58 protein-coding genes and 1 tRNA gene (1 of these 59 running past the window's edge) are annotated in these 55,588 nt (G+C 69.2%); 25 read left to right on the top strand and 34 right to left on the bottom strand.

The features are described 5' to 3' along the window. The 6 genes from ITJ50_RS02545 to ITJ50_RS02525 form a co-directional block, all read left to right on the top strand. Positions 1-272 carry the 3' portion of a Rossmann-like and DUF2520 domain-containing protein gene (locus ITJ50_RS02545; RefSeq protein WP_194589855.1) on the top strand. Its footprint begins 421 nt before the window's first position, so only the last 272 of its 693 coding nucleotides appear in the window; its start codon lies off the left edge, out of view; it ends in the stop codon at positions 270-272. Between the two features lie 253 nt (positions 273-525). Next, positions 526-2,052, top strand: coding sequence for a lysine--tRNA ligase (gene lysS / locus ITJ50_RS02540; protein ID WP_071249845.1), 1,527 nt, complete (start codon positions 526-528; stop codon positions 2,050-2,052). A 29-nt stretch (positions 2,053-2,081) separates the two neighbouring features. After that, positions 2,082-2,285, top strand: a complete 204-nt coding sequence (locus ITJ50_RS02535; protein WP_017887676.1) for a hypothetical protein — start codon at positions 2,082-2,084, stop codon at positions 2,283-2,285. A 58-nt stretch (positions 2,286-2,343) separates the two neighbouring features. After that, a complete protein-coding gene (locus ITJ50_RS02530) occupies positions 2,344-2,526 on the top strand; it encodes a hypothetical protein (protein ID WP_139179570.1) in 183 nt (60 codons plus the stop codon). Between the two features lie 63 nt (positions 2,527-2,589). Next, positions 2,590-2,724, top strand: a complete 135-nt coding sequence (locus ITJ50_RS17600; RefSeq protein ID WP_258320880.1) for a hypothetical protein — start codon at positions 2,590-2,592, stop codon at positions 2,722-2,724. Positions 2,725-3,077: 353 nt separating this feature from the next. Further along, positions 3,078-4,136, top strand: coding sequence for a sigma-70 family RNA polymerase sigma factor (locus ITJ50_RS02525; RefSeq protein ID WP_017887673.1), 1,059 nt, complete (start codon positions 3,078-3,080; stop codon positions 4,134-4,136). Positions 4,137-4,286: 150 nt separating this feature from the next. Here the strand turns inward: ITJ50_RS02525 and ITJ50_RS02520 are convergent, their stop codons facing one another. Next, positions 4,287-5,219, bottom strand: coding sequence for an NAD(+)/NADH kinase (locus tag ITJ50_RS02520; RefSeq protein WP_194589854.1), 933 nt, complete (start codon positions 5,217-5,219; stop codon positions 4,287-4,289). A gap of 70 nt (positions 5,220-5,289) precedes the next feature. Between ITJ50_RS02520 and ITJ50_RS02515 the strand changes: the two genes are divergently transcribed. Further along, positions 5,290-5,766, top strand: a complete 477-nt coding sequence (locus ITJ50_RS02515; protein WP_194589853.1) for a Clp protease N-terminal domain-containing protein — start codon at positions 5,290-5,292, stop codon at positions 5,764-5,766. 280 nt (positions 5,767-6,046) lie between these two features. Next, positions 6,047-8,566: an ATP-dependent Clp protease ATP-binding subunit gene (locus tag ITJ50_RS02510; protein ID WP_027467068.1), complete on the top strand. Its 2,520-nt coding sequence runs from the start codon at positions 6,047-6,049 to the stop codon at positions 8,564-8,566. A 305-nt stretch (positions 8,567-8,871) separates the two neighbouring features. On the opposite strand, the gene ITJ50_RS02505 is transcribed toward ITJ50_RS02510, so the two are convergent. From ITJ50_RS02505 to ITJ50_RS02485, 5 genes are all read right to left on the bottom strand, one after another. Then, on the bottom strand, positions 8,872-9,894 hold the full coding sequence (locus ITJ50_RS02505; RefSeq protein WP_194589852.1) for a hypothetical protein: 1,023 nt from the start codon (positions 9,892-9,894) through the stop codon (positions 8,872-8,874). Next, entirely contained in the window at positions 9,891-10,841 is a 951-nt protein-coding gene (locus tag ITJ50_RS02500) for a hypothetical protein (RefSeq protein WP_056072419.1), read from the bottom strand. Before ITJ50_RS02500 ends, ITJ50_RS02505 begins: the two co-directional genes overlap by 4 nt. Positions 10,842-10,845: 4 nt before the next feature. Beyond that, positions 10,846-11,301: a hypothetical protein gene (locus tag ITJ50_RS02495; protein ID WP_017887667.1), complete on the bottom strand. Its 456-nt coding sequence runs from the start codon at positions 11,299-11,301 to the stop codon at positions 10,846-10,848. Continuing rightward, positions 11,298-11,741: a hypothetical protein gene (locus ITJ50_RS02490; RefSeq protein ID WP_017887666.1), complete on the bottom strand. Its 444-nt coding sequence runs from the start codon at positions 11,739-11,741 to the stop codon at positions 11,298-11,300. The genes ITJ50_RS02495 and ITJ50_RS02490 overlap by 4 nt, the downstream gene beginning before the upstream one ends. Positions 11,742-11,932: 191 nt before the next feature. Continuing rightward, complete coding sequence (locus ITJ50_RS02485) at positions 11,933-12,385, bottom strand: SRPBCC family protein (protein WP_042536936.1); 453 nt, start codon at positions 12,383-12,385, stop codon at positions 11,933-11,935. A 77-nt stretch (positions 12,386-12,462) separates the two neighbouring features. On the opposite strand from ITJ50_RS02485, the gene ITJ50_RS02480 reads away from it, so the two are divergent. After that, complete coding sequence (locus tag ITJ50_RS02480) at positions 12,463-13,005, top strand: amino-acid N-acetyltransferase (protein WP_042536938.1); 543 nt, start codon at positions 12,463-12,465, stop codon at positions 13,003-13,005. A 64-nt stretch (positions 13,006-13,069) separates the two neighbouring features. Further along, the gene (locus tag ITJ50_RS02475; RefSeq protein ID WP_194589851.1) at positions 13,070-13,771 is read left to right on the top strand and encodes a hypothetical protein; all 702 of its coding nucleotides are present in this window, start codon (positions 13,070-13,072) and stop codon (positions 13,769-13,771) included. A gap of 163 nt (positions 13,772-13,934) precedes the next feature. Here ITJ50_RS02475 and ITJ50_RS02470 read toward each other — a convergent pair whose 3' ends face one another. Beyond that, entirely contained in the window at positions 13,935-14,144 is a 210-nt protein-coding gene (locus ITJ50_RS02470; RefSeq protein ID WP_017887662.1) for a cold-shock protein, read from the bottom strand. A 280-nt stretch (positions 14,145-14,424) separates the two neighbouring features. On the opposite strand from ITJ50_RS02470, the gene ITJ50_RS02465 reads away from it, so the two are divergent. Further along, complete coding sequence (locus tag ITJ50_RS02465; RefSeq protein ID WP_017887661.1) at positions 14,425-14,808, top strand: SseB family protein; 384 nt, start codon at positions 14,425-14,427, stop codon at positions 14,806-14,808. Positions 14,809-14,812: 4 nt separating this feature from the next. On the opposite strand, the gene radA is transcribed toward ITJ50_RS02465, so the two are convergent. Both radA and ITJ50_RS02455 read right to left on the bottom strand, forming a co-directional pair. Beyond that, positions 14,813-16,174, bottom strand: a complete 1,362-nt coding sequence (gene radA / locus ITJ50_RS02460; protein ID WP_017887660.1) for a DNA repair protein RadA — start codon at positions 16,172-16,174, stop codon at positions 14,813-14,815. A gap of 10 nt (positions 16,175-16,184) precedes the next feature. Further along, complete coding sequence (locus ITJ50_RS02455; protein ID WP_194589850.1) at positions 16,185-17,192, bottom strand: SGNH/GDSL hydrolase family protein; 1,008 nt, start codon at positions 17,190-17,192, stop codon at positions 16,185-16,187. Between the two features lie 143 nt (positions 17,193-17,335). Between ITJ50_RS02455 and ITJ50_RS02450 the strand changes: the two genes are divergently transcribed. Both ITJ50_RS02450 and ITJ50_RS02445 read left to right on the top strand, forming a co-directional pair. Next, positions 17,336-17,425: transfer RNA gene (locus ITJ50_RS02450), tRNA-Ser, on the top strand. A 359-nt stretch (positions 17,426-17,784) separates the two neighbouring features. Next, positions 17,785-19,482 (top strand): acid phosphatase, encoded by a 1,698-nt coding sequence (locus tag ITJ50_RS02445; RefSeq protein WP_194589849.1) that lies wholly within the window; start codon positions 17,785-17,787, stop codon positions 19,480-19,482. A 52-nt stretch (positions 19,483-19,534) separates the two neighbouring features. Here ITJ50_RS02445 and ITJ50_RS02440 read toward each other — a convergent pair whose 3' ends face one another. Next, the gene (locus ITJ50_RS02440; protein ID WP_159557115.1) at positions 19,535-20,032 is read right to left on the bottom strand and encodes a MarR family winged helix-turn-helix transcriptional regulator; all 498 of its coding nucleotides are present in this window, start codon (positions 20,030-20,032) and stop codon (positions 19,535-19,537) included. A 98-nt stretch (positions 20,033-20,130) separates the two neighbouring features. On the opposite strand from ITJ50_RS02440, the gene ITJ50_RS02435 reads away from it, so the two are divergent. After that, entirely contained in the window at positions 20,131-21,072 is a 942-nt protein-coding gene (locus ITJ50_RS02435) for an EamA family transporter (RefSeq protein ID WP_228500594.1), read from the top strand. Here the strand turns inward: ITJ50_RS02435 and ITJ50_RS02430 are convergent. After that, on the bottom strand, positions 21,032-21,403 hold the full coding sequence (locus ITJ50_RS02430; protein WP_159557119.1) for a hypothetical protein: 372 nt from the start codon (positions 21,401-21,403) through the stop codon (positions 21,032-21,034). The two genes, ITJ50_RS02435 and ITJ50_RS02430, sit on opposite strands and share 41 nt — an antisense overlap. Before the next feature lie 668 nt (positions 21,404-22,071). Between ITJ50_RS02430 and ITJ50_RS02425 the strand changes: the two genes are divergently transcribed. The 6 genes from ITJ50_RS02425 (at position 22,072) to ITJ50_RS02400 (ending at position 29,410) form a co-directional block, all read left to right on the top strand. Continuing rightward, positions 22,072-22,755: a hypothetical protein gene (locus tag ITJ50_RS02425; protein WP_017887644.1), complete on the top strand. Its 684-nt coding sequence runs from the start codon at positions 22,072-22,074 to the stop codon at positions 22,753-22,755. An 83-nt stretch (positions 22,756-22,838) separates the two neighbouring features. Next, the gene (gene wecB, locus ITJ50_RS02420) at positions 22,839-24,005 is read left to right on the top strand and encodes a non-hydrolyzing UDP-N-acetylglucosamine 2-epimerase (RefSeq protein WP_017887643.1); all 1,167 of its coding nucleotides are present in this window, start codon (positions 22,839-22,841) and stop codon (positions 24,003-24,005) included. Between the two features lie 20 nt (positions 24,006-24,025). Beyond that, complete coding sequence (locus ITJ50_RS02415) at positions 24,026-25,225, top strand: MFS transporter (protein WP_017887642.1); 1,200 nt, start codon at positions 24,026-24,028, stop codon at positions 25,223-25,225. A 16-nt stretch (positions 25,226-25,241) separates the two neighbouring features. After that, positions 25,242-26,504 (top strand): FG-GAP repeat domain-containing protein, encoded by a 1,263-nt coding sequence (locus tag ITJ50_RS02410; RefSeq protein ID WP_017887641.1) that lies wholly within the window; start codon positions 25,242-25,244, stop codon positions 26,502-26,504. A 3-nt stretch (positions 26,505-26,507) separates the two neighbouring features. Further along, positions 26,508-28,238, top strand: a complete 1,731-nt coding sequence (locus ITJ50_RS02405; protein WP_017887640.1) for an FAD-dependent oxidoreductase — start codon at positions 26,508-26,510, stop codon at positions 28,236-28,238. Beyond that, entirely contained in the window at positions 28,235-29,410 is a 1,176-nt protein-coding gene (locus ITJ50_RS02400) for an acyltransferase family protein (protein ID WP_017887639.1), read from the top strand. Before ITJ50_RS02405 ends, ITJ50_RS02400 begins: the two co-directional genes overlap by 4 nt. Before the next feature lie 49 nt (positions 29,411-29,459). On the opposite strand, the gene ITJ50_RS02395 is transcribed toward ITJ50_RS02400, so the two are convergent. Then, positions 29,460-30,344 (bottom strand): helix-turn-helix transcriptional regulator, encoded by an 885-nt coding sequence (locus tag ITJ50_RS02395; RefSeq protein WP_017887638.1) that lies wholly within the window; start codon positions 30,342-30,344, stop codon positions 29,460-29,462. A 214-nt stretch (positions 30,345-30,558) separates the two neighbouring features. Here ITJ50_RS02395 and ITJ50_RS02390 point away from each other — a divergent pair, with 214 nt between their 5' ends. Then, complete coding sequence (locus ITJ50_RS02390) at positions 30,559-31,944, top strand: MFS transporter (RefSeq protein ID WP_194590089.1); 1,386 nt, start codon at positions 30,559-30,561, stop codon at positions 31,942-31,944. 81 nt (positions 31,945-32,025) lie between these two features. On the opposite strand, the gene ITJ50_RS02385 is transcribed toward ITJ50_RS02390, so the two are convergent. The 14 genes from ITJ50_RS02385 to msrA form a co-directional block, all read right to left on the bottom strand. Beyond that, the gene (locus ITJ50_RS02385; protein ID WP_194589847.1) at positions 32,026-32,739 is read right to left on the bottom strand and encodes an NADPH-dependent F420 reductase; all 714 of its coding nucleotides are present in this window, start codon (positions 32,737-32,739) and stop codon (positions 32,026-32,028) included. A 26-nt stretch (positions 32,740-32,765) separates the two neighbouring features. Continuing rightward, on the bottom strand, positions 32,766-33,386 hold the full coding sequence (locus ITJ50_RS02380; protein ID WP_194589846.1) for a TetR/AcrR family transcriptional regulator: 621 nt from the start codon (positions 33,384-33,386) through the stop codon (positions 32,766-32,768). Positions 33,387-33,490: 104 nt separating this feature from the next. Continuing rightward, positions 33,491-33,832, bottom strand: a complete 342-nt coding sequence (locus ITJ50_RS02375; protein ID WP_017887634.1) for a hypothetical protein — start codon at positions 33,830-33,832, stop codon at positions 33,491-33,493. Between the two features lie 49 nt (positions 33,833-33,881). Further along, positions 33,882-34,412, bottom strand: coding sequence for a DUF6611 family protein (locus ITJ50_RS02370; RefSeq protein ID WP_071249819.1), 531 nt, complete (start codon positions 34,410-34,412; stop codon positions 33,882-33,884). Further along, positions 34,409-34,990, bottom strand: coding sequence for a hypothetical protein (locus ITJ50_RS02365; protein WP_194589845.1), 582 nt, complete (start codon positions 34,988-34,990; stop codon positions 34,409-34,411). The genes ITJ50_RS02370 and ITJ50_RS02365 overlap by 4 nt, the downstream gene beginning before the upstream one ends. A gap of 85 nt (positions 34,991-35,075) precedes the next feature. Continuing rightward, the gene (locus tag ITJ50_RS02360) at positions 35,076-35,669 is read right to left on the bottom strand and encodes a biotin transporter BioY (RefSeq protein ID WP_194589844.1); all 594 of its coding nucleotides are present in this window, start codon (positions 35,667-35,669) and stop codon (positions 35,076-35,078) included. A 57-nt stretch (positions 35,670-35,726) separates the two neighbouring features. Next, the gene (locus ITJ50_RS02355) at positions 35,727-36,419 is read right to left on the bottom strand and encodes a TetR/AcrR family transcriptional regulator (RefSeq protein ID WP_194589843.1); all 693 of its coding nucleotides are present in this window, start codon (positions 36,417-36,419) and stop codon (positions 35,727-35,729) included. Positions 36,420-36,445: 26 nt separating this feature from the next. Then, positions 36,446-38,146 (bottom strand): allophanate hydrolase, encoded by a 1,701-nt coding sequence (gene atzF, locus ITJ50_RS02350; protein WP_194589842.1) that lies wholly within the window; start codon positions 38,144-38,146, stop codon positions 36,446-36,448. After that, entirely contained in the window at positions 38,143-41,862 is a 3,720-nt protein-coding gene (gene uca, locus ITJ50_RS02345; RefSeq protein ID WP_371830326.1) for an urea carboxylase, read from the bottom strand. Before uca ends, atzF begins: the two co-directional genes overlap by 4 nt. Beyond that, positions 41,859-42,569, bottom strand: a complete 711-nt coding sequence (locus ITJ50_RS02340; protein WP_071249811.1) for an urea amidolyase associated protein UAAP2 — start codon at positions 42,567-42,569, stop codon at positions 41,859-41,861. The genes uca and ITJ50_RS02340 overlap by 4 nt, the downstream gene beginning before the upstream one ends. Continuing rightward, entirely contained in the window at positions 42,569-43,408 is an 840-nt protein-coding gene (locus ITJ50_RS02335) for an urea amidolyase associated protein UAAP1 (RefSeq protein ID WP_140449149.1), read from the bottom strand. Before ITJ50_RS02335 ends, ITJ50_RS02340 begins: the two co-directional genes overlap by 1 nt. 15 nt (positions 43,409-43,423) lie before the next feature. Continuing rightward, entirely contained in the window at positions 43,424-45,067 is a 1,644-nt protein-coding gene (locus ITJ50_RS02330; protein ID WP_140449150.1) for an APC family permease, read from the bottom strand. Positions 45,068-45,228: 161 nt separating this feature from the next. Beyond that, entirely contained in the window at positions 45,229-46,137 is a 909-nt protein-coding gene (gene ppk2, locus ITJ50_RS02325; protein ID WP_017887624.1) for a polyphosphate kinase 2, read from the bottom strand. A gap of 289 nt (positions 46,138-46,426) precedes the next feature. Beyond that, on the bottom strand, positions 46,427-46,948 hold the full coding sequence (msrA, locus tag ITJ50_RS02320; RefSeq protein ID WP_017887623.1) for a peptide-methionine (S)-S-oxide reductase MsrA: 522 nt from the start codon (positions 46,946-46,948) through the stop codon (positions 46,427-46,429). Positions 46,949-47,129: 181 nt separating this feature from the next. Here msrA and ITJ50_RS02315 point away from each other — a divergent pair, with 181 nt between their 5' ends. Both ITJ50_RS02315 and ITJ50_RS02310 read left to right on the top strand, forming a co-directional pair. Beyond that, positions 47,130-47,507, top strand: coding sequence for a hypothetical protein (locus tag ITJ50_RS02315; RefSeq protein WP_042536973.1), 378 nt, complete (start codon positions 47,130-47,132; stop codon positions 47,505-47,507). Between the two features lie 426 nt (positions 47,508-47,933). Beyond that, on the top strand, positions 47,934-48,137 hold the full coding sequence (locus ITJ50_RS02310; protein WP_194589841.1) for a hypothetical protein: 204 nt from the start codon (positions 47,934-47,936) through the stop codon (positions 48,135-48,137). 181 nt (positions 48,138-48,318) lie between these two features. Here the strand turns inward: ITJ50_RS02310 and ITJ50_RS02305 are convergent, their stop codons facing one another. The 5 genes from ITJ50_RS02305 to ITJ50_RS02285 all read right to left on the bottom strand — a co-directional run bounded on the left by ITJ50_RS02305 (position 48,319) and on the right by ITJ50_RS02285 (position 52,475). Next, entirely contained in the window at positions 48,319-48,615 is a 297-nt protein-coding gene (locus tag ITJ50_RS02305) for a histone-like nucleoid-structuring protein Lsr2 (protein ID WP_017887621.1), read from the bottom strand. 59 nt (positions 48,616-48,674) lie between these two features. Continuing rightward, entirely contained in the window at positions 48,675-50,177 is a 1,503-nt protein-coding gene (locus ITJ50_RS02300; RefSeq protein ID WP_017887620.1) for a sensor histidine kinase, read from the bottom strand. A gap of 120 nt (positions 50,178-50,297) precedes the next feature. Beyond that, positions 50,298-50,843 (bottom strand): hypothetical protein, encoded by a 546-nt coding sequence (locus ITJ50_RS02295; protein ID WP_140449153.1) that lies wholly within the window; start codon positions 50,841-50,843, stop codon positions 50,298-50,300. A 372-nt stretch (positions 50,844-51,215) separates the two neighbouring features. Beyond that, a complete protein-coding gene (locus ITJ50_RS02290) occupies positions 51,216-51,560 on the bottom strand; it encodes a histone-like nucleoid-structuring protein Lsr2 (RefSeq protein ID WP_017887618.1) in 345 nt (114 codons plus the stop codon). A 129-nt stretch (positions 51,561-51,689) separates the two neighbouring features. Beyond that, on the bottom strand, positions 51,690-52,475 hold the full coding sequence (locus ITJ50_RS02285) for a class I SAM-dependent methyltransferase (RefSeq protein ID WP_194589840.1): 786 nt from the start codon (positions 52,473-52,475) through the stop codon (positions 51,690-51,692). A 98-nt stretch (positions 52,476-52,573) separates the two neighbouring features. Between ITJ50_RS02285 and ITJ50_RS02280 the strand changes: the two genes are divergently transcribed. Then, entirely contained in the window at positions 52,574-53,215 is a 642-nt protein-coding gene (locus ITJ50_RS02280) for a GNAT family N-acetyltransferase (RefSeq protein WP_194589839.1), read from the top strand. Positions 53,216-53,254: 39 nt separating this feature from the next. Here the strand turns inward: ITJ50_RS02280 and ITJ50_RS02275 are convergent, their stop codons facing one another. Then, positions 53,255-53,911 carry a hypothetical protein gene (locus ITJ50_RS02275; RefSeq protein ID WP_194589838.1) on the bottom strand — a complete coding sequence of 219 codons (657 nt, stop codon included), beginning with the start codon at positions 53,909-53,911 and terminating at the stop codon, positions 53,255-53,257. A 161-nt stretch (positions 53,912-54,072) separates the two neighbouring features. On the opposite strand from ITJ50_RS02275, the gene ITJ50_RS02270 reads away from it, so the two are divergent. Next, positions 54,073-54,249: a hypothetical protein gene (locus tag ITJ50_RS02270; protein WP_194589837.1), complete on the top strand. Its 177-nt coding sequence runs from the start codon at positions 54,073-54,075 to the stop codon at positions 54,247-54,249. A gap of 82 nt (positions 54,250-54,331) precedes the next feature. Here ITJ50_RS02270 and ITJ50_RS02265 read toward each other — a convergent pair whose 3' ends face one another. Then, positions 54,332-55,153 (bottom strand): aldo/keto reductase, encoded by an 822-nt coding sequence (locus ITJ50_RS02265; protein ID WP_194589836.1) that lies wholly within the window; start codon positions 55,151-55,153, stop codon positions 54,332-54,334. A 35-nt stretch (positions 55,154-55,188) separates the two neighbouring features. Further along, complete coding sequence (locus ITJ50_RS02260; RefSeq protein ID WP_194589835.1) at positions 55,189-55,587, bottom strand: hypothetical protein; 399 nt, start codon at positions 55,585-55,587, stop codon at positions 55,189-55,191. Position 55,588: the final 1 nt, after the last annotated feature.

Genomic DNA, 55,588 nt, shown 5'->3' with positions numbered 1-55,588 from the left:
GCGCGGTGACCGCTCCGGCACCCGTGCTGCCGATCGCGCAGGCCCTGGTGGTCGAGATGGGCGCCGAGCCGTTCGTCGTGGCGGAGGGCGACCGGGCCGCGTACGCCGATGCGGTGCGGGCGGCCGTGAGCTTCTCGACGGCGATCGTCGACCAGTCCGCAGGCACCCTGTCCGGCATCGGTGTCGAACACCCGGGTCGCGTCCTCGGGGCGCTCGTCCGCTCCGCCGTCGACAACGCGCTGACCGCGGCCGACGGGCAGTCGAAGCTGTAGGTCGGGGTCGGGGTCGGGGTCGGGGTCGCGGTCGGTCGGCGGTCGGTCATGACTCCCCGCTCAGTTCCCCCGAGTGGTCACGACCTGTCGGTTGCGAGCGCTCCGGCCGACAGATCGTGACCGGCGGGCGTGACGCGTGCGGGGTGTTGTGACCGCGGCCTCGGCTCCTGGTCCGGCGGGCACGGTTCCGGGGCGGGAGCGTGGCGCGGGTAGCATTTCCCCCGACCCCCACGACCATCGGAGCCGCACCCGCATGACCGACGAGACCGTCACCCCCGACACCGCGATCACCGACGCCGCCGCACTGGCCGAGCAGGAGACCAGCGAGCAGCGACAGGTCCGGCTCGACAAGCGGGCGAAGCTGCTGGAGTCGGGTATCGAGGCGTACCCCGCCGAGCTCCCCCTCACCACGACGATCCCGGCCGTGCGCGAGCAGTACGCGCACCTGGAGACCGGCGAGGAGACCCAGGACGTCGTCGGCATCGCCGGCCGTGTCGTGTTCTCGCGCAACACCGGCAAGCTCTGCTTCGCGTCGCTGCAGTCCGGCGACGGCGCACGCATCCAGGCGATGGTCTCCCTGGCCGAGGTGGGGGACGACTCCCTCGCCCGCTGGAAGGAGTTCGTCGACCTCGGTGACCACGTGTTCGTGCACGGCCGCGTGATCTCCTCGCGCCGCGGCGAGCTGTCGATCATGGTCGACGACTGGGCGATCGCGGCGAAGGCGATCCTGCCGCTGCCGAACCTGCACAACGAGCTCAACGAGGAGACGCGGGTCCGCCAGCGCTACCTCGACCTCATCGTCCGCGACGAAGCCCGCGCCACCGTGCGTGCCCGAGCTGCCGTGATGGCGTCGCTCCGCCAGACCTTCACCGCCCACGAGTACCTCGAGGTCGAGACCCCGATGCTGCAGACCCAGCACGGCGGCGCCTCGGCCCGACCGTTCGTGACGCACTCGAACGCCTTCGACACCGAGCTGTTCCTGCGCATCGCCCCCGAGCTGTTCCTGAAGCGGGCCGTCGTCGGTGGCATCGACCGGGTGTTCGAGATCAACCGCAACTTCCGGAACGAGGGTGCCGACTCGTCGCACTCGCCCGAGTTCGCGATGGTCGAGGCGTACCAGGCGTACGGCAACTACGAGCAGATGGCCGACCTGACCCAGGAGCTCGTGCAGAACGCGACCCGCGCCGTCACCGGTGGTGCGCTCGAGGTCACCCTGCCCGACGGCAGCACCTACGACCTGGGTGGCGAGTGGCCCCGCATCGACATGTACGGCTCGCTGTCCGAGGCCGCCGGGCGCGAGATCAGCCCGGAGACCCCGCTGTCCGAGCTGCAGGCGCTCGCCGAGGCCGAGGGCGTCGAGGTCGCCCACGCCACGCACGGCAAGTACGTCGAGGAGCTCTGGGAGCACTTCGTCATCGACTCGCTCGACCGTCCGACCTTCGTGATGAACTTCCCGGTCGACACCTCGCCGCTCACCCGGCAGCACCGCACCCGTCCGGGCGTCGTCGAGAAGTGGGACCTGTACGTCCGTGGCTTCGAGCTCGGCACGGCGTACTCCGAGCTCGTCGACCCGGTCGTGCAGCGGGAGCGCTTCGTCGAGCAGGCGAAGCTCGCGGCCGGCGGCGACCTCGAGGCGATGCGTGTGGACGAGGACTTCCTGCGGGCGCTCGAGCACGCGATGCCCCCGTCGGGCGGCATGGGCATGGGGATCGACCGCCTGCTGATGGCCATCACGGGTCTCGGCATCCGCGAGACGATCCTGTTCCCGCTGGTCAAATAACTCCGAGTCCACCGGGGTACGATGCTCGGGTGCCTGATGGAGTCGTAAGCGGGATCGTCTTCGCCCTGACGCCGACCATCGTCGTCGGCCTGATCTTCTGGTTCGTGATGCGCGCGATCATGCGTGCCGACCGGACCGAGCGTGCCGCGTACGCCAAGGTCGAGGCCGAAGAGCGCGCCCGCTTCGAGCGCGAGCACGGTCGTCCCGCGCCGGCTCCGACGCCCGGCGAGTAGCCGCCCGCGCACGATCCACTTCACCCCGTGTTCACCGCGCGGTGTGATCCTGTCGCGCATGCCGACCTCCCCCGATCCCGTCGACGACCTCGACGACCTCGACGTGGAGGACGCCTTCGGCCACCGGGTGTCGGGCACGTCCGGCGCGCCGAACGGCACGGACGGACCCGGCGGAGCCACCGGCGTCGCCGACGGTGGAGCCCTCGACGACGAGGGCGACGTCGACGACCTCGACGTCTGAGCGCCGACCGACCGTCACACACCGTTCACCTCGCCGACGCGTGCCGGGGTGAGCATCGTCCGCATGGCAACCACCGCACATCCCTTCACGGGCCGCAGCCTCGTCGGGGACATCGAGAGCGAGTACGACGAGTTCGACCGAGACGCCGACCTCGAGGTGTCCAAGCGCCGGGACGGGTGGCTCGAACCCTCCTGGTGACCCCCACCCATCCCTTGTTCGGGGTACGACGACCAGATCACACTGATCGGGTCGCACGTACCCCTTTTGCATGTCCGGAGTACGCAGTCCCTCGGGGTACACGGTTGGAAACGCTGGTGAAACACGTCTGCAACGCCGGAAACACGGCAGTTCCGGCTTGATCCGGGGCCTGATGGGGGACCAGACTGGCGGTGTGCTGTACCCCGCTGGGGATGCTGCCGAGGGTGAAGCACGGAGATCCCTGAGAATCGCTCCGAACGATTTGTGGGGTACACCTCCGGGCCGCTTTACTCATCAGCACCCCCCGGTACCACCCCACGAAGCCATCACCGTCGAACGCAGGGAGAAACACCATGACGATCGCAACGGCTGCACCCAGCACCACCCGCCGCACCGCCACCAAGAAGGCATCGGCATCGAAGACCGCGACCGCCGAGTCCGCCACCACCTCCCTCGACACCGAGGTCGAGGCCGACGAGCAGCTCGCCGGTGTCCGCGGTGCCTCGGTCGACCAGGTCGGCGACTACCTCCGTCACATCGGCCGTCTCTCGCTCCTCACCGCCGAGGAAGAAGCGCAGATCGCCCGCCGCATCGAGGTCGGGCTCTTCGCCGAAGAGAAGCTCGCCACCGAGAAGGGTCTGGCGAAGACCCTGCAGCGTGAACTCCGCTGGCTCGTCCGCGACGGTGAGCGCGCCAAGGAGCGCATGATCACCTCGAACCTCCGCCTCGTCGTGAGCATCGCCAAGCGGTACTCGCAGCGCGGCCTGCCCTTCATGGACGTCATCCAGGAAGGCAACCTCGGCCTGGTCCGTGCGGTCGAGAAGTTCGACTTCACGCAGGGCTACAAGTTCTCGACCTACGCCACCTGGTGGATCCGCCAGGCGATCTCGCGTGGTCTCGCCGACAAGGCGCGCACGATCCGCATCCCGGTGCACACCGTCGAGCTCATCAACAAGATCTCGCGCACCGAGCGTGACCTGACCGTCGACCTCGGCCGCGCGCCGATGCCGGAAGAGGTCGCGGCCGAGCTGAGCATGAGCGTCGAGGAACTCGTCGACCTCAAGGGCCGCTCGCACGAGCCGGTCTCGATCCACACGGTCGTCGGCGACTCGGACGACAGCGAACTCGGTGACTTCATCGAGGACGAGGACGCCGCCAGCCCGAACGAGCTCACCGAGACGACGCTGCTGCACCGCGACATCCGCTCCATCGTCTCCGAGCTGCCGAGCGACGAGGCCAACGTCATCCGCATGCGCTACGGCCTGGACGACGACAAGCCGATGACGCTCGACGAGATCTCGAAGATCGTGCACACGACCCGCCAGGCGGTCAGCCGGGTGGAGTCGCGCGCCAAGCTGCGCCTGTTCGCCAAGGCGGTCTCGCAGGACATGCAGCTGTACCTGACCGACTAGGTCAGTGGACTTCGGCCGGCACGCTCACCCGTGTCGGCGCGGGGAAACCGGGTCGTTCTGTGGGAAGACGATCCGGTGGGGTGATGGGACGGCCCGCTCGAGCACTGCTCGAGCGGGCCATTCACGTTCCCGGGGCAACCGCCCGCGGTGTCAGTCGTCGATCTCGCGCCGGAGCTTCTGCCGCAGGTCGCTCGGGATGAGCTCGACCAGCTGGTCGGGCCGCACCGGCAGGTCGAGCAGGCTGAGCTTCACGCGGCCGGTGCGCCCGTGCCGCTCGGCGTCGAGGCGCACCACGCTGCCGGCGTCCTTGCGGAGCCGCATGTCGATATGCGCCCCGGTCGCGACCTCGCCGACCACGAGCCCGTCGACCTCGAGCGCTGCGCTCCTGGTGCCCTCGGCGATGTCGAACCGGTAGCGCTCGCGCGCGGAGAGCACCACGGAGCGGTCGATCCCCGCCATCGGCGCGACCGGGGTCACCACGGAGCCGGAGAGTGCGGGGGAGAGCACCGGGCCGCCGGCGGCGTAGTTGTACGCGGTGGAGCCCGCCGGAGTGGCGGCCACGATGGCGTCGGCGCGGTAGTACCCGTACCCGAGGCCGCCGACGCTCAGGTCGGCCGAGACCTGCCCGGAGCCGGGCCGCCGCACGATGGTCAGGTCGTTGAACGCCAGGTAGTCGGTGCGAGCGCCGCCCCAGGACAGCCGGGCCTCGAGCGCGTGGTGCGGCTCGAGCTGGTACTCGCCGGCGGACAACCGGTCGAGCGCGCTCTCGAGTTCGGGCGGTTCGATCTCGACCAGGAACCCGACGTTGCCGTAGTTCACGCCGAGGACGGGCACGGGGCGGCTCGCCACGAGCCGCATCGCGCCGAGCATGGTGCCGTCGCCGCCGAGCGCCACGACCAGGTCGACGCGGTCGGTGAAGTCGTCGTCGTCGACCACCTCGACCCCGCCACCGATGCGCTGGGCGTCCGCGCGGCGGGCGAGCAGTTCGCCCTGGCCGGACGCGTTCCAGCGCTGCAGGGTCGTGACGGACTCCTGCACGTTCTTGGTCGGGTGGACGACGAGGCCGACGACGGGCTGCTCCATGAGCGGATCGTACCGAGCGGACCTCCGATGCGGGCTAGTCGATCGAACAGGTATGCGATATTCTGAATACATGCAGACCGCTCAGCTCTCCGTCGCCCTCCCTTCCGTCCGGCACGGCCGCGAGATCGTGCTGCTCGCCGACCTCGAATCCCACGAGTCCGGCTTCGGCTTCGTCGACGCCGAGCACCTGCTCCTCGCGGCCGTCACCCTGTGTGCCGGCATGCCCCGCTTCCGGCCGGTCCTCGACGCCCACCGGGTCTCGCCCGACGCCGTCCGGGCGAGCATCCGCGCGTTCGTCGGGGCGCACACCACCTGCCCCGGCGAGCACGACCGGGTCGCCTGCACGCCCGCCGCGATGCGCGTGCTCGCCCGAGCCGCGACGATCGCCGGTCGATCGGAACGCATCCGGCCGCCGCACGTCGTGCTCGCCGTGCTCGACGCCGTCGACGACCCGCTCGCCGGATCGGCGCACGACGTCCTCGACGCCCTCGGCGTCGACCCGCGTCGCTTCCGACGTGACCTGCGTCGCGCGGTGCGGTGCGCCTGACCCAGCGCGGCCACAGAGCAGACGGGAGGCCCGTGGCGGGATCGCCACGGGCCTCCCGTCTGTACGGCCGACGCGGCGCTGGCGCGTCGGTTCGGTGCCGGCGGCGGGGCCCGGTCCGTCTCGTCGTTCGCTCACTGCGCACAAGACGCACGTCGGTCACGCCCACGGCGAACAGGGGCAGCCCGCGGGGGGAGCGCTGGTTACTCTCGAAGTACTTGGCCGGACTCACACGAGACCGGCACAGCGTCGGCTCCGCTCATCAGGGGCCAAGGGAGAGCACATGTTCGAGAGATTCACCGACCGGGCCCGTCGTGTTGTCGTCCTCGCTCAAGAAGAAGCGAAGATGCTCAACCACAACTACATCGGCACCGAGCACATCCTCCTCGGCCTCATCCACGAGGGCGAGGGCGTCGCCGCCAAGGCGCTGGAGTCGCTGGGCATCTCGCTCGACGCCGTGCGCGAGCAGGTCCAGGACATCATCGGGCAGGGCCAGCAGCAGCCGACCGGGCACATCCCGTTCACGCCGCGCGCCAAGAAGGTGCTCGAGCTGTCCCTGCGCGAGGCGCTGCAGCTCGGCCACAACTACATCGGCACGGAGCACATCCTGCTCGGCCTGATCCGCGAGGGCGAGGGTGTCGCAGCCCAGGTCCTCGTGAAGCTCGGTGCCGACCTGAACCGGGTGCGCCAGCAGGTCATCCAGCTCCTGTCCGGCTACCAGGGCAAGGAAGCGGTCGCCGTCGGCGGCGAGCAGCAGCAGAACGCGCAGCAGGGTTCGCAGGTCCTCGACCAGTTCGGTCGCAACCTCACCCAGGCCGCGCGTGACGGCAAGCTCGACCCCGTCATCGGGCGCGAGAAGGAGATGGAGCGGGTCATGCAGATCCTCTCCCGCCGCTCCAAGAACAACCCCGTCCTGATCGGTGAGCCCGGCGTCGGCAAGACCGCCGTCGTCGAGGGCCTCGCCCAGGCGATCGTCAAGGGCGACGTGCCCGAGACGCTGAAGGACAAGCAGCTCTACTCGCTCGACCTCGGGTCGCTCATCGCCGGGTCCCGCTACCGCGGTGACTTCGAGGAGCGCCTGAAGAAGGTCACGAAGGAGATCCGCACCCGCGGCGACATCATCGTCTTCATCGACGAGATCCACACGCTCGTCGGTGCCGGTGCAGCCGAGGGCGCGATCGACGCCGCGTCGATCCTCAAGCCGCTCCTCGCCCGCGGTGAGCTCCAGACCATCGGTGCCACCACGCTCGACGAGTACCGCAAGCACTTCGAGAAGGACGCCGCACTCGAGCGTCGCTTCCAGCCGGTGCAGGTCAACGAGCCGTCGCTGCCCCACGCGATCAACATCCTCAAGGGTCTGCGCGACAAGTACGAGGCGTTCCACAAGGTGTCCATCACCGACGGTGCGATCGTCGCCGCGGCGAACCTGGCGGACCGCTACGTGCAGGACCGCTTCCTGCCCGACAAGGCCATCGACCTGATCGACGAGGCCGGCGCCCGCCTGCGCCTGTCGATCCTGTCGGCGCCGCCGGAGCTCCGTGAGTTCGACGAGAAGATCTCGACGGTCCGCGGGTCGAAGGAAGCCGCCATCGAGGAGCAGGACTTCGAGAAGGCCGCGAGCCTGCGCGACGAGGAGAAGAAGCTCCTCGGCGAGCGTCTCCGCCTCGAGAAGCAGTGGCGTGCCGGTGACGTGGCCGCGTCCGGCACCGTCGACGAGGGCATCATCGCCGAGGTCCTGGCACAGGCCACGGGCATCCCGGTGTTCAAGCTCACCGAAGAGGAGACCTCGCGTCTCGTCTTCATGGAGAAGGCACTGCACGAGCGCGTCATCGGTCAGGAAGAGGCCATCTCGGCCCTGTCCAAGACGATCCGCCGTACCCGTGCCGGCCTGAAGGACCCGAACCGTCCCTCCGGCTCGTTCATCTTCGCCGGCCCCACGGGCGTCGGGAAGACCGAGCTCGCCAAGGCACTCGCCGAGTTCCTGTTCGACGACGAGGGTGCGCTGATCTCCCTCGACATGTCGGAGTTCGGTGAGAAGCACACCGTGTCCCGCCTGTTCGGTGCCCCTCCCGGGTTCGTCGGGTTCGAAGAGGGCGGCCAGCTCACCGAGAAGGTGCGCCGCAAGCCGTTCTCCGTGGTCCTGTTCGACGAGATCGAGAAGGCCCACCCGGACATCTTCAACTCGCTGCTGCAGGTGCTCGAGGAAGGCCGTCTCACCGACGGTCAGGGCCGCGTGGTCGACTTCAAGAACACCGTCATCATCATGACCACGAACCTCGGTTCGCAGGGCATCGCCGGTGGCCCGGTGGGCTTCCAGGTCGAGGGCGACTCGGCCGTCGGCTACGACCGCATGCGCGGCAAGGTCAACGAGGAGCTCAAGAAGCACTTCAAGCCCGAGTTCCTGAACCGTGTCGACGACACGATCGTGTTCCCGCAGCTGTCGCAGCCCGAGCTGCTGCAGATCGTGGACCTGTTCGTGAAGCGTCTGGCCGACCGTCTGCTCGACCGCGACATGACCGTCGAGCTCACGCTGCCGGCCAAGGAGCAGCTCATCAAGGTCGGGTTCGACCCGTCCCTCGGTGCTCGGCCCCTGCGTCGCGCGATGCAGCACGAGGTCGAGGACCAGCTGTCCGAGCACATCCTGCAGGGTGAGCTCAACGCCGGTGACCACGTGAAGGTCGACTTCGTCGACGGTGCGTTCCACTTCGAGACCGGGCGTCAGCCGGGCCGCGAAGAGGTCCTCGCCGGTGCAGCCGCGGTCGAGGCCGCGACCGACACACCCCAGGGTGAGATCGAGTCCTAGGACCTGACACTCCACGAACAGGAGGCTCGGTGCCAGCTGGCACCGGGCCTCCTGTCCGTTCTCGGGGCGCGTCCAGATCTCCACCCGCCGATCTGCGCGTCGTGCGCCCATCGGCCCCCGTCCGGGGGTACTGTTGTGGCAACGCGCGAGACGTTCCCCCCAACTCCTCGCGCGTCGCGCTCGACCGGTTCCCCCCAACGGGTCGAGACGCAGCCGGCCCCGGTCTGTTCGCAGACCGGGGCCGTTGCACGTTTCAGGGGTGGTACTGCCGGTCGGCCCGTGCGGGCGGGCGGGCGTCCGCCGCGTCAGGCGGCGTCGGGCAGCTGTGCGGCGAAGTCGCGGACGGCGCGCTCCCAGCGCTCCGGGTCCTCGTTCCACTCCAGCGTGTGCGGAGCCGTGCGGAAGGCGAGGGTGGTGGCACCCGACCGTGCAGCAACTGTGGCGACGTCGTCGGCGGCGACCAGGGCGTCCGCCTCGGAGTGGATCAGCAGCGTCGGCGTCGCGGAGTCCTGCCAGGTCGTCGTCGTCACGGGCATCGAGGCCCCGGCGAGACGGGACAGCACGTTCGTGGTCGCGATCCGGCCGGCGACGGTCCCGACGAAGGCGGGCAGGCGTGCACCACGGACGGCGCCGCGGAGTGCCGAGGCGACGTCGAGCAGCGGGGAGACGGCGACGATCCCGTCGACGTCCACCCGGCCGGCGGCGACGGAGCAGGCGAGGGCTCCGGCGGACCAGCCCTGCAGGACGACGCGCCGGGCACCGCGGGCACGGGCGGCGCGGACGGCGGCGACGATGCGCTCGGCGGCCCCGGCATCGAGAGAGCGGAGCGGCAGGTCGGTGGTGTCGATGACCTGGGACGACGCACCGAGCGAACGCCAGACCCCGACGCCCCGCAGCACCTGGCGCGGGCCGAGGGACTGTCCGTGCACGTGGACCACGTGGGTCGTGGGGGCCTCGGGCTCGGTGCCGGGCACGTCGTCCGGCCCGTCGTACCGCATGGCGTCCCAGGCCCACTCGCCGGTCGGCACGGGGCCGGTCGCACTGCGTCGGACGGTGTCGCCGTCGCCGCTGGCCCCGTCCTCGGCACTCGCGGTGGTGATCGCACCGACCTGCGCCCGGGTACCGTCCCGCTGCAGGTCGTAGGTGCCCGGCAGGCGGGTGTCGCGGGTGGCGGTGAGCTCGACCTCGGTGTCCGTGGCACTGCGGACCGTGGCGGTCGCCGTGTAGGGCGTGGGGAACAGCAGCCGCCGTGCGACGAAGGCGCTGAGGCCGAGCGTGCCGACCGCCCCCGCTGCGGTGCCGAGTGCCGTGATGCGTGCGCCGGTCATGTGATCTCCCTGAGTCGTGCCGTGGTGAGCGTCGCAGCGGCCGGCACTGCCTGCCCGGCCTCGCGCGCGCGGTCTTCGATCTCGACGGAGAGCCGGTGCTGCCGGCTCCGCCACTGGCGACGCTGCCACACGATCGTGAAGTAGAGCCCGGTGTTGCCCGAAGCCGTCTCGAGCCGACGGAGTTCCGGCTCGAGGGCGCGGAACCGGCGTCGGGCGGCCCGCCAGTCGCGGAACTCCCGAGCGGCGTCGGGCAGCACACCGCCGGCCGCACCGATGGCGAGCAGGACCATCGAGCCGAGGAACACCGGGGTGTAGAGCTTCGACAGCACCCCCACCGCGCCGTCGGCACCGGCGACGTGCACGGCGTCCAGGGCGATCGCGATGCCGGCGAGGAGCACCAAGCCGGCTGCCCCGACGACGAAGAGCCAGTACAGGCGGCCGAGCCCGTCCCCGCTCCGGAACCCGCGCAGCACGGCGACGGCCGACCGGGCGATGACGATGGCGATGTAGGTCATCTCGACGGCCGAGTACAGCGCGGTCGGCAGCTGGTCGCCGTAGACCACCATGAACTGTGCCGTCGGGGTCGGTGCGTCGATGCGACTGAACAGCACGACGAGGGCGACGAGCACGAGCACGCAGCCGATGATGCGGCTGGCGCGCAGGAGCTTGGCGGAGCGCGCCGCTGCCTCGACCGACTGCGCGAGGGCGAACATGCCGCACACCATCAGGCAGCGGCCGATCAGGTCGGCGATGTTCGGCACGTCCGTCACGCCGGCGAGGAACGTGGTGACGTCGGGCTGGTTGATCGTGAGCCCCACCGCGACACAGCTGCAGCAGACCATCAGCCAGGTGACGCTGGCCGACTGGGTGCGCACGAGGAACAGCCGGACGACCAGGACCGCCAGGATGAGCCAGACCGGGATCGATCCCCAGACGTGCAGTGTCATCGCATCACCGGAAGATCCCGGGGTGACCCTCGGGGTCGAGCAGCCCGATCCGCAGCGCGAGCTGGTCGGCGACGAGTTCGACGGCCTGCTCGTGCGGGGTGTCCAGCGAACGGGTGAACGCCGTTCGGCCGGTGAGCAGGCCCGTGTACGCCTGGTGGTCGCAGCCGGTGTCGTCCATGAACACGTGGGCGAGCTCGTGTAGCACGCAGGCGACCCGGGAGCGCTCGGACAGCCCGGGGCGCGTCTCGAGCAGGGCGTGGTCGGTGCGCTGGATGAGCCGCGCGGACAGGTCGCCCGGCAGCGCGGTGGTGCGCACGTGGATGGGCTTGCCGAGCGCCGCCTCGGCCCGCGCGGTCAGTTCCGGCAGGGTCAGCCGGCGGGGGAGCCCGAGACGCTGCACGCGACGACGGGCCTCGGTCTGCCGGCGCAGGGCGCCGAACCGGTCGCGGTACCCGCTCACGGGGTGCCGCCCGACTCGTCGAGCCGACGCAGGTGGTCGGTGAAGTCGCGGATCTCGTCCGCCGAGGCGAACTCGCCCAGACGCCGGGTGGCGAACGCCACGACTTCGCGCTTGCGCAGTTCGAGCACGAGTTCGAGCTGCGCCTGCACCCGCTCGGGCACGTCGGTGTTGCCGGCGGCGTCGGTCAGGTACTCCGCCGGGACGCCGAAGTAGGCCGCCAGGGCCGCCAGGAGTCGCTGGTCACGGACGGCCGGACCGTTGCCGCCGAGCATGTAGCCCCAGCGCGGTCGGCTCATCGACGCACCCTGCGCCTCGATCTCGGCGGCGATCTCCTTGTACGGGGGTCGCTGACCCGAGTTGGCCTCGACGACGTCCATCAGGAGCTGCAGTTTGCGCGACAGTTCCCGACGGTGTGCGTCGTCGTCGTTGTACTCGATCACGTGTCCCCACTCTCACATCTGTCTCAGACATGATAAAACTGATCCAGCGCGTCAGCCGGTGTCACCACTCTGCCAGGCTCGCGCTCGCTCGTCAGGTCGGCATTTCGATGGGGGGATGCCGAACGGGGGACGACGAACGGGAGGCGCGGTGCCAGCTGGCACCGCGCCTCCCGTTCGTCGTGTGGTGCGGACTACGCCTGCACGTCGCCGCGCCAGCCCGGCTGGGTCGGCGCGTTCTCGACGCGCTCCTTGTAGTTCTGCAGGTCCTTCTTGACGGCGTGGCCGCCGACGCCCACGGCGGAGCCGAGCTTCTCGAGGAAGCCGGACGGCTCCCAGTCGATCTGCACGGTGACGCGCGTCTCGTCGTCCGAGAGCTTGTGGAAGGTGACGACACCGGCGTGGTCGGTCTCGCCGTCCTTCACGGTCCACGCGACACGCTCGTCGGGGTGCTGCTCGGTGATCACGGCACGGAACTCGCGCACCTGGCCGGCGACCTTCACGGTCCAGTCGGTGGTCTTGTCGTCCACCTGGACGATCTTCTCGACCTCGTCGAGGAAGTGCGGGAACTCCTCGAAGCGGGTCCACTGGTCGTAGGCCGGGCGGACGGGGACGTTGACGTCGACGGTTTCGATGATCTGAGGCATGTACCGGACGGTAGGCCGATCGACCTGGGCGGCACTCAGCAGCGCTGTCCCCCTGCGACACCAGTAGTGTGGGGCGGATGACAGAGCACGGGAAGCACGCGTTCCACGAGCGCGACGACCACGGGATCCTCGTGCGTCCGGCGCTCGCCTCGGACGTCCCGCACATCCAGCGACTCATCGCCCCCTACGTCGACCGGCGCATCCTGCTCGGCAAGGAGAACGTCGCCCTGTACGGGTCGATCCAGCAGTTCCGGATCGCCGAAGGCCCCGACGGCACCCCCATCGGGTGCGGTGCGCTCGCCGTCTTCTGGGACGACATCGCCGAGGTCCGCACCCTGGCCCTCGACGAGCAGTGGATCCACAAGCGCGTCGGGCACCGGATGCTCGAAGCGCTCGAACACGACGCCCGCGAACTCGGCGTCGCCCGGATCTTCTGCCTGACCTTCGAGGTCGACTTCTTCACGAAGCACGGGTACCTGGAGATCGGCGAGAGCGTCGTCCCGCCGGAGGTCTACGCCGAATTGGTCCGCTCGTCGGACGAAGGGGTCGCGGAGTTCCTCGACCTCGCCCGGGTCAAGCCGAACACCCTCGGCAACACCCGCATGCTGAAGAACCTCTGACGCTTTCTCGTGCCGCCCGGCGGGGTGGCCGTGCGTGGCCCGCGCCGTTGTCTACCCTGTGCGCATGTCGTCGTTGCGTCACCCCGTCGGACCCGAGAAGCCGGTCGTCTACTGGCGTCGCCGGGCGCTCGTGCTCGGGGCGCTGCTGGTCGTCGTCCTGGTCGTGGTGCTCATCGTCGTCGGGCGGGGGAACGGGGCCACGTCGGCGGCGCCGAGCGCGTCGGCCTCTGCCGGCGCCGGCGCCGGGTCTGGTGCCGGTGCGTCGTCTGCCGGGTCTGCCGGTTCCGGTTCTGGGTCCTCGCGGTCTGCGGCGCCGAAGCCGTCCGCCTCGGCTGCTGCGACGAAGCCCGCTGCTGCCGACGGCTCGACCTGCACGAAGGACCAGATCGTCCTGACCCCGGTGCTCGACAAGTCGGCGTACGGCCCCACCGAGGACCCGAAGATCGCGATGTCGATCAAGAACTCCGGCACGAACTCCTGCCACCTGGACCTCGGTTCGGCGCAGCAGGTGCTGACGATCAGCTCCGGCCAGGAGCAGTACTGGTCGTCGAAGGACTGCCAGACCGGCGGCACGAACCAGGACGTCACGATCAAGTCCGGTCAGACGCTCACGACGCCCGCGATCGCGTGGGACCGCACCCGCTCGTCCACGTCGACGTGCGACTCGTCACGGCTGGCCGTCACCGCCGGGGGAGCGAGCTACCACCTGCAGGTCGCCGTCGGGAACCTCGAGTCGAAGACCTCGGTGCAGTTCATCCTGCAGTAGGCGGCGGGTGCGCGGTGCGCGGTGCGCGGTGCGCGGTGCGCGGTTCGCGGTTCGCGGTACGCGGTTCCGATCCGTTCCGGCTGTGCTGTGCCGAGCAGAGGCCCGGGGAACAGCAACAGGCCCCGTCGTCCGAAGACGACGGGGCCTGTTCAAGCTGATGTGATCAGCCGAGGACGGTGATGTTCTCCGCCTGCGGGCCCTTGCGGCCCTCGGTGATGTCGAACTCCACCTTCTGGTTCTCCTCGAGCGACTTGTAGCCGTTGCCAGCAATCGCAGAGAAGTGCGCGAAGACGTCAGCGCTGCCGTCGTCCGGGGCGATGAAGCCGAAGCCCTTTTCGTTGTTGAACCACTTGACGGTACCGGTAGATGCCATGATGGCGTTTCCTTAGCTTTCTTGCTTCCGCCAAGGTGCAGATGCACCGACGGAGACCCCGACGTACGTCGACGGGGGTAATGCGCCACGCGGGCAGGTGCCGGCGGGACGGGTTCGGGGTCAGGCCTGTCGGCCAGTGACCCTGGGGCCCGGGTTGAGGGGCAAACCACCTCGCCCGGACGTTGAGCGCCGCCGAAGCGGTTCCATCAGGCTAGCGTGCTCTGGGCCGACTGGCTACCCGTGCGTCCCGGAACGTCGAAAATCTGGTGGAATTGAGCTGATGGCAGACAAGGAACAGCGCTTCCGCAGCGAACAGCTCGAGGAAGCCCTCGCGAAGCAGGACGTCGCCGCGGTGGCGTTCGCGCTCCGCCACGACATCGTGATCGTCCCCCGGCTCGTCACAGGCAAGAAGGACATGCAGGTGCGGGTGTTCGGCCGTGAAGGGTCGGACAAGCGCATCCTGCTGCTGTTCTCGTCGGCGGACGCTTACACGGCGATGGTGCCGGACGAGAAGATCCGGCAGGTGATGGTCTACGACGGACCGCGGCTGGAGGAGTTCCTGGCCGCCCACCTCGACATGCTCGAGGGCGTGTTCTTCGACATCGCCGGCCCGCACACCATGCAGGCTGCACCGGCGGACCTGCTGGCCGCTTTGCGCGCGTAGCGCCTCAGAACGCGCGGTCGAGCTCGCGTTCGCGCGGGGACTGCGTCATCGAGAAGGCCACCCGCAGGGCTTCGCGCAGGTGCCCGGAGTCCGAGCCGAGCACCGTGGTGAACCCGAGGCGGGTGGCCTCGTTCACGCGTTGCTTCGTGCCCGTGGCCGGACGGATCTCGCCGGCGAGGCTGATCTCGCCCACGGCTGCGAGCGTGTGCGGGTACGGACGGTCTCGTGCGGCGCTCGCGAGCGCCAGTGCGATCGCCAGGTCGGCGCCGGGCTCCGTGAGCTTCATGCCGCCCACCGTGGACACGTAGACATCGGCGTCGGACAGCTTGAGGCCGGCGCGGCGTTCGAGCACCGCGAGCAGCATCGCGACACGGGAGGCATCGACACCGTTCACGACCCGGCGTGGCTGTGGCGCCGAGCTCGGGACGATGAGGGCCTGCACCTCGACCGGCAGTGCTCGACGCCCTTCGAGTGCGACGGTGACGCAGGTGCCGGACACCGGGGTGGTGTTCTTCGACATGAACAGGCCGCTGGGGTCGGGGACCTCGTGGATGCCGTCGCCGCCCATGTCGAAGCACCCGACCTCGTCCGTGGGGCCGAAGCGGTTCTTGAGCGCCCGGACGAAGCGCAGGGCGGTCTGCCGGTCGCCCTCGAAGTGGCAGACGACGTCGACCAGGTGCTCGAGCAGCCGCGGGCCGGCGATCGTGCCGTCCTTCGTGACGTGGCCGACGATGAGGACGGGCAGGGCGCGGTCCTTCGCGATGCGGATCAGGGTCGAGGCGACCTCGCGCACCTGGGACGTGCCACCCGCGATGCCGTCGATCGAGCTCGACGAGATGGTCTGCACGGAGTCGGCGATGAGCAGGTCGGGCTGGACCTGGTCGATCTGGCCGATGATGACGCCGAGGTCGACCTCGCTCGCCAGGTACAGGTCGTCGTGCATCGCCCCGGTGCGTTCGGCACGGAGCCGGACCTGGTCGACGGACTCTTCGGCGCTGACGTAGAGGACGCGCTTGCCCGAGGCCGCGGCTCGCGAGGCGACCTCGAGCAGCAGGGTCGACTTGCCGACACCCGGCTCGCCGCTCAGCAGGACGGCCGCACCCGGCACCACGCCGCCGCCGAGGACGCGGTCGAACTCGCCGATGCCGGTCTGCCAACGCTGCACCGAGGTGCCGCGGGCTTCGGTGATCGGTCGTGCGGCCCGGGCGCCGGTGACGGCGACCGCGGACGTGCCCCGTGTGCTCGCCGACGCCGCAGAGCTGTCTTCGACGGTGCCCCAGGTCTGGCACTCACCGCACCGGCCGACCCACTTGATGCTGGTCCAGCCGCACTCGGTGCAACGGTAGAGGGACTGCGGGCGCGCCATGTCGTCGAGGCTAGGCCGTACGGCCGACATCACCGGCGCGGTCGCCCGGCTCGTCCGTTCCGCCGTGTCCGCCTGACTCGTCGCCGTCGTCGGGTACCGCGATGGACCCCGTCATCCGGTGGCGTAGGCGCTCGACCGGTCCCGGAGCCTGCCGTGAGGCGTGGTCGAGCGCTTCGGCGCCGTCGGTGTCCTGCTCGGCGCGGGCGTTCGCGACCGCGCCGGCTTCGCGACCGAGGTTCTCGGCCTCGCGCACGGACAGGTAGTGCCGGATCGCCGCCACGGTGTCGACCCTGGCGTCGACCGCCGGCTCGAACGCGCTCGCCCAGACCTCGTAGCCGCGGTCGTTCGGGTGGAAGAGGTCGCCGTAGCTGTTGAAGAAGGTGCGGCGGACACCGACGCGCTTCGTGATGGTGTGCAGCGGCGCCACCGTCAGCCCGAACTCGTCGGCCACCCGGTGCACGATCTCGTTCGCCACCGCCACCTTGCGCTCCCGGTCCGGCACGAACATGCACGGCAATTCGGCCACCACTGCGTGCGAGGGGACCGCCCCGTAGATCGCCCGGATGTTCCGCTCGAACTTGTCCGGGTCGAAGTCGGCGATGTCGTTCGCCCCGATCGACACCGTGCAGATGTCGGGCGCGTAGTGCCGGAGCTTCGGCAGCTGATCACGCTTCGCGCCCCACGTGGTCGCACCGGAGACGCTGAGGTTCACCACCCGCACGGACATGTGCGAGCGGTGCCGGATGCGCCGGGTCAGGAGCCCCACGTAGCCGCGGCCGGGGGCGGTCGCGCCGACGCCCTGCGCTGCCGAATCACCGATCGCCACGTAGAGCAGCTGCCCCTCGTGCTGCTGTCGTTCCCGCCACCAGTCGGCGTGGATCGGGAGCATGTCGACGACCCGTTGCGCCGCTGCCCGTTGGCCCTTCACGCCAGCGCGGGCACCGACGACTGCGGCACCGACGACGCCGAGGCTGCCGATGACGGAGGTGAGGAGTGCGATGAGCGTGCGGGATCTCATGCCGTGGACGGTACGCCCGCCGGTCGTACCCGAGACGAGGGGGACCTGTGGGTGTGGGGAGAGCCCTGCAGGTGACCGCCTGTGGAGGGCGATCCGACCCGGGGTGTCATCATGGGCCTCCTGGATCGTGTAAACTCTTTCCCGGTACCGTGTCCGAGCGGCCGAAGGATCATGTCTCGAAAACATGTGTGGGGGCAACTCCACCGTGGGTTCAAATCCCACCGGTACCGCCAACCAAAAGAGCCTCAGATCCCCGGTCAGACGGGGAGCTGAGGCTCTTCTGCTGTTCGGCGTTGGACCCGGCGTGGTTCCGTTGTGACCAGCAGCAGCGAGTACGGCAGCGGTTCACGCAGGTGCCACTTCCGGTTCACGCGCCTGCGCCACGCTTCTGCTCTGTGTCACCGAATCGTGTGACCACGCTTCGAGTGGAGAGAACGCCATGCGCCGGTTCCTGATCGCTGTTCCGAGACGTCGGGCCCGCACGGTGATGGGGGCCCTGGCGGTGGCGTGCGCCGTGTCCTTGATCGCTCCGGCGGGCGCATCTGCGGCGACATCCCGGACCGCGCCGCGTCCAGGCGCCTACGGGTACTTCGTGGACACCTACAAGACGAACACCCCTGCCGCCACGACGCCGGAGACGAACGCCGCGACCGGGGTGCTGTCGCAGTTCGGCACCCTGTGGCGCCCGGGATCGTCGTGGGACAACGGGGTCGCCACCAGCGCTGCAGCGCAGCGGATCCTGGACTCGAACATCGCGCAGGCAGCGCGGACCACGCAGACCCGGACGGATGCGCAGGGGCACGAGGCGTACCTGATCGACCGACGGAACCAGAGTTACTCGGCCATCGCGGGTTTCGGTGACCTGTCCGACGCGGTGCGGACCGCGACGAACGCGGGCACGACGATCCCCGACGAGATCCCGGCGGACGCCACGACGAAGCAGTACGCCGACCAGGGCAACGCGAAGGGCGCGTGGGCGGACACCGATTCGGAGCTCGGCGACGTCGTCCAGCTGGTGAACACGCTGCGGGGCGACTACTCCTCTGCCAGCAACGCGAAGAAGTACTACCAGTACCCGCGGCCGTACCGGCAGAGCCAGGACGTCAAGGTGCTGCCGCAGCTCGTCCCCGAGAAGTCCCCGACGCCCGCCACGGACGGCGGCTTCCCCAGCGGACACACCAACGCCGGCTACCTGGCATCTCTGGCCTTCGCGTACGCGTACCCGGAGAAGTACACCGAGCTCCTCACCAACGGCTCGGAGATCGGCAACAGTCGGATCGTCGCGGGGATGCACTCGCCGCTCGACGTCATGGGCGGACGGGTCCTGGCGACTGCGCTGGCAGCGGCCGTCCTGAACGACCCGGCCAACACGCAGCTCGAGCAGCAGGCGCACCAGCAGGCGGAGAAGGTCCTCGCCGCAGCCGGCCCGAGCGCGGTCGATCGGTACGCGGACTACGCAGCGGACAAGAAGAACTACCGCAAACGTCTGACGTACGGGTTCGCGCGCACCGGTGCAAAGACCACCCCGGCCACGGTGCCGAAGGGTGCTGAAGCGCTCCTGCGGACCCGCCTGCCGTACCTCAGCGACGCCCAGATCCGAGAGGTGCTCCGGACGACCGCGCTGCCGTCGGGCTACCCCCTGCTGGACGATGCGGAAGGGTGGGGGCGACTCGATCTGTTCTCGGCAGCGTCCGGCTACGGAGCGTTCGACAGTGCGGTCTCGGTCTCGATGAACGCCGCCGACAAGGGCCTGAACGCCGCCGACACCTGGCGCAACGCCATCGGCGGCACCGGGTCGTTGACGAAGCGCGGCACCGGCACCCTCGCCCTCGCCGGCTCGAACCGCTACACCGGGGGCACCATCGTCCGCGGTGGGACGCTGACCGCCAACTCCGCTGCTGCCCTGGGCAAGGGGTCGGTGACCACTGTCTCCGGCACGCTCGCCGATGCCAGCACCAGGGTGATCCGAATCGGCGGCAACCTGACGCAGCGCTCGCACGCTGCACTGTCGCTGAGCGTCTCCGGGTCCCGTCCAGCCATGCGCGTCGACGGCACGGCGTCGTTCGGCGGGACGCTGCGGGTGCACGTCGCCAAGGGCACGGCCGTGTCCAACGACGTGGTCCTGATCACGGCGGACCGGATCGCGAAGGGCTCGAGCTTCAGCAGGGTCCGCGTCGCCGGCCTGCCCGCCGGGTACAAGCCCGTGTTGGAGCGCCACGGCAACGAACTGCACCTCGTCAACGCCAACGCGACGAAGCACGGCCACGGCCGGGGCCACGGCGCCGCCTGAGACGGAGCGCGTCAGGCGACTCTCCGGGGCCGGTGGCCACGGCGGGCTGTGCTCAGTCCGCCCCGTCACCGAGGCCGAGCAGCAGCTTCCGGAGGAGCCCGGCCAGCTGCTGCTCCTCGTCGCTGCTCAGCGTGCCGAGGAGCTCCCGTTCGTTCTCGACGTGCCGGGCCAACGCTGCGTCCACCACCGTCAGCCCGTGATCGGTCAACGTGACCAGCACGCTGCGTCGGTTCGAGGGGTCGGTCTGCCGCGTGACGAAGCCCTTCGCGACGAGCCGGTTCAAGCGGTTCGTGACGGCCCCGGAGGTCACCATCGTCGAGGCGAGCATCTGTCCGACGGCCAGCCGATGTGGCGATCCCGAACGTCGGAGGGTCGCGAGGAGGTCGAACTCACCCGGGAGCAGGTCGTGCTCGGCGAGGACGGCACCGACCTTCCGGTCGAGGATCGCTTCGGCGCGCCCGATGCGCCCGATGACGGCCATCGCGCGGACGTCGAGGTCTGGTCGTTCCCGGCCCCACTGGGCCAGGACTCGATCGACGGCATCCTCCATCAGAGCACTCCTTCACGCTGAACTGTTTGACGCGAGCCTATCGGGGCCATAATGTCTCAACGTTGAGAAGTTCAGCCTGAAGGAAAGGCGGTGTGCAGATGACCGACCGCTCCCGATCCACGTCCGCGTCTGCCGGCATCACGCTCACCGCGGCCGTGGCGCCGATCGTCTGGGGATCCACCTACGTGGTCACCACGGAGCTCCTGCCCGCTGATCACCCGATGACTGCGAGCGTCCTGCGTGCACTCCCCGCCGGCCTGCTGCTGCTCGCGATCCGGCCGGGAGTCCCACCGCGGGGCTGGCGCCTCCGGACGTTCGTGCTCGGCATGCTCAACATCGGGTGCTTCTTCCCGCTGCTGTTCGTCGCGGCCGACCGGTTGCCGGGAGGCCTGGCGGCCATCGTCGGTGCGCTCCAGCCGCTCGTCGTCGTGGCACTGACCGTGGCGCTGCGGTGGGGGCGGCCCGCGATCGCCCACGTGGTGTGGGGCGTCGTGGCCCTGGTGGGCGTCGCGCTCGTCTCCCTCAGCGGAGATGCGGTGTTCGACGTGCTCGGGCTCGGGGCGGCGGCGCTCGGGACGGTGTCCATGGCGTTGGGGCTCCTGCTCACTCGTCGGTGGGGCACCCCGGAGGGCACGCACCCCCTGACCTCGACCGCATGGCAACTCATCGCCGGGGGAGTGGTGATCGCCCCGCTCCTCCCGTTCGTCGACAGCGGACCGTGGGAACCGACCGCCGCCGGGTACGTGGGGTACGCCTGGCTCATGCTGGTCGGTGGAGCCCTGGCCTACGGCGTCTGGTTCCGAGGCGCACGGGCGCTGCCGTCGGCCCGGATCGCGTTGTTGGGCGTCCTCAGTCCGTTGACCGCTGCGGTGCTCGGGTGGGTCGTCCTCGGCCAGGCGCTGTCGCCGCTGCAGATCGTCGGCTTCGTCGTCGCACTCCTCGGCTCCCTGGGTGGGCAGCTCGGACAAGCGGGGTCTCGGGGCCCTTCTTCCGAGCCGCTCAGCCGTAGATCGAGTCCGGGATCTCCGGGCAGGCGGTGACGAGCTCGTAGTACTGGGACTGCGGCAGATCGACCGACCGGTACGGCGACCACGCCCCGTCGCTGTCGACGAACTCCTGCTCGCTCGGGCCGCGCTTCACCGCGATGCCGTGGTCCTGCAGGCACTTCGTGAGCTCGCCCGTGGAGTAGCGGTAGAGCCACTCCAGCTGGGACGCGTTGAAGGCAGTCTGGTACTTCGCGGCCATGGGGTACTCGACCCCGCACGTGTACTCGGCGACCGCGAACGGCTCGGACTGTTCCGCCGGGACTTGTCCGGAGGCGAGGCTCGCGTCGGGCATCGCCTTCGCCTGCGGGAACCCCGCGGCGGTCATGCAGCGTTCCTGCGTCGGGGCCCAGTCGGCGTGCGAGACGGTCCGAACGCGGCCGACCACCGGCCGCTCGAGCCCCGGATGGCGTGACGCGACCAGCTGCCATGCCTGATCGGCGTTCGCGTCGAGGATGTTCTCCGCTCGCGCCGCGCTCAGCGCATCGGGCTCCGGCCCAGAGGCAGCCCCAGGCGTGGCACATGCGGACAATCCGGTGACCACTGCGATGCAGACCACGCCCGCCGCTGCGGTGAGGAGCTGATGGTTTCGTCCCCGCAAGGTTCCCCCAAAGAATTGCGATCGGTTCGCTCACGTTAGGCGACTCCATGAGGATGCGCCGCACGGTGTTGATCCTGCGGAACAAGATTCCGGCAATCTTCATCATCTGGAAATCGATTTGTTACGTCGCGCTCGTCGTGCAGCGAGAACGGCGGTGCAACGCGCGCGTCCCTAGCGCGCAGATCTCACCTGGGTCAAGAGAAACGCGGAAGCAGCCTGTCACTGTCAGGGAGTGGATGCTTTGGCTGAGCAACTGCTGTCATTGCCTCACTGCGGGACGAGGAAGTGCCACACGGTCAGTCAACCGGCTTCTTCATCCCGCAGTTTTTCCTGTTCAGAGTGGGGGTTCGGCAGGAGCGCCCTTGCCTGGCATCAAATGACTCAGGGGGGTCAGCATGGAAAACACCATCGCCGAGAAACTGAACTTCGACAGCGAACTCGCGACGGTCGCGCTCATCCGGGATGCCGTCGATTTTCCGATCACCGAACGCACAGTGATCGTGAACCTGGCGCAGACCGATGCATTCACCGGTACGACGCAGCTCGCTCCTCTTCCTCCGCTGAGTTCGACGATCCTCGTCAAAGGGGTGGTCACCGGCGAGCTCATCCTCGCCGTCGCGGCGGCATCCGAGGATGAACAGGAGCGGCGTGCGCGCGCCATCGGCTGGCACGACTTCTACGGTGAGGGCGGGCCGGTTCTGCTGAAGTCGCCGCAAGCAGTGATCGGAACGGTGCTCATCGACCGGCGCACGGTGCTCCACCAGCCGGCGCTTCCGTCGCGGCCCGAACGGTTCACGGTCAAGGCGAACCTGTGGTTCAGCCCGGCCGGCACGGACTGCGGCATCCACAACGTCCATCCGTTCATCGAAGTGCACACACAGATCAGCGGACTCGGGCGAATGCAGAAGTTCGACGAGAAGACCCATCGATCCCTGTACGAGGACCAGATGCTGAGTCCGGGCACCACGAACCCGATCCCGTTCTGTGTCGACGTCGAGGGCACCTTCACCTACCCGTGGCACCAGTACCGAGCCGACTCGGACTGTCTCTGGCTCGCACTCGAGTTCCACGCGGCCTGATCCAGCACCGCCCACCACCACCGACGCCGACCGGTTCGTCACCGGTTCGTCCGGCGTCCCCGAAACCAGGCAGGAGCTCCACCATGAAGACCATCGGCATCGTCTTCGGCACTCGCCCCGAAGCCGTCAAGTACGCACCGCTCATCCACGCACTCCGAGGCGACGAGCGTTTCCGCACCGTGCTCATCTCCACCGGTCAGCACCGGGAGATGCTCACCAGCACGCTCGACGAGTTCGGCATCACGCCGGACGTCGACCTCGCGGTCATGAAGGACGGGCAGAGCCTGTCCGAGGTCACGCACCGGATCCTCGAAGGTCTGTGCTCGGGGAACCACCTCGACGGCCTTGACGCAGTGCTCGTGCACGGAGACACCGCGACGACCCTCGCCGGCGCGCTCGCCGGACTGCACGCGCAGGTCCCCGTCATCCACGTCGAAGCGGGTCTCCGCTCCGGGAACAACTCGTCACCGTTCCCAGAGGAGGCGAACCGCAAGCTCGTCGGTCAGATCGCCGCGCTCCACCTCGCGCCGACACCGGGGAACCACGCGAACCTCATCCGAGAAGGAATCCGAGAGAGCGCGATCACGGTCACGGGCAACACCATCGTCGACGCTCTCGCCTGGGGGATGCAGAACCTCCGCTCCTACGGCGACCCCCGTCTCGAGGACCTCGACACGGATCCCCGACGCGTCATCCTCGCGACCACGCACCGCCGAGAGAGCCACGGACAGCCGATGCTCGAGATCGCTGAGGCCCTCGCGGACATCGCGACCCGCGACGACGTCCGCATCGTCGTGCCGTTGCACCTGAACCCGAAGGTCCGCTCGGTGCTGGTCCCGGTCTTGTCGGGCATCGACAACGTGGACCTCGTCGACCCGCTGCCGTACCTGTCGTTCTGCCGACTGCTCCGTCGGAGTGACGTCATCCTGTCGGACAGCTCGGGGGCTGAGGAAGAAGGCCCCGCCCTGGGGAAGCCGACGCTCGTGCTCCGTGAGGTCACGGAACGCAGCGAGTCGATCCTCACCGGCTCGTCCCGCCTCGTCAGCCGGCATCGTGGCCAGATCGTCGCTGAGGTGCAGCGCCTCCTGAACGACCCGGAGGCCTACGCGGAGATGTCGAACGCGATCAACCCGTACGGTGACGGACGCGCGACCGACCGGACCATCGCGGCCATTGCAAACTACTTCGGCATGGGGCCGGCCGTCATGCCCTTCGTCCCCGGCGCCGACGTGGTGCCCTCGCTCGCATGACCACGCCTTCGACGGCGAGGGTGCCCGCCGGTCTCGTCGCGCTCGCGATCGGTGGGTTCGGCATCGGCCTGACCGAGTTCGTCATCCTCGGATTGCTCCCCGAGGTCGCGACGGACTTCGCCGTCTCCATCCCCCAGGCGGGGTACCTCGTGTCCGGCTACGCCGTCAGCGTCGCATTCGGCGGTGTCTTCGTCACGGCGGTCACGGCGTCGATGCGACCGAAGACGGTGCTGTGCACCCTGATGGTGCTCTTCATCGTCGGCAACCTCGTCTCCGCCGTGGCGAGCGGGTTCGGAGTGATGCTCGTGGGCCGGATCATCGCGGCCCTGTGCCACGGCGCGTTCTTCGGGATCGGTTCGGTGCTCGCCGCCTCGCTCGTCCCGGCGGACCGACGGGCGCGAGCGATCTCGATCATGTTCCTCGGACTCACGATCGCCAACGTGCTCGGGGTTCCGCTCGGCACGTTCCTGGGACAGTCGTACGGCTGGCGGTCGACGTTCTGGACCATCACGGCGATCGGCATCATCGCGCTCCTCGGCCTGCTGGCGTTCATCCCGACGCGGGCCGCGGAACAGCGACCGGCAGGACAGTTCCGCCGAGAGCTCTCGGCGTTCCGCAACGGGCAAGTGTGGCTGTCGATCCTCGTGACGGTCTTCGGCTTCGGTGCGATGTTCGGCACGTTCACCTACGTCGCACCGATCCTCACCGACGTCGCTGGTTTCCCTGACGCAGCGGTTCCGTGGATGCTCGTGCTGTTCGGTGGCGGACTGTTCGTCGGCAACATCGTCGGTGGACGCGCCGCGGACGTGCAGCTCGACCGGACGCTCCTCGTGCTGCTCGGCGCACTGATCGTCGTCCTCGTCGGCTTCGCGATCGTCGCGGGCACACCGTGGGCAGCAGGCCTCGCACTCTTCCTGCTCGGTGCCGTCGGCTTCGCGTCCGTACCGGGGATGCAGATGCGCGTCCTCGAGTTCGCCTCTGCGGCCCCGACCCTGGCATCGGGCGTCAACATCTCCGCCTTCAACGCGGGGAACGCCATCGGCGCCTGGTTGGGCGGTCTCACGATCACCGCTGGTCTGGGCTACCGGTCGCCGATCATCGTCGGCGCTGCGCTCGCCACCACGGCGCTCATCCTCATGATCGCGGCAGCGAGCGCGCATCGGCGCCGCTCCGCATCGTCTCCCACAGCGGCTCCACGCCCCGTCACCATCCCCTCCTGAACCGGAAGGCACACTCATGACACTCGAAGCACTCCGCCCCGCGTCGCCGGCCCTGGCGCTCACCCCGCCGTCGTTCGACTCGGAGACCGTCACCGACTTCCTCCGGGACGGCTACTGGCTCGAAGCAGCCGACGTCGACGGCGACGGCAACCTCGACCTCATCGGCTACGGCCTGACCGTCGGGGAGATCTACTGGTACAAGTCCCCGACGTGGGAGAAGCACCTCATCGTCGACCGGATCAAGGAACCGGTCGGTGCCGACACGGGCGACATCACCGGCAACGGGCTGCCCGACCTGGTCGTCTGCTACCAGCTGTACGGTCCGGGCGGAACCATCCACCACGCCGACGGCGGCGGCGGCAAGATCGACTGGCTGGAGAACCCCGGTGACCCGGCCACGGCCACCGAGAACTGGAAGCGACACTACGTCGGCCGGGCGACCGGCATGCATCGCCTCCGTGTCGGGCACTTCTCCCGGACGGACCGCGTCCAGATCATCGGGTTCCCGATCGTCGCGGTCGAGGACGTGCACGCGGTCCTCCCGGTGATGCTGTTCACCCAACCCGACGACCCCACTGCGGAATGGGACGCCGAAGTGATCAGCCGCACCGATTTCCGGATGATCCACGGCGTCGCCAGCAAACCCGGTCTCATCCCCGGTTCCGCTCTGGACACCATCCTGATGGCGTCCGACGAAGGCGTCACTTGGCTCTACTACGACGATGTGACCGGACGGTTCGCCTGGGAACACATCGGCGACGGTGAGTCGAGCCAGTTCGAGCAGACGACGTTCAAGGGCTCCGGCGACGTCGACGGGGGCCGGATCGGGGACGACCCCCTGGCGTACGTCGCCGCGATCGAACCGTTCCACGGCAACACGGTCGCGGTGTACACGCGGACCACCGCCGACGCCACGGCGTCGACGTGGCAGCGGCACCTCCTCGACATCTACGGCGACCCGAACGAGAACGGTGAGGGCCCCGGCCACACGGTGATGTGTCGTGACTTCGACGGTGACGGCGACGACGAGTTCCTGATCGGCCTCCGCGGGCCGGATCCCTGGCAGGGCGCCTACTACTACAAGGCAGTCGACTTGGAGAAGGGGCTGTTCGTGAAGTGGAAGGTGTCCAGCGAATCCATCGCCCGCATCGTCGCCGGTGACTTCGAAGGCCGCGGGATCGACGACTTCGCCACCATCTCGTACTCGGTGCCGCACTACTTCGTCGCGCCGAAGGCCGAGATCACCCTCCACCGCAACCGCACGCCCCAGGAAGGCTGAACCATGCAGGCGAAGACCAGCACCGAAGTACCTCCCCCGAAGAACAGGGTCGGCCGACGGGGGTTCCTGTTCGGCTCTGCCGGCACAGCCGCGGCCGGGGCGATGATGGCGCTCGAGAACGGCAACCCGCTCGCAGCGATGGCGTCCGAGACGAACCACGATGCGCGCACGGTGGCAGGGGCCACGATCACGGCGAGTGATTCCCGGTACCTGGACATGATGACGGGCAACAACGTGCGATTCGTCGCTCGGCCCGACTACATCCGGCTCATCGGTTCGGCGAAGGACGCGGAGAGTGCGGTCCGATCGGCAGTCCGCGCCGGCAAGAAGCTCTCCGTCCGCAGCGGCGGCCACTGCTTCGCCGACTTCGTGTGCAACCCGGAGGTCGAGGTCATCCTCGACCTCTCCACGATGACGGACGTGTACTACGACCCCGCGATGCGCGCGTTCGCCGTCGAGCCCGGTGCACGGCTGCTGAACGTGTACGAGAAGCTCTTCAAGGGATGGGGTGTCACGATCCCGGGAGGCATCTGTTACAGCGTCGGCGCTGGCGGCCACATCGCCGGTGGTGGGTACGGCCTGCTCACCCGTGCACACGGCCTGGTGGTCGATCACCTCCACGCGGTCGAGGTCGTGACCGTCGACGAGCACGGCACGGTCTCGACGCACGTGGCCACTCGTGAGTCCAAGGGGGCGCTCGGCGACCTCTGGTGGGCGCACACCGGCGGTGGTGGGGGGAACTTCGGCATCGTCACGAAGTACTGGTTCCGATCCCCCGGCGCGACGGGGACGAACCCGTCGGACCTGCTCGTGAAGGCACCGTCCCGCGTGCTCGTGAGTGCGCTGTCGTTCCCTTGGGACCAGGTGGACGAGACCGCCTTCCGACGGCTCATGACCAACTGGAACACCTGGCACGAACGGTACAAGGACCCCGGCACGCCGGAATCGAACCTGTCGAGCCTGTTCAACCTGAACCACCGGGCACACGGCAGCCTGGGGATGTTCACCCAGATCGACGCGGATGCGCCGGACGCCGCTGGTGTGCTGCATCGGTTCATCGCTGCCATCACCGCCGGCGTCGATGTCAGCTCGGAGCCGATGACCGCTCCCAGCGGTGAGCTCCCTGCGCTCCCGGACTTCTACGAGACCAAGCAGATCTCATGGATGCAGGCAACTCGGACGGTCGGCACGAACAATCCCACCATCACGAACCCGACCAGTCGCGGCGCGCACAAGAGCGCCTACTTCAAGAAGGGGTTCACGGACCGACAGCTCGGCGTCATGTGGAAACAGATGACGCGGACCGACTTCACCAACCCGGACACGATGATGGTCGTGTTCTCCTTCGGGGGCCAAGTGAACGCCGTCGCCGAGGACGCCACCGCGAACGCGCAACGCGACACGATCTTCAAGATCTGCCTGCAGACCTTCTGGCAGGACGAGAAGGACGACGCCTTCTACCTCGGCTGGGAACGGGAGACCTTCGAGGGGCTCTTCCCGGAGACCGGTGGTGCGCCGGTTCCCGGCGATCAGATGGACGGTTGCTACATCAACTACCCAGACAACGACATGGCGGATCCGAAGCGCAACCGGTCGGGTGTGCCGTGGTCGACCTTGTACTACAAGGGCAACTACCCGCGGCTGCAGCGCGCGAAGCGACGATGGGACCCCGCCAATCACTTCACGCACAAGCTCGGTGTCGAGCTCCCGCCGAGGAAGGACGGGAACCGATGACCATCGAAGCCCCCACCACGAAGCGGCCACCGAAGCTGCCGTCGCTCACCGGTCTGCGGTTCTTCGCCGCGCTGCTGGTCTTCGGGTTCCACATCACGCTGTCCGCGTCTCCGATACCGCCGAACGATCCGATCAACCTCTTCGCGGACGAGCGGGTCGCGGACACCGCCGAGAGGATCTTCGTCACCACGGGCTACATCGGCGTCTCGTTCTTCTTCGTCCTCAGCGGGTTCCTGCTCGCGTGGGCCGCGAAGCCCGGCGAACGGATGACGTCCTTCTGGCGGCGCCGGCTCGTGAAGATCTTCCCGAACCACCTGGTGATGTGGGTGCTCGCCATGGTGTTGTTCGCCGCTTCGATCACGCCCGCCCACGCAGTCGTCCTAAACTTCTTCCTGCTCAACTCGTACTCTCCTGACGGCGCCGTGAACGTCGCCGTGAACCCACCATCCTGGACACTCTGCAGCGAGTTGTTGTTCTACATGCTCTTCCCGCTCATCATCATCGGGCTGCGGAAGATCCCGGGGAACCGGTTGTGGTTCTGGGCGGCGATGATGGTCGTCGGGATGATCCTGGTGCAGATCATCAACCTCACGGTCGTGCCGGACAGCCCGAGATCCGCGCTCACCCCCGTGTCCTCGTTCCAGTTCTGGTTCGGTTACATCTTCCCGCCGGCACGCCTGTTCGAGTTCATCCTCGGATCGCTCCTCGCCCGTATCGTCATGGAGCACCGCTGGCCCGCCGTGCGCATGTGGCAGGCACTGCTCGCGTGCGCCGCTGGCTACGCGCTCGCCAACGTGGTGCCCTTCGTGTGGACGTTCAACGTGGCGACGATCGTCCCCATCGCGATGCTCATCGCGACGGCGGCCAGCGGTGACGCGGCCGGTAGGCCGACCTTCCTGCGGTCTCGGCCGATGCAGTGGCTCGGTGACACGTCGTTCGGGTTCTACCTGTGTCAGGGCGTCGTCATCTTCTGGGTCCGCCAGATGATGCAGAACGCGACCTTCTCGACGCCGGTGGCGCTGTTGCTCATCGCGGCGTTCTTCGGTCTGACGATCCTCGGCGGCTGGGCGCTCTACGCGCTCGTCGAGAAACCCATGATGGATCGGTTCGCACGGCCTCGTCGGAAGTTACTCCCGGCGCCCGAGCCGGCAGTGGCGACGCCGACGGTGTGAGCAGCGAGAAGGCCCGACCCCAGCGGGGTCGGGCCTTCTCGCTGCGCGCTCAGCGCACAGCCGGAGCAGCGTTCGTGACCCGTTCCTCCACTCCGCGTCCGAGCAGCTCGAGCGCACCGGCTGCAGCTGATCCGGCGTCCGGCGTGTACATCAGGACGCGGTGGCCGGAGTCGTCCGGCGGTGTGAGCACCTCGAAGTTGAGGTCGAAGTCGCCGACCTCCGGATGGCGGAACGACTTCAGGCCGGACACGCAGTTCTCCACGGGGTGCTTCGCCCACAGCGTGCCGAACTCCGGGCTCTTCACGGTCAATTCGCCGACGAGCGCGGTCAGCTGCGTGTCTTCGGGGCTCTTCCCGCCGAGGACCCGGAGGGACGACACCGCCCGGACAGCTTCTTCCTGCCACCGCGTGTACAGCTCGCGGGTGTGGGCATCGAGGAAGAGCATGCGCGTCATGTTCGGCCGCTCACCCATCCGCTCGGGGCTCTCGAAGTCGAGGTGCCCGGCGACCAGGCGGTGCCCGAGGGCGTTCCAGCCGAGTACTTCACTGCGTTTGCCGATGATGACCGCCGGCGTCGATGCCAGCGAGGTGATCAGCCGGACGGTGCCCGGCCGGGCGTGGTCCGGCTTCGCGGCAGATCGCCGTTTCGGCGTCGAGTGCTCGGGACGCGCGAGGTTGAAGAGGTGTGCACGCTCGTCGTCATTCAGGTTGAGTGCACGGGCGATCGAAGCGATCACCGCCTCTGACGCGTTCGTGCTCAGACCCTGCTCGAGCCTCGAGTAGTAGGTCGGGCTGACACCGGCGAGCATGGCGAGCTCTTCGCGGCGGAGTCCCGGAACCCGGCGCACACCGTAGCCCTGCAGCCCGACGTCTTCGGGCTGCAGGGCGGCGCGACGGACGCGAAGGAAGTTCCCCAGTTCGTTCGGACCGTTCATCTGCTCATTCTGCTGCCGGATAGACCGATCTGTCCTGTCACTGTCAGTGACAGGCACGGCGGGGTGTGGCTGGTGGATCGGGTGGTGGCGATGGTTGGAACACGTCAGAACCCTGGCGAACCTGATCCACCGGGCACGAAGAGAGGCCACCGTGACCACTGAACACGCAACGGACGTCACGTCGACCACGTCGACGACGGGCGACGGCAGGGCGATGACGACGAAGCAGCGGGTCGCACTGACCGTGCTCCTCACCGCGAGCTTCACACTCGCCGTCGACTTCTCGATCCTCAACGTCGCACTGCCGACCATCGGGGCCGACGTCGGGTTCGCGATCGAGAACCTGCAGTGGATCGCGACGGCGTTCGCACTGTGCGCCGCCGGATTCACCCTCCTGATGGGTCGAGTGGCCGACATCGCAGGTCGTCGCCGCATGTTCCTGATCGGGATGGTGCTCCTCGGCTCGGGCTCGTTGGCGGGCGGGCTCGCGACGACTCCGGAACTCCTGCTCGTCGCCCGAGTCGCACAGGGCTTCGCCACCGCGATCGTCGTTCCCGCTGCCCTCGCACTCCTGCTCAGCGCCTTCCCCGAAGGCGCCGCCCGGGACAAGGCGCTCGGGTTGAACGGCTCGCTGATGGCCGCCGGGTTCACCACCGGCGCGATCCTCGGCGGGCTGCTCACCGACCTGCTGTCCTGGCGGTGGGCGTTCCTGATCAACGTCCCGGTCGCGGTCGCGGTGCTCGTCGTGGCACCGATGGTGCTGCAGGACAGTCGAGCCGCCCAGCGGACGCGCCTCGACGTCCCGGGCGCCATCACGGTCACGCTCGGCCTGCTCGCCCTGGTGTTCGGGCTGACCACCGCTGCTGAGACGTCCTGGATCGACCCGGTCGTCATCGTGTCGTTCGCTGCCGCAGTGGTGCTGCTCATCGCATTCGCGTTCATCGAACGGCGTGCGTCGTTCCCCTTGGTGCCGCTCGGTGTCCTCCGGCGCTCCAGCGTGTCCTGGGGCAACATCGCCGGGATGCTCGCGTTCGTCACCGAGACCTCGTTGGTCTTCCTGCTGACGCTGTACCTGCAGAAGGTGCTCGGGTACACGCCACTGGCAGCGGGGCTGTCCTTCGCCGTGCTCGGCATCGGGACGGTCCTCGGTGGTCTCGTCGGTCCGCGGGTCATCGGCCGGTTCGGGAACAAGGCGGCCATCGTCGGGGGCTTCGTCGTCCAGGGGATCGCGACGCTCACGCTCGTGCTGATCTCCGACGACGCATCGTCGATCTGGCTGGTCCTCGCGGCCACGTTCGTCGGAGGAGTCGCGAACCTCGTCGTCATCGTCGGGTTCATGGTCACCGCGACGTCCGGGCTCCCGGAAAGCGAGCAGGGCATGGCGACGGGGCTCACGACCATGAGTCAGCAAGTCGGCATCACGATGGGCACCCCGATCATGAGTGCCGTCTTCACGGCAGTGGCCCTCGCGAGCACCGCGCCGCAGGCCGAGGCCGTGCTGACCGGCGTCACGACCGCGATCTGGGTGAACGGCGGGATCTGCATCGCCGTCGCCGTCGCCGTCGCGCTCTTCCTCCGGGGGCGTGTCAAGACCGCCTGATCGGATCAGGCAGGCGGACGGCCTCGCGTGCACCCCCTGTGCGCGAGGCCGCTGCACGCGGTCATGCGCAGGGGCGACGACTCAGAACTGCCGGTTCGCCACATCCGCCCGGTGGGACACCGCCAGGACGTCCCGCAGCCGCTCCGCCGGCAACGGTGCTCCCTGATCCGCCAGGTAGTCCGCCGCGAACCCCTCGGCACTCGCCGCGTAGATCCCCGTGTACGCCCCGGACTCCGGCTCGAAGCACCACGAGTCGGCCAGGGTGCCGGCGTCCACGGTGTCGAACCCGAGCAGCTGCACGAGGTCGGCGACCACGGCCTTGGCCGGCTCGTCGTCGCCCGCGATCGGCAGCGCGGTGCGAGGCGCGGAGCCGGCGAGGTTCGGGATGTGGTGCGCGACGATGTTGTTGAACGCCTTGACGATCCGGGTGCCGGGCAGGAGCGTCTGCTCGTACTCCGCCGTGGTCGTCGCGAGGGTGTCGAGCTGCTCGATCCTGCCGTCGCGACCGGGGTAGTAGTTGCCCGTCGACAGCACGGTCCGCCCGGCGAAGGCGTCGAGGTCGGGGGCGAGCGCCGGGTAGGCGGTGAGCGGGATGGCGAGCACGGGCACGTCGCCGAACTCGACGGCCTGGCGCACGGTGCCGGCCTGGGCGTGCGGGCCGAGCTCGGCGACGAGGTCCTGCAGCGACTCGGGGCCGCGCGAGTTCGCGATGAGGACGTCGAGGTCGGCGGCGACGGCCAGGCGTGCGATCGCGGTGCCGATGGCTCCGCTGCCGATGATGCCGATGCGGTTCATGTGGTGCCCTTTCAACAGTGGGGAGGTCAGCGGAGAGTAGGGGCTTCCCACCCGCGCCGCGACAGGGCGGAGAGGGCAGCGGACGACGAGTCGTCGGCCATCGCGGCACCCCGGACCCAGCTGGTCGCCAACGCGGCGAGGAACAGGTCCCTTGCGCGGACGTCGGCACGCGCGCGACCGGAACGCTGCGCGGCGCGGAGGAACTCGTCGGTCGTGGTGATGAACCCCTGGCAGGTCATGGCGAGCGGCGACGAGTCCGACGAGGCTGCGGCACGGAGCGGTTCGGGCAGCCCGTCGAACGTGCCGGCCCACTCGGTGACCGCATCGAGCCAGCCGTGCAGGGCGTCGGCGGCGTCGACGGAGCCGTCTCGCAGGGCTTCGCGACGGGCCACCAGGTGTTCGTCGCGCGCGGCGAGGAGCTCGGCGAGCAGGGCCTCGCGCGTGGGGAAGTGCCGGTACAGGGTGCCGGCGCCGACGCCGGCCTGCTTGGCGATCGCGTCGAGCGAGCCGGTCACGCCGTGCTCGGTGAACGCGCGCTCGGCGACCCGCAGGATGTGGTCCCGGTTCCGCAGCGCGTCAGCGCGCGCGGGACGCGGGGAGTGCAGTGAACGCGGCGCGCGCCCGGCGGGAGCGGTCTGCTCGGGCATGGCGGGCCTCCAGGCTGTGCCATCGAGTACCGGAGAGGCTCTCCGGAATCACCACCGTACAGGAGACCCTCTCCGTTTCGAAGCTGAAGTGCGATGCCCAGGCGTCAGTGCTCCTCGGCAGCCTCCGCCGCGTCCGCCAGGTCCGTCCGCGTGTTCGCGTGGATCGGCTCGCTGTGCCCGAAGGTCTTCGCGGCGGCGCGCAGCCGCCCGACGAACTCCCGGTTGTCCATCTCGAGTTCGTCCTCTTCCGCGTCCGCGACGACGATCTCGCTCGCGGGCCCGATCAGGATCTTCGTGGTGGTCATGGTGCCGTCGTCGGCCACGGCCGGCACGTCGACGGTGTCGGCCCGGTCGCCTCCGGCGAGGGCCGCGGCGTACTCGATCACGGCGTCGGCGACGTCGTCACCGACCAGGATCGTGGTGGCGTCGTAGTGGATGTGCTTCATCGCGTACTCCTTCCCGGACCCATACAAACGCGGGGCGCGGGAACCGGCTTCAGGATGACCGCTGCGCGCGGTGGTCCGGGTCCGGGGATTCCAGGGCGTTCCACACGTCCGCCCAGACGAGCTCGAAGTCGACGGCGCTGATGCGGTCCGACCGGAGCGCCTGCTCCAGGATCGACAGGGCGTCGAGGGAGCCGGTGAGCAGGCGTTCGTCGCCGTGGACCTCGCGGCGGCCGTCGCCCAGGAACGTCGTCACGGTGACGGACCGCACCCGTGGGCGGAGCGCGCGGGTGGCACGGGCGAGGACCGCGAAGCCACCGCCGTAGACGAGCAGCGCGGTGGTCGTGCCGACGGCGGGGACCGAGACGGCGAGCACCAGGGCGGCGAGGGCGACGAGCGCACCGACGGCTGGCCAGACGTGCCAGGCGCGCAGCAGCAGGCGCTCGCCGGTGTTCGTGCCGGGCGGGAACACGACCAGGGTCCGCGAGCTCCACAACGTCCGGCCGACGGGCCGGATCGTGTACCGGCCCCACAGGTGGGTGCCGTCGAGCAGCCGGGTGCGGACCGGCAGCGCGGTCGTCATCGGTCGACCGGCGCGAGTTCGGTCCGGGCGGGCGCGAGTTCCGCGCGCACCGGCGCGAGTTCCGCCCGGACCGGTTCGACGACGTCGCGGTGCCGGACGGTCGCCAGGCACGGGAAGCAGACCAGGTCACCTTCGCGGACGTCGGCGGGCAACGGAGCCGGGAGGCGGTGGAACGGACCGTCGGCTTGACCGTCACAGCGGGTGACGACGTACATCGGGGAGAGGGGAGCGGTGCTCCGGCGTCCGATCAGGCGCACCTGGTCGAGCACGGCGCAGGTCGGCAGGACCGCGTCCAGTTCCAGGAGCACCACGCCGGGGCGCGGTCGCCGCACGCGGGTGACCGACGCCACGGCGACGCTCACGTCGCGGGCCACCCAGTCGCGCGGCCGGTACCGCGGCGGGGACTGCTCGGCGGTGTGCACCGTCGGGGTGCCGGTGAGGTCGGCGAGCCGAACCATCGAGATGGCCGAGACGAGCAGGTCGTCGGTGGTCGCGACGGTGTGGGCCGGCCAGAGGGACGGGTCCATCGGATCGGGGAGCGACGCGCGGAGCGTCGGCATGATCGCAGTCAGTGTCACGACCACACGCTCTCGCGCGCTCGAACGGCGCGGAAGGGCTCCTGACGGAACCCCTACGGCCGGCGGCGGAGTCCTGACGGAGTGCTCACCGGCGGGTGGCCGAGCGGAGCGCTGCGGTCCACCCGAGGGAGATCGCGCCGGCACCGATCAGGGTCTTCACCACGCCACCGAGGACGAACGGGTACAGCCCGTACTGCAGGGTCTGCTGCAGGTCGAGGCCGAGTGCCACCGCGAGCCACGCCATCCCGGCGGCGAAGGTGACGACGGTGCCCAGGGCGAAGGACAGCAGCGCGTTCCGCAGCGGGCGGTCGCCGAAGCGCTCGGCGACCCAGCCGACCAGGGCCGCGGCGGCGACGAAGCCGACGATGTACCCGCCCGAGGGACCGACGAGCACGCCGACCCCGGCCGAACCGTCCGCGAAGACCGGCAGCCCGACGACGCCGAGCAGCGCGTAGACGAGCATCGACATGGCACCGCGGCGAGCACCGAGGGCACTGCCGACGAGCAGCACGGCCAGGGTCTGCCCGGTGATCGGGACGGGCCAGATCGGGACGGACACCTGCGCGGCTCCGGCGGTCAGCAGTGCGCCACCGAGGACCAGGGCGGTGCTGACGACCGCGGTGCGGGGGAGCAGGGCGTCGGCGAGCGGACGGTGTGCGGCGGGGGTGATCGTGGTCATGGTGTTCCTCGCTGGGGAAGAAAGAGGTCGGGGGAGCAGGAGCTGCGGGAGCAGCGGTCAGACCGCGACGGCGGCCAGCAGGGACTCGGCGTCCCGCCGGGCCCCGGCCACCGCGGCGGCGTCGAGGCCGCAGGCGCGCAGGCAGGTCGCGACGAGGGCGTCGCGGTCGGCGTCCTGCACGGGCCCGGACCGGCGGAGCTGGATGACGGTCTCGGCGATCTGGATGAGCACGGCACCGAGGCGCGACGGGGAGACGCCGGTTGCGACCTCCGCGGTGGCGGCGCGCGAGCCGAGGCGCCCGTAGGCCTCCTGCAGCTCCACGCGCTCGGCCCGGAAGCCGTCGTAGCGCTCGCCCTGCACCTCGGGCAGCAGGTACAGCGTGCCGATGTTGTGCGGCGTGCGGGCGAGGGTGTCCACGTCGGCGACGACCAGCGCGGCCAGGGCACCGGCGGCCGAGGCCGACTCCGGCACGAGCTGCTCGAGGCCGCGGACCAGCTCGAGGCTCGGACGCACCGAGGTCGTGAGCAGCTCGACGAGCATGTCGTCCTTGCCGGCGAAGTGGTAGTACAGCGAGGCCTGCCGGATCCCGACCCGTTCGGCGATCGCCCGGGTCGAGGTCGCGCTGATGCCGTTCTCGACGAACAGCGCGGCGGCGGCGTCGAGGATCTGGTCGCGGGGGCTCATCGCGGAGTCGGCGTTCGGCACGGCCCGAGGCCGGCCGGGGCGCACAGGCCGGTCGTCGGGGGTCATGCTCCCATCCTGGCAGCCGGCGTCCGTCACGACTGCTCCCGGTACGCGCGCCAGCCACCGTGGTGGGTGATGTCCTCGGCGCCCTCGACCGCGAACGGCTCGACCAGGAACCCGGTGACCTCGGTGCCGTCGTCGAGCGCCACGGTGCCGATCGCCATCGGTGCCGGCAAGCCCGCGACGAAGGTGCCGAAGCCGGCGGCGGGCAGGCGCCAGACCTCCCCGACGATGCCGGAGCCCGGCGCAGCAGCGCCGGACGCGACCGGACCCACGCGGACCAGCCCGGGCTTGGGCGGCACCGTGTCGAGGGCGTACAGCCGGTAGTCGGACGCGGTGCGGGCCTCCCGGACGAACGATCCGCCGGACGCGACCAGCTGTCCGTTCAGCGGCTGATCGCGCAGGTGCGCCCCGACGACCAGCAGGTCGAGGGTCGGGGCGGCGAACGCGGCCGCCAACGCCGCCAGGCGGCGGTCGCTGAACGCCGGACCGGTGAGCATCACGCCGAACGGCAGCCCGTCGACGAAGCCGGCAGGCACGGCGAGCGAGGCCATGTCGAGCAGGTTCGCGAAGTTCGTGTACCGACCCATCCGGCTGTTCGCGCCGATCGGATCGGCCGCGACCTGCTCGAGCGTCGGGTGCCACGTCGTCGTCGGGGTGAGCAGGGCGGTCGTGCCCTCGAGGGCGGCGCGACCCGCTGCCCCGAACGCGTCGAGTCGTTCCTGGTCGGCGAAGAGCTCCGCGGCGGTCGGTCGTGCACCGCCGAGCACGATCGCGGCGACGGACGGGTCGAGGTCGGCACCGACCTCGTCGCGGTGGGCCTCGATGTGGGCGCCGACGGCCGCGTACCGCTCGGCGACGAACGCGCCGTCGTAGAGCAGCGACGCGGCGTCGAGCAGGGGTGCGATGTCGACCTCGACCACCTGGTGTCCGAGCGTGCGGAACCGTTCGACGGCGGCGGCGAACGCCTCGGCCCAGCCGGGTGCGAGCCCCTCGAGCTGTGACGGCAGCGGTACCGCGATGCGCGGGACGGCGGGCAGGTCGGCGAGGGCCAGGTCGGGTCGTGCGAGCGGGTCGACGCCGTCCGGACCGGCCATCAGCTCGGCCGCCGTCCGCGCCAGGTCGAGCGACCGGGCGAACACCGTGACGCAGTCCTGCGAGCGGCAGGCGGGGACGACCCCGGTGTTCGGCACGAGCCCCTTCGTCGGCTTCACCCCGACCAGGTTGCCGAGCGCGGCGGGCACCCGGCCGGACCCGGCGGTGTCGGTGCCGAGCGCGAAGTCGACGATGCCCAGGGCGACCGCCGTGGCGGAACCGCTCGACGAGCCGCCGGAGATCCGCGTCGGGTCCCAGGCGTTCCGGACCGCGCCGAAGGGCGAGCGGGTGCCGACCAGGCCGGTGGCGAACTGGTCGAGGTTCGTCTTGCCGACGACGACGGCGCCGGCGGCGCGGAGCCGGGCGACGGCGGTCGCGTCGGCGGCGGGGTCGTGGGCGTAGGAGCGGGCGGCGGCGGTCGTGGGCAGGCCGGCGACGTCGATGTTGTCCTTCACGGCGAACAGCAGGCCCGCCAGGGGCAGGGACGGGTCGACGGCGAGGGCCTCGGCCAGCACGTCGGTGCGGTCGCGCAGGGTGATCCAGACCTCGGGGCGGGCGACGGCGTCGATGCGGGCGAAGGCGTCGCGGACGCGGGCCGCGGCGGACGTCGTGGCGGCCGCGGCGGCGGTCCCGCTCACGCTGCCGCTCCGATCGCGGCGAGGACCTGGCCCGGTGCGACCTGGTCGCCCGGCTTGATGTAGACCTCGAGCACGTGGCCCGGAACGGGTGCGTGCACCATCGACTCCATCTTCATCGCCTCCACGGCCAGCAGCTTCTGCCCCTCGTCCACGCGGTCACCCGGGCGGACGTCCACCTGCCACACGGTCGAGGTGAACGGGGCGTACACGGCGGTCGACCCCTCGGGCACGGTCACGGCGTCGGCCACCACGGCGGCCGGTTCGTCCCGGACGTCGAACTCGCCCGACGCCTTCCACCGCTCCTTCTCCTCGCCGAACGCCTGCGCCTGCTGCGCCCGGAAGTCGGCGATGGACCCGGCGTTGTCGGCGAGGAACCGGTTGTACGACGCGATCGAGAACTCGCCCTCGACGGTCTCGAACGAGCCCCGCCCGGCGTCCGTCTCGGCGCGCAGCTCGAGCAGTTCGTCGGCGCCGACCGGGTACCACTCGATCCGGTCGAAGAACCGCAGCGCCCACGGGTTCTCCTGGAACAGCCCGCCACGGCGGAACCGGTTCCAGATCTGCACGGTGCGGCCGACGAACTGGTAGCCGCCAGGACCCTCCATGCCGTAGATGCACAGGTACGCGCCACCGATGCCGACGGAGTTCTCGGCGGTCCAGGTGCGGGCCGGGTTGTACTTCGTCGTGACCAGCCGGTGCCGGGGGTCGAGCGGGGTCGCGACCGGGGCGCCGAGGTACACGTCGCCGAGTCCGAGCACCAGGTAGCTCGCGTCGAACACGGTGCGGAAGACGTCGTCGACGCTCTCGAGCCCGTTGATCCGACGGATGAACTCGATGTTCCACGGCGTCCACGGGGCGTCGTTCCGGACGCCGTTCATGTACCGCTCGATCGCCAGGCGGGTGGCCGGGTCGTCCCACGACAGCGGCAGCTTGACGGTGCGCGACGGCACGACGAGCTGGTCGGTCGGCGGGATCTCGCCCTCGAGCTCGCGGAGCAGCCCCGCCACGTCGCGCGCCTTGAGCACGGACGCGTCGGTGTGCACCTGCAGCGAGCGGATGCCCGGCGTGATGTCGAGGATCCCCTGCGGCGTGTGCTCCTGCAGCTTCGTCATGAGCGCGTGCACGCGCATCCGCAGCGCGATGTCGAGGGTCATGTCGCCGTACTCGACGAGCACGTTGTCGTCGCCGTCGCGTCGGTACGCGACGCTCGGCCGCACGTCGGTCGCGTCCAGGCGGGCGATCACGCCGTCGTCGCCGTCACCTCCGGTGCTGCCGTCGCTCCCGGTGCGCGGCACCGTCCTGGAGGCCCGGTGTGCGTCGAGCGCGGCGGCGTCGGCTTCGCGGACGGGGACGAACCGGACCGTGTCACCGGGTCGGAGCTGGCCCAGCTTCCACAGGTCGCCGCTGGCCACCACGGCGGGGCAGACGAAGCCGCCGAGCGACGGCCCGTCCGGCCCCAGGATGATCGGGGTGTCCCCGGTGAAGTCGATCGCACCGACCGCGTACGGGGTGTCGTGGATGTTCGACGGGTGCAGACCGGCCTCGCCGCCGTCGGTCCGCGCCCACTCGGGTCGGGGGCCGATGAGCCGGATGCCGGTGCGCGCCGAGTTGTGGTGCACGGCGTAGTCGGTGGCGTAGAAGACGTCGAGGTCGGCGCGGGTGAAGAAGTCCGGGGCCGCGTGCGGGCCTTCCGTGACGCCGATCTCCCACGCGTCGGTCAGGGCGGTGCGACGGTCGGCCGGGGTCGGCCCGCCCACCAGACCCAGACGGGTACCGGACGGGAACGCCGGGTGCGGGGCGTCCGAGTCCGGGGAGCCCGGGCGCAGGACGTCGCCGGCGAGCAGTGCCCGACCGGCGTGGCCACCGAAGCCACCGAGCGTGAAGGTCGCGGTTGACCCGAGGTACGTCGGCACGTCGAAGCCGCCGCGGACCGCCAGGTAGGTGCGGAGGCCCGGACCGGGGGCCGTGCCGATCGCCAGGGTCTGGCCGGCGCCGACCTCGACCGGCTCCCACAGCGCCACGGGTTCGCCGTCGAGGGTGACCGGGGCCGGTGCACCCGTGAGCGCGACCACCGAGGCGGCCGAGAACCGGAGCGTCGGGCCGGTGGCGGTGACCTCGAGCGCGGGGGCGCCGTCGGGGTTGCCCACCGCGCGGTTCGCCTCGGCGAAGGACGCCGCGTCGAACGGGCCGCTCGGCGGCACACCCACCTGCCAGTACCCGACCCGGCCGGGCAGGTCCTGGATCATCGTCATGGTGCCCGGCGCGACGACGTCGATGCGCGGGTCCGGGTCCTCGGTTGCGTCGAGCGTCGAGGTGGAGTGCGTGGCGGTGCGGAGCTCGAGGTCGTCGGTCAGCGCACGGAGGAGCCCGGCGTTCGTGACGATGCCGTCGATGCGGGTGGTCGCGAGCCCGTCGCGCAGCAGGTCGAGGGCGTCGTCGCGGGTCTCCCCGGTCGCGATCACCTTCGCGAGCATCGGGTCGTAGAACGCGGACACCTCGGAGCCGGTCTCGACCCAGCCGTCGACCCGGATGCCGGTGCGCTCGCCGGATGCGGTGGTCGCGCTCGGGAACACCGCCTGGGTGACGAGGCCGCTGGAGGGCAGCGAGCCCTTCGCGGGGTCCTCGGCGTAGACGCGGGCCTCGACGGCGTGGCCGTTCGGGGTCCAGGTGCGGTCGAACACGTCGGGGTCGATGCCGGCGGCACCGTCGCGGGCCAGGCGGAGCATGAGCTCGACGAGGTCGACGCCGAACACTTCCTCGGTGACCGGGTGCTCGACCTGCAGGCGGGTGTTCACCTCGAGGAACGACGCCTCTTCGCGCACCGGGTCGTAGACGAACTCGACGGTGCCGGCGCTCCGGTACCCGACGCTCTCGGCCAGGCGGCGGGCGGACGCGTGCAGCTCGGCGCGGACGTGCTCGGGCAGCGCCGGTGCCGGGGCCTCCTCGATGACCTTCTGGTTGCGGCGCTGCAGGGAGCAGTCGCGGTCGCCGATCACCGCGACGCGGCCCTCGCCGTCGCCGAAGAGCTGGACCTCGACGTGCCGGGCCGGCCGCACGAGCCGTTCGAGGAAGATGCCGGCCGACCCGAAGTTCGCGGTCGCCAGCCGGACGACGCTCGTGTAGGCCTCGCGGACCTCGTCGAGCGTCGAGCAGGCCTGCATGCCGATCCCGCCGCCACCCCCGGTGGCCTTGAGCATGACGGGCAGCCCGATGCGCTCGGCCTCGGTCACGGCGTCGTCGACGCTGGCGAGCAGCCCGGTGCCGGCGAGCATCGGGACCCCGGCGGCTGCGGCGAGCTCGCGGGCGGTGTGCTTCGCGCCGAACCGGACGATCTGGTCGGCGGTCGGTCCGACGAACCGGATGCCGGCGTCCTCGCAGGCGCGGGCGAACTCGGTGTTCTCGGACAGGAACCCGTAGCCGGGGTGCACGAGTCCGGCGCCGGTGTCCTTCGCCGCCTGCACCACGGCGTCGATGCGCAGGTACGAGTCGCGGGCGGGTGCGGGACCGAGTCGGACGGCGGTGTCGGCCTCGCGGACGTGGGGTGCCGCGCGGTCGGCGTCGGAGTAGACGGCGACGGTGCGCATGCCGAGTGCCTTGGCGGAGCGGATGATGCGGCGGGCGATCTCACCGCGGTTCGCGACGAGGACGGTGTCGGTGCTGAGCGCGGGGGTCTGGTTCACGGTGGCGGTCCCGGTGGGGTCGGGCGCGGCGGTCACGGCTGGACCACGATCATGCGCAGCGGTGTGCAGGAGAAGTCGTTGCAGGGGTTGTTCATCTGCGGGCAGTTCGAGACGACGACGAGCACGTCCCGCTCGGCACGGATCGCGACCCGCTTGCCGGGGGCGCTCATGCCGTCGACGATCCCGAGGGCGCCGTCGGCCTCGACCGGCACGTTCATGAACCAGTTGAGGTTCGACACGATGTCGCGGGCACCGAGTCCGTGGCGGCCGGCCTCGGCCAGGAAGTTCTCGCGGCAGCCGTGCTGGTACTGGGTGTGGTGCCCGTACCGCAGGGTGTTCGACTCCTTCGAGCACGCGCCGCCGATGGTGTCCTGCCGGTCGATCTCGTTCGCGACGACGGTCATCAGCGGACGGCCCTCGTTCGACATCAGGACGGTGCCGGTCCGGACGTACGCGTTGCCCTGTGCGGCGAGGGTGTCCGGCACGCTGTACCGCTCGTCGGGGTCGTGGGCGTCGTAGAGCAGGCAGTCGGCGCTCTGGTTGCCGCCGACGTCGACGATGGTGAGCACCTGGCCGGCACGGACCACGGCGGACCACGGTGCGAGCGGGGCGACCCGGTCGTCGCGGACCACCGCGCCGGGCACCAGGGACTCGCTCCAGTCGAGGGCGACGTCCGGGTCGTGGACGGCCCCGACGGGGACGGTGGAGGTGCGGATGTGGGTGTGGGTCGTCGTACCGGTCATCACAGGCCTCGGGCTTCCGCGTAGTCGATCGAGTTCAGGTAGGCGCGGGTGAGCTCCGGCGTCGCGGTGAACCGTTCGTCGGCCGCGGTCGTCGGGGTCCCGCGCCAGGCGTGCACCCGGAGCGGTCCGACGACGTAGTCCGGTCGCGGGTCGATCGGGTGCGCGACGTTGGCGACCAGCACGAGCAACGGCAGCTCGGCGACGAGCGTGACGTGGGTGCCCGCTCCGGCCGAGCCGGTGAAGGTCATCGCCCCCTCGCCGTCGATCCGCACGCCCTGGAAGAACGAGATGCTCGGTGGTAGGTCACGCTTGGTGAGTCCGTGCTTGGCGGCGGCCTTCGCGAAGAGCGACCGACCGCTCGGGGAGCGTCCCTCGGGTGCGGCGTCGCCGTACTTCCGTTCGTTCCACGCGTCGGTCGAGGTGCCGCAGAAGGCGTCGTGGTGCCCGGAGGTGTCCTCGAGCACGGTCGCCAGTGCCCGGCCGTCCCCGCTCAGCAGCGGCGACCCCTGGCCCAGGTACGCCTGCCACGGGATCTTCTGGGTGTCGGCGACGTTGAGCCGCTCCCACGGTTCGAGCGCGTTGCACACCAGGACGTTGGCGCAGGCGTCACCCGTCGGGTCGTCGAACCGCAGCCGTGACCCGCGGGCCAGCACCTTGTGCGTGTACCCGCCGGGTGCCACCGTCTCCGCCCACACGAGCTGCGCAGGGTCGACGCCCGCGGGGGCGAACGGCGACGACGACGCCGGCAGGTACGGCATGTACTCGGACTGCGAGCCGGCCTGGGCACGTGCGTCGGACCGGGAGGCGAGCACGCTGTCGGTCTGGTGGAGGTCGCGCATGGGGTTCCTTCCGGATCAGGCTTCGACGGAGGCGGCAGCCGGGGCCTCGGCCACCGGGTTCGCGGCAGCCGCGGCTGCGGGGACGGGCACCGCCGCGGTGGTGGGGACCTCGGCAAGGGTGATCGGGCCGTGCACCCGGTGCCGCCAGCTCGACCACGCCCAGCCGACGAGCAGCACGCCGCCGATGAACAGCAGGGCGCTGTACTGCAGCCACCACGACGTGCCGGTCAGGTCGTAGATCTCCGGCCGGGGCCAGATGAGGTTGATCGCCATGCCGATCTGGAACGCCACGGCCAGGGCGTTGAGCGGGATGCCCCAGCGGCCGAGGGTGAACAGCGGCTTGCCGTCCTCGTCCACCCCGGTCGGCAGGCCCGTGCGGCGGAGCGTGATGCGCTGGACCAGCAGCGGCCCGGTGACCCCGAGGTAGGCCAGGTAGAGCATCGCGATGCACAGGCTCGACAGGGCGGTGAAGATCGCGGACTGCCCGATGTTGACGGCGAGGGCCAGCCCGGCGCCGACCCCGACGACGATCGACGCGGCGATCGGGGTGCCGGTGCGGGGCGAGACCCGGGCGAGGGTGCGGTGGAAGGGCAGCGCCTTCTCGCGGGCCATCGAGTAGACCATCCGGGCGCCGGCGGTCTGCACGGCCAGGGTGCAGGCGAAGACGGCGACTGCGACGGTGCAGAGCAGGAGCCGCCCGAAGACGTCGCCGAGGGTCGAGGTGATCACCCAGGCGAGGCCCTGCGAGGCGAGCTTGCCGTCGGTCAGGCTCGGCGCGGCGACCAGGGCGCCGATGATGAGCAGCCCGCCGCCGAGGCCGGAGACCGTCAGCGCCCGGACGATCGTCTTCGGGGTGGTCCGGCGCGGGTTGTGGGTCTCCTCCGCGAGCTCACCGGCGGAGTCGAAGCCGACCATCACGTACGCGGCCATCAGCGAGGACGCCAGGAAAGCCCACACGTACGGCTCGGTGCTCGTCGAGCCGGCGGTCGTGAACACCACGGAGGCACTGCGGTGCGGCAGCAGGAACAGGGCGCCGATGAGCACGACCACGCCGACGATCTCGATGAGCACGCCGAAGCTCGTCACGCGGGCCATCAGCCGGACGCTCGTGATGTTCACGATCGTGGTCACGGCGAGCATCACCAGCCCGAGGACCACCGCGTTCGCAGCACCGGTCGGCGACGCGACGGACGGGTCGGCGCCCGGACCGCCGACGATCTGGAACCCGTCCCAGATCGCGGGGAGCACGGCCTGCACGGCGATGGCCGCCACCGCGACGGTGAGGATCTGGCCGATGATCATCGTCCAGCCGGTGAACCACCCGAACCGGGCTCCGGCCAGACGGCTCGACCACTGGAAGATCGCGCCCGAGATCGGCCAGCGGGCCGCGAGCTGCGCGAAGTTCAGCGCCACCAGCAGCTGGCCGCCGAAGACGAGCGGCCACGCCCAGAAGAACGCAGCACCGCCCAGCCCGAAGCCGAGTCCGAACAGCTGGAAGACCGTGGTGAGGATCGAGACGAAGGAGAAGCCCGCCGCGAAGGAGGAGAACGAGCCGACCCCGCGGTGGAGCTCCTGCTCGTAGCCGAGGCGGGCGAGCCCCTGCGTGTCGACGTCGGACGTGGCGCGCGGTGCGTGGAGCGGTGCTTGCGGAGAACGCATGACTGCAGACCTTTCGCGGAGTACCTGTCGGGTGACAGGTAGTGCGACAAGTGTCTTGCGGCCCTGTGTCGGCGCCGTTGCCCGTCTGTTTCGAGTGCGTGACGGGAAGCGGCGGCGTGTAAACGTTCCGAGTCGGCGGGCGGTTCAGCCGCCGCGGGGGATCACTCGATGTCGACGTCCCGCTTGCCCCGGCGGACGATGAGCGGGTCCGGCTTGCCGATCACGTCGGCGTCCTTGTCCGGGTAGTCGAACTGCGTCAGGAAGTACCGCATCGCGTTGAGCCGTGCGCGCTTCTTGTCGTTCGACCGCACGATCGTCCACGGCGCGTACCGCTTGCTCGTCCGGGTGAACATCGCCATCTTCGCCTCGGTGTAGTCCTCCCACCGGTCGAGCGACAGCAGGTCGATGTCGGACAGCTTCCACCGCCGCACCGGGTCGAGCTGCCGCATCGCGAACCGGGTCCGCTGCTCGCGCCGGGTCACCGAGAACCAGAACTTCGTCAGGTGGATGCCGGAGTCGACGAGCATCCGCTCGAACTGCGGCACCTGGGTCATGAAGGACTCGTACTCGTCGTCGTCGCAGAACCCCATCACCCGTTCGACGCCGGCACGGTTGTACCAGGAGCGGTCGAACAGGACCATCTCACCGGCGGCCGGCAGGTGCTGCACGTACCGCTGGAAGTACCACTCACCGCGCTCGCGCTCGGTCGGCTTGCTCAGCGCGACCACCCGCGAGGTCCGGGGGTTGAGGTGCTCCGTGAACCGCTTGATCGTGCCGCCCTTGCCCGCGGCGTCACGCCCCTCGAACAGCACGACGACCTTCTGCCCGGTGTCCTCGAGCCAGTACTGGCACTTCAGCAGCTCGATCTGCAGCAGGTACTTCTGGTACTCGTACTCGTCCCGCGGCAGGCGTTCCGAGTACGGGTAGTCGTCCTGCCAGGTCAGCACCGGGTTGCCGTGCGGGTCGATCAGGTCCGGGTCGGCCGTCTGGCCGCCCGCGACGCTGTACCCCTCGGTCCGCAGCTGTTCGATGTACTCCCGCAACGGCTGCGAGTACGGCGCTGTGTCCACGGTGTCCTCCCTCTGCGAGCCGATCGGCTGTCGGCCCCAGAACCATCCTGGCCCGGCCACCCGCACGACCGCCCCACGCCTCGCCCTGGACGCGACCCGACGACGGCCTGGAGGCGCGGTGCGGGCCCGCCCCGTGCCTCCCGACCGCATGTGGCCCTTCACAGGCATGGCGGAGCCATGGCCGGCCGGTCACCCCGTGATGCAGACAGTCCCCGGGTCGGCGGATCGCCGTCCCGGGGACTGGTTGGAACTGCTCGGCGGATCCCGCTGATCCGCCGCGTTCGTCAGGTCAGACGGCCGCGGTCGCCTCATCGCGGTGCGGGAGCTTCCAGCCCGGACGCACGAAGTGGCAGGTGTAGCCGTGCGGGTTCTTCTCGAGGTAGTCCTGGTGCTCGTCCTCGGCCTCCCAGAACGGGCCGGCCGCGGTGACCTCGGTGACGACCTTGCCGGGCCAGATGCCCGACGCGTCGACGTCCGCGATGGTGTCGAGCGCGACCTGCTTCTGCTCGTCGGTCGTGTAGAAGACGGCCGAACGGTAGCTCCGACCGATGTCGTTGCCCTGGCGGTCCTTCGTCGACGGGTCGTGGATCTGGAAGAAGAACTCCAGCAGGTCCCGGTACGAGATCTGGGACGGGTCGAAGACGATCTCGACCGACTCGGCGTGGTCGCCGTGGTTGCGGTACGTCGCGTTCGGCACGTCGCCGCCGGAGTAGCCGACGCGGGTGCTGACGATGCCGGGACGACGACGGAGGAGCTGCTGCGCTCCCCAGAAGCATCCGCCGGCGAGGATGGCGGTCTCGGTGGTGGTCATGGTGGCCTCCTGGGCTCTCGTGTCACTGGCTGCGACACCGTGTGGTGCAACCGGCAACAGGGACGATCTGTTCCCGTCGTCAGGTCCGCTGTGGGGCACGGACCCACCCGGGTGTGCGGTCGGTACGACTCGACCCTACGAGTCCGTGCTCCGTGTCACCCCTGCGCTACGGTCAGGCCACATGAAGCGGTCATCCGTGCACGACGAGGGGCAGCGCCGTCCGCGTGGTTCGTGGGGACTGGGGCTCGCGCTCTGTTCCCTCGTGTTCCTCGAGGTGTTCGCGACGATCGGCTCGCTGCCGGGGATGGTCGCCGCGCAACTGGAGCAGTACACGCCCTGCGCTTCCGACGTGACGTTGCAGTGTTCGTACGCCGTCGGGGAGACCGCGCAGTTCCTCGTACCGCTGGTCGCACTCATCGTCACGATCACGACCTGGGTCATCGGAGCGTCCGGTGTTCCCACGGTGCGGCGACGGGTAGTGACGCCAGCGATCGGCCTCGTGGTCATCGTCCTGACCTTCGTGCTCGGCGTCGTCGCGATCGATCTGTCGATCAGGTGACCGTCGTCAAGCGAACTCGCTGCCACACGCTCCCGAGGACCTGATGCCGTTCACTCCAGGTCGGTTTCGAGACCGGGCCGACTGCGAGGTGGACGGCGTCATCGACGGACACAGGAGCGCTGGTCTCGGTGCCCGATAGCCGATCGGCTACCGTCTCGAAGGGTGTAACGATGACAAATCACCAGGCGATCGCCCGCCGCATCGATGCGCCCGGGGAGTACGCGATCGAGGTCGGAGCCGGGGCCTGGAAGATCCGTGGGCTGCTGCACGCCATTAACCGGAACCCTTCAGCCTATGGCGTCGAACCAGCGTCCTGACGGACGAGTCACCTCCCTATACAACCCGCCATCAATGGCGCGTGCGAGGGCATGGCCGCCCGCTTACGATGAGGTGCCGAACGGCTCCGAACAAACAGGGGGACATGCGATGAGCAAGATCAAGCAGGCACTGGCCGGTATGGGGATGGTCGTGGCGCTGGCGGGAGTGGGTGTCGTTCTGCCCGCTGCTGCGGCTCCTGCGCAGGCGCGTCCACTCGTCTGTCACACGTGGACCGAGACGGTCCACGCGAAGAACTGCGACAAGAAGCGGCAGATCTGCACCGCGTACATTTACCACCGGATCTGCGACTGAACGACAGGCAGCAACCACAGTAGGGGTCGGGCGCCCTCATCGGTCGCGCGACCCCTGCTCGTCAACCAGCGCACGTGCAGTCGTCGTCGTCAGCGCGTCCCGCCCGCAGAACGATGCGGAAACTGCACGGCTGAGGTGCCTATCTAGCCGACACGCGCCCGTGTGCCGTGTCGCGGGGGTGTCAGTGTGCGGCGTCGTACGCGTCGCGGACGGCTTGGCTGATGCGGCCGCGGGAGGAGACCTCGTGGCCGTTCGCGTTGGCCCAGTCGCGGATCTTGGCGAGCTCTTCCGAGTTCCCACGCTTCGGCGCACTGCCAGCAGTAGTGCGGACGGAGCGGCCGTTGGCCTTGCGTGCGGCGGCGATGTAGTCGGAGAACGTTTCGCGGAGCGCGTCGACGTTGTCGTCGGTGAGGTCGATCTCGTAATAGGCGCCATCTGCCCTCGCGCTCCAACCACAGCACGGGCGAGGCGCCGGCATGCCCCCCCCGGGGGGGGGCTGTGCGGAGGACGCCGGTGCGTGGCGTGCGGCCGACGGTTTCAGCCGGCTTTCCCGGTGTTTGCGTGCCCAAAACGCCGCTCTCGTTTAGTTATCTTGGGCTTTTCGGGGCTTATCCGTGGAATCACGACGGTGACTTCCAGTCCGCGCGGGTCGAGATTACGCATTGAAGCAGTGCCTCCGGCGAGCTGGGCTGTGGCTTGGACGATCGCGAGGCCGAGTCCGGATCCTCCGAGTTTCGGCTGGCCGTCAGTCGGTCGCGCTGTACGCGCCTTGTCCGGCCTGGTAAATCGGTCGAACGCCACGGCGATGAAGTCCGGAGGCACACCGGGGCCGTCATCAGTGACCGTCAGCCGGGCGGAGCTGTCTTCCAGCGACCAGGCGACTGTGATCGTCCCAGATTCCGGGAGTGCGTCGATCGCGTTGCTGGCAGTGTTGGTGATGAGTTGACTCATTCCGCGGCGATCCAGTCGGAACACGTGGGGTTCCTGCGTTGCATTTTCTTCCGAGTCGGATCCGTCTTGCGGATCGATGTCGAATTCGATCGTGATGTTTTTTGCGGCTGCGATCATTCGTAGGCGGTCTACTGCTACCAGTACTTCATCGCTGAGCTCTTCCCAACTGGTGAGCGTTCGCGACGTCGAGTCCACGCGTTCGGCTTCGTCCGCTCGGGAGAGGGTAAGGAGGTCGTTCGCGAGTCGCGCGAGTCGCGCGACGTTGTGCTGCGCTTGCTTGACGTGAACTTGGAGTGCGGCGGCGTCGCCCCTGTCGAGTGAAGCGAGTTCCAGTTGCGTGGTGAGTATGGCGAGGGGGGTGCGGAGTTCGTGGCTCGCGTCGGATACCATCTGGCGCTCGCGTGCGGCAGCGTCGCGCGTCCTGCTCAAGAACTCGTTCAAGGTGCGTGCAAGAGCTTGGAGTTCGTCCCGAGCGTCTCCAACGGGAAGGTCGGCGTCGGCTTCTCCGGCGCTGAGTCGTTCTGCTTCGCGACGCATCCTCGAGACGGGCCTGAGCGCGGCGCAGGACAACAGCCATGTCGCGCCGCCGAAACAGGCCAGAACCAGCACGCCGGCGACGACGACGCCGCCGGTCAGCGAGTCGATGACGAGCGCCTCTCCCTGAGCGTCACTTGCGGCGATTACGGTCCAACGCCCCGAGGCGCTTTGCGGATGATCGACGACGACCCGGTACGACGAGCCAGCCTGGATCGCCGTTGAGGAGCCGTCGTCAAATCGCGCGATCTCGGGTAGCTTCCGCAGCAGCGAATGCTGTTCGATTGATGAAAGAACACGCTTGCCGCTCGGATCGAGGACGGCGACAAGCTGCCCGTTTCCTGGCGCACGGAAACTCGGGTCCGCTGAGCGTTCCACTTCCGTCACGTACGGGCTCGCGTCCGCGCGAAGCAATGTGCGGGTTGCGTTCGCGACAACGTTGTCCACCTGAACGCGCATCACCATGACCAGCGCGGCGATGACCAGCGCGGCGACCCCTACGCTCCCGAGCGTCAGGCGCGCGCGCAGCGACAGGTTGCGTAGGCGTCGAATCATTGGCCGCTACTCCATCGTGATTCGCCCAGCTGAGGCGGTGCATTGCGTGTCATGGTCTCACCAAGCAGAACAGATGGGCGCGTGACCGGGCAGCCGGTGTCGCGCCCATCCTAAGAGAACTTAGAGGCGTTGAATTCGCGTGATGGTCACCGGGTGGCTTCCGAAGACGATGAAGCCGTCCGGCGGAAAGCTGTACTGATGTCCCCCGTAGTTGATGTATGCCTCGCGGTCGCCCGCCGCGAAGCGCTTCAATGGGCCCCAGCGGCCGGACAGCGACCCGGTGCCGGTGTAGCCATAAGGCACCGATGAGGTTGTTGTCATGCAGAGGCTGGTTGAAGTGCAGCCGGGTGACGAGAACGACAAAGCATCGGTGTGTACTCGTGAATTGGGCTTGTACGCCGCTGTGACCTTGCCCGTTGCGCCGTCGACCAGCAGGTATACCTGGCCGCCAGACCACTCGACCTGGTGGATCTCCGCTTCCGTCTGCGTGCCGGCCAACGCCTGGAGCTGGGCGTCATACTGGGCGGTGTTTGGTGCGTTGCTCACCGTTGGTGTGGCTTCGAGTCCAGTCGACGCAGAAGCCATTGTGGGAACCGCGATTGCGACGGCGAGCCCGAGTGCTACCCCGAGCGAAGTCAACCGGCGCGACCTCTTGGTGATGTTCATAGTCTTCTCCCCGGGAGGCTGACGTCCGCAGCGCTCCTCGCACAAGCATGGGTGGGAGGTTTTGACAAGCCAAGGCGCGGAACCGCAACGCCTCGGCAGTGGGAGGGATTTGGCAGTTGGTGAACCTGAATCTTAGATCACGTTCAGGAGTAGCCGTTGAGCCTGCAGGGTCGCCGGATCACCTTCCTTCAAGAGACCATCTCTCGGTCTGAGCGCGGAGGGTAAGCGCGACAGGAAGGACGCGTATGAACAGGACACTTTACGAAAGTGAACTATTCGTGCGGCGTGCCGACCTGTGAACGTCATGTCGGGGCGAACGCGAACAGCCGGCCACCCCTCGAGGTGGCCGACTGTACCGCTGGCAGAGTGGCGTCAGTGCGCGGCGTTGTAGGCGTCGCGGACGGCCTGGCTGATGCGGCCGCGGGAGGAGACCTCGTGGCCGTTCGCGTTCGCCCATTCGCGGATCTTCGCGAGCTCTTCCGAGTTGCCACGCTTCGGCGCGCTGCCGGCGCTGGTGCGGCCAGCGCGGCTGGTGACCTTGCGTGCTGCGGCGATGTAGTCGGAGAACGTTTCGCGGAGCGCGTCGGTGTTGTCGTCGGTCAGATCGATTTCGTAGTGGCCGCCATCGAAAGAGAAGGACACGGTGCGGCCCTTGCCGTCTTCGATGGTGTCGCCGGTGAGGTCGTCGACGAGGTGCGTGGTGACTTTCTGCGCCATGGGAGGTCGCCTTTCGCTCGTAGATTCCCTCCACCCTGGCATAGCTGCTCACCGAGGACGCTTCGTTGGTTCCTTCCTGACCAGGGGCGCGTGCCACAGAAACCCCTCCATGTCTCACAGAGGGATCGGCTACCGGACGACGGAGTGGGCGACCACAGCTGTGCTCTCAAACGAAAGGACATTGGAAGGGGCCTCCCGCGCCGCTGCGTCCGTGAAGACAGCCTGCATCCGTTGACGGCCTTCGTCGGTCTGGCTCATGTACGTCTGACCGATCGTTGCGATCCCTGCCGTCACCGCTGCCCAGAGGTCGTCGGGACGGATACGGAAGGTGTACGAGAACAGGCTGCAGTCGACGGTGGTTGCGCCGGCGTTGCAAAACAGCTCGCGGAAGCCGCCGACGTTTCTCGGAAAGTCGTCCTTTGGAGGCAATCGGTGTCCGGCCGGCACCGCGACGTCCGCTGCCCTGATGATCATGTTCCAGAACTGGTTGAGCGCTCCGACCGGTTCGGACGGCCAAATCGTCGCGGCGACGGTTCCACCAGGACGGGTGACTCGAAGGAGCTCACGAGCCGATGTGAGCGGGGTTGGTACGTGGTTGAGGACGAAGTTCGCGGTCGTGACCGCGAACGAGGCGTCGTCGTAGGGCAGTGAGGGCAGCGCCGCAGTTCCGATGTCAACTGCCGGGTAGCGTCTTGCAGCGAACCGCACCATGGATGGTTCCTTGTCGCATGCGGTGACCGCGAATCCGCGTCGGATGAGGGCGTCCACGACGGATCCCGTCCCTGTTCCGACGTCGAGAGCGGGCCCGTCGCCGACGCTCACGTGGTTCCCAAGCAACCCGTCGATGGCCCCTGCGCAGAGTCGCGCGAAAGACCTGTCGTAAGCAGTCGCAGTATCAGACCATCCGTCGAGCATGTCTCGACGCTACCCACACAACCGGTCCCCAAGGAGGGATCGGCCAGCGGGACATCGCGAGCCCGTAACGTTTGACGCCGCGCTCGTACCGTTGAGAAATGGATCTCGATCAAGTTTGGCCCTTGTTCGGGCTGCGCCTCATCACTCCTCGGCTGGAACTGCGGCCCCTGCGCGACGAAGATCTTCCTGGGCTCGTCGACGCGGCCCTGTCCGGTGTCCACGACCCCGCTCGGATGCCGTTCGGGGTCCCGTGGACGGACGCAGAACCGACAACGTTGGCTCGTTCTCTGGCTCAGTACCACTGGAAGCTCCGGTCCGGGGTGAGCCGTGACTCGTGGGGTGTGAGCTTCACCGTGTTCCACCGGGGGACGCCGGTCGGGGTTCAGGAACTGCATGCTCGCCGCTTTGCCGCCCGCAAGACCGTCGAGAGCGGCTCATGGCTTGCCCTCGCGCATCAGGGCCGAGGGCTTGGGACCGAGATGCGGGCGGCGCTGCTGCTGTTCTCGTTCGACCATTTGGGGGCTGAGCGGGCGGAGTCGAGCGCAGTCGCTTGGAACGAGCCATCCCTACGGGTGTCCGCGAAGCTCGGTTACGAGGTCAACGGTGTCACTCGTGCCCAGACTCGCGCCGATGAGGTCGTTGACGAGGTCAGGGTGCGCTTGAGGCGGGAGGACTTCGCTCGGCCGAGCTGGAGCCTGATGACTGAAGGGGTCGAAGCAGCGACCGAGTTCTTGATGTAGTCGAGCAGGCGAGGACACAGCCGCCCGGTAGCCGATCGGCTAACGGTCGGCGGTAAAGGGCGACCAGGCGAGCGACGGGAAGGCCGCTCGAAGTTGACTGATTGATGCGTCCGAGCCTGTCGCATAGGGGAACGGTTCGTACCTAGCAAACCCTGCGTCGACCATGTCGTGTTGCGACAGCCGCACCGCTGACTCGTCGAACGGACCGGCCGTGAACAGCACGTGTTCGCTACCGACCCGCCGAAACAGGGCGACCACTCTCTCGAAAGTCACGGAGTAGAGCCGCTTGTGCCGGTCGCGGTCTGACACGACCCAGATCATCGCTGGCTCAGCGTCCGACTCGGGGTAGAAGTCAAACACGAATGAATGAATGAAGATCGTGACTAGCTCTCTCACCGTCAGCTGAGTCTGCTGCTTTGAGGCCATGTCGTAGTGCTCCCAGAAGGACCACCTGTCGTAGATCTTGGGTACCCGTCCGGTGAGCGGGTGCACGCCGCAAGAGATACGCTCCGCGGGCAGGTTCGAGGACGTCTTCGCTGCTTCGATCAGACGCCGGATCGCGAACATCCCGTTCAACAGGTCGCGCTCGACAAGGAACGACGTCCGCTGAACCCATCGCGTCGAGTTCGCACGCTTCTCGAGTGCCGTCGCGGCCTTCCAGAGATGCTCACGCCACGGCACGGAGTCTGAAATCATGCGCGCAGTCTCTCAGGCGGCCGGCCAGGTGAAGCCCTGCGAGGGGTGTCCAGTAGCCGGTGGTTCACCGCTACACCCCAATTGTCACCTTCGACGCCTTCCGCTGCCTACTGCCGCCTGACCAGGGGTATTGCCGTATACCTGTCCCGCAAAAATGCCCGGTGAAGGGGCGCCAAACGCTACACGCCTCCCCGGATGACGAAGGCCAGGGAACGCGCGCCGGCATCCTTCTCGCCACCGGCATCGCCGTGACGTTCGTGAACGCCCCCGACGACGACCTCGAGCGCGAGGACCGGAACTTCGTAGCCGAGATCACCGTGCGTCCGCACGGCGGCTGAGCCTCGCCCGTGACTCGGCCGTGTACCGACGGGAGGCGCGGGGCCCGCGGGCACCCCGCCGCCCGGCCGGGGGGGGGGCGCGTCAGCTCGCGGTGTCCTCGAGCGCGTCGAGCGCGGCCACGTCCTCAGCGGCGAGCACGAAGTCGACGTCGGCGTTCTCGGCGATGCGCGACGGGGTGGTGGACTTCGGCAGGGGCAGGACGTCCTTCTCGAGCAGGTAGCGGATCGCGACCTGGGCGACGGTCTTGTCGTACTTCGCCGCGATCTCGGCGATCTGCTGGTTCTCGAGCAGGCCTCCGGTGGCGAGCGGGGAGTATCCCTCGGTCAGGATGTCGTGCTCGCGGTCGAAGGCGGTCGTCTCGTCCTGGGTGTTGCCGATGAACCAGCGGATCTGGTTGGCGTGCGGGACGACGTCCGTGCGGCCGAGCAGGTCCTCGAGGTCGGCGACGGCGAAGTTCGAGACACCGATGCTCTTGGTGCGGCCGGCGTCGTAGAGCTCCTCGAAGACCTTCCAGACCTCGACGTTGCCGTCGCGGTGGTCGGAGCCCATGTCGCTCCAGGGCCACGGCGCGTGGATCAGGTACAGGTCGACGTGTCCGAGGTCGAGGTTGTTGCTCGACTCCTCGAAGGCGTCGCGGGCGCCCGAGGCCGTCTTGATCTCGGCCGGCAGCTTCGTGGTGATGAAGAGTTCGTCGCGGGGGATGCCGCTGTCGCGGACGGCCTCGCCGACGCTCGCCTCGTTGCCGTACGCCAGGGCGGTGTCGATGTGGCGGTAGCCGAGCTCGAGGGCGGTCTTCGTAGCGTCGTACGCGTCGGAGCCGGACGGGATCTGCCAGGTGCCGAAACCGATCTTCGGGATGTGCAGACCGTTGGACAGGGTGAACGTGTCGATGAGTGCGGGCATGCAGCGGACAGTACGCCGGTCGGGTTCAGCCACGGTCACGGTGCGGAACGCGGGTGTCCTCGGGTTTGCGCGCACTCGGGGAGGAAGTGCCGGTACTCCTCCTTGCGGGCAGCGGTGCTCACTGCGCCGTCGAAGTCGGTCTCCGGAACAACCCCGACCGCGACGTCCCCGTGGCCAATCCCATCGCAGACGGCGACGATGACGCCGTCCGCTCCGTCGGCCTGAGACAGTGTCGCTGGGCGATGGAGCACCTGTGGAGACAGGTCGTACCAGACGAACGCGTCACCGTCCGGGACGAGGGCACCGGCTTCGGTGACCGTCATCCCGACCGTGACGTCCGCGCGGGCCGGGTGACCTGCTGTGGAACATCCCGCCAGCAGCAAGGCGGCGACGGCAATGCTGGTCACTCTGATGCTCAGGCGCAGGGCGAACATC

It is taken from the genome of Curtobacterium sp. VKM Ac-2889 (assembly GCF_015350855.1).
GTDB classification, from domain to species: domain Bacteria; phylum Actinomycetota; class Actinomycetes; order Actinomycetales; family Microbacteriaceae; genus Curtobacterium; species Curtobacterium poinsettiae.
The sequence above is the reverse complement of the archived record's forward strand: the minus strand, read 5'-3'. Positions and strand labels throughout refer to the sequence as shown.

Coding starts and splice junctions, on each gene's coding strand:
- lysS (WP_071249845.1), top strand. CDS start 526: ATGACCGACGAGACCGTCACCCCCGACACCGCGATCACCGACGCCGCC.
- ITJ50_RS02530 (WP_139179570.1), top strand. CDS start 2,344: ATGCCGACCTCCCCCGATCCCGTCGACGACCTCGACGACCTCGACGTG.
- ITJ50_RS17600 (WP_258320880.1), top strand. CDS start 2,590: ATGGCAACCACCGCACATCCCTTCACGGGCCGCAGCCTCGTCGGGGAC.
- ITJ50_RS02525 (WP_017887673.1), top strand. CDS start 3,078: ATGACGATCGCAACGGCTGCACCCAGCACCACCCGCCGCACCGCCACC.
- ITJ50_RS02520 (WP_194589854.1), bottom strand. CDS start 5,219: ATGGAGCAGCCCGTCGTCGGCCTCGTCGTCCACCCGACCAAGAACGTG.
- ITJ50_RS02515 (WP_194589853.1), top strand. CDS start 5,290: ATGCAGACCGCTCAGCTCTCCGTCGCCCTCCCTTCCGTCCGGCACGGC.
- ITJ50_RS02510 (WP_027467068.1), top strand. CDS start 6,047: ATGTTCGAGAGATTCACCGACCGGGCCCGTCGTGTTGTCGTCCTCGCT.
- ITJ50_RS02505 (WP_194589852.1), bottom strand. CDS start 9,894: ATGACCGGCGCACGCATCACGGCACTCGGCACCGCAGCGGGGGCGGTC.
- ITJ50_RS02500 (WP_056072419.1), bottom strand. CDS start 10,841: ATGACACTGCACGTCTGGGGATCGATCCCGGTCTGGCTCATCCTGGCG.
- ITJ50_RS02485 (WP_042536936.1), bottom strand. CDS start 12,385: ATGCCTCAGATCATCGAAACCGTCGACGTCAACGTCCCCGTCCGCCCG.
- ITJ50_RS02480 (WP_042536938.1), top strand. CDS start 12,463: ATGACAGAGCACGGGAAGCACGCGTTCCACGAGCGCGACGACCACGGG.
- ITJ50_RS02475 (WP_194589851.1), top strand. CDS start 13,070: ATGTCGTCGTTGCGTCACCCCGTCGGACCCGAGAAGCCGGTCGTCTAC.
- ITJ50_RS02470 (WP_017887662.1), bottom strand. CDS start 14,144: ATGGCATCTACCGGTACCGTCAAGTGGTTCAACAACGAAAAGGGCTTC.
- ITJ50_RS02465 (WP_017887661.1), top strand. CDS start 14,425: ATGGCAGACAAGGAACAGCGCTTCCGCAGCGAACAGCTCGAGGAAGCC.
- radA (WP_017887660.1), bottom strand. CDS start 16,174: ATGGCGCGCCCGCAGTCCCTCTACCGTTGCACCGAGTGCGGCTGGACC.
- ITJ50_RS02455 (WP_194589850.1), bottom strand. CDS start 17,192: ATGAGATCCCGCACGCTCATCGCACTCCTCACCTCCGTCATCGGCAGC.
- ITJ50_RS02440 (WP_159557115.1), bottom strand. CDS start 20,032: ATGGAGGATGCCGTCGATCGAGTCCTGGCCCAGTGGGGCCGGGAACGA.
- ITJ50_RS02435 (WP_228500594.1), top strand. CDS start 20,131: ATGACCGACCGCTCCCGATCCACGTCCGCGTCTGCCGGCATCACGCTC.
- ITJ50_RS02430 (WP_159557119.1), bottom strand. CDS start 21,403: ATGACCGCCGCGGGGTTCCCGCAGGCGAAGGCGATGCCCGACGCGAGC.
- ITJ50_RS02425 (WP_017887644.1), top strand. CDS start 22,072: ATGGAAAACACCATCGCCGAGAAACTGAACTTCGACAGCGAACTCGCG.
- wecB (WP_017887643.1), top strand. CDS start 22,839: ATGAAGACCATCGGCATCGTCTTCGGCACTCGCCCCGAAGCCGTCAAG.
- ITJ50_RS02410 (WP_017887641.1), top strand. CDS start 25,242: ATGACACTCGAAGCACTCCGCCCCGCGTCGCCGGCCCTGGCGCTCACC.
- ITJ50_RS02405 (WP_017887640.1), top strand. CDS start 26,508: ATGCAGGCGAAGACCAGCACCGAAGTACCTCCCCCGAAGAACAGGGTC.
- ITJ50_RS02400 (WP_017887639.1), top strand. CDS start 28,235: ATGACCATCGAAGCCCCCACCACGAAGCGGCCACCGAAGCTGCCGTCG.
- ITJ50_RS02395 (WP_017887638.1), bottom strand. CDS start 30,344: ATGAACGGTCCGAACGAACTGGGGAACTTCCTTCGCGTCCGTCGCGCC.
- ITJ50_RS02390 (WP_194590089.1), top strand. CDS start 30,559: ATGACGACGAAGCAGCGGGTCGCACTGACCGTGCTCCTCACCGCGAGC.
- ITJ50_RS02385 (WP_194589847.1), bottom strand. CDS start 32,739: ATGAACCGCATCGGCATCATCGGCAGCGGAGCCATCGGCACCGCGATC.
- ITJ50_RS02380 (WP_194589846.1), bottom strand. CDS start 33,386: ATGCCCGAGCAGACCGCTCCCGCCGGGCGCGCGCCGCGTTCACTGCAC.
- ITJ50_RS02375 (WP_017887634.1), bottom strand. CDS start 33,832: ATGAAGCACATCCACTACGACGCCACCACGATCCTGGTCGGTGACGAC.
- ITJ50_RS02370 (WP_071249819.1), bottom strand. CDS start 34,412: ATGACGACCGCGCTGCCGGTCCGCACCCGGCTGCTCGACGGCACCCAC.
- ITJ50_RS02360 (WP_194589844.1), bottom strand. CDS start 35,669: ATGACCACGATCACCCCCGCCGCACACCGTCCGCTCGCCGACGCCCTG.
- ITJ50_RS02355 (WP_194589843.1), bottom strand. CDS start 36,419: ATGACCCCCGACGACCGGCCTGTGCGCCCCGGCCGGCCTCGGGCCGTG.
- ITJ50_RS02340 (WP_071249811.1), bottom strand. CDS start 42,569: ATGACCGGTACGACGACCCACACCCACATCCGCACCTCCACCGTCCCC.
- ITJ50_RS02335 (WP_140449149.1), bottom strand. CDS start 43,408: ATGCGCGACCTCCACCAGACCGACAGCGTGCTCGCCTCCCGGTCCGAC.
- ITJ50_RS02330 (WP_140449150.1), bottom strand. CDS start 45,067: ATGCGTTCTCCGCAAGCACCGCTCCACGCACCGCGCGCCACGTCCGAC.
- msrA (WP_017887623.1), bottom strand. CDS start 46,948: ATGACCACCACCGAGACCGCCATCCTCGCCGGCGGATGCTTCTGGGGA.
- ITJ50_RS02315 (WP_042536973.1), top strand. CDS start 47,130: ATGAAGCGGTCATCCGTGCACGACGAGGGGCAGCGCCGTCCGCGTGGT.
- ITJ50_RS02310 (WP_194589841.1), top strand. CDS start 47,934: ATGAGCAAGATCAAGCAGGCACTGGCCGGTATGGGGATGGTCGTGGCG.
- ITJ50_RS02305 (WP_017887621.1), bottom strand. CDS start 48,615: ATGCCGGCGCCTCGCCCGTGCTGTGGTTGGAGCGCGAGGGCAGATGGC.
- ITJ50_RS02300 (WP_017887620.1), bottom strand. CDS start 50,177: ATGATTCGACGCCTACGCAACCTGTCGCTGCGCGCGCGCCTGACGCTC.
- ITJ50_RS02295 (WP_140449153.1), bottom strand. CDS start 50,843: ATGAACATCACCAAGAGGTCGCGCCGGTTGACTTCGCTCGGGGTAGCA.
- ITJ50_RS02290 (WP_017887618.1), bottom strand. CDS start 51,560: ATGGCGCAGAAAGTCACCACGCACCTCGTCGACGACCTCACCGGCGAC.
- ITJ50_RS02285 (WP_194589840.1), bottom strand. CDS start 52,475: ATGCTCGACGGATGGTCTGATACTGCGACTGCTTACGACAGGTCTTTC.
- ITJ50_RS02280 (WP_194589839.1), top strand. CDS start 52,574: ATGGATCTCGATCAAGTTTGGCCCTTGTTCGGGCTGCGCCTCATCACT.
- ITJ50_RS02275 (WP_194589838.1), bottom strand. CDS start 53,911: ATGATTTCAGACTCCGTGCCGTGGCGTGAGCATCTCTGGAAGGCCGCG.
- ITJ50_RS02265 (WP_194589836.1), bottom strand. CDS start 55,153: ATGCCCGCACTCATCGACACGTTCACCCTGTCCAACGGTCTGCACATC.
- ITJ50_RS02260 (WP_194589835.1), bottom strand. CDS start 55,587: ATGTTCGCCCTGCGCCTGAGCATCAGAGTGACCAGCATTGCCGTCGCC.